The organism is Streptomyces sp. NPDC053069 (genome assembly GCF_044546895.1).
GTDB lineage: Bacteria > Actinomycetota > Actinomycetes > Streptomycetales > Streptomycetaceae > Streptomyces.
This window is the reverse complement of record NZ_JBITZN010000002.1, coordinates 386,312-441,349: the sequence shown is the minus strand read 5'-3', so window position 1 is coordinate 441,349 and position 55,038 is coordinate 386,312. Positions and strand designations below refer to the sequence as shown.

Annotated in this window: 54 protein-coding genes (1 of these 54 running past the window's edge); 20 read left to right on the top strand and 34 right to left on the bottom strand. The window is 71.8% G+C overall.

Features of this window, described 5'->3' with window-relative positions:
• Positions 1–249: 249 nt before the first annotated feature.
• The 9 genes from ACIGXP_RS05670 to ACIGXP_RS05630 all read right to left on the bottom strand — a co-directional run bounded on the left by ACIGXP_RS05670 (position 250) and on the right by ACIGXP_RS05630 (position 11,878).
• Entirely contained in the window at positions 250–1,356 is a 1,107-nt protein-coding gene (locus ACIGXP_RS05670) for a hypothetical protein (protein ID WP_399764866.1), read from the bottom strand.
• A 248-nt stretch (positions 1,357–1,604) separates the two neighbouring features.
• Positions 1,605–3,311, bottom strand: a complete 1,707-nt coding sequence (locus tag ACIGXP_RS05665; protein WP_399764340.1) for a DUF3492 domain-containing protein — start codon at positions 3,309–3,311, stop codon at positions 1,605–1,607.
• A gap of 200 nt (positions 3,312–3,511) precedes the next feature.
• Positions 3,512–5,104 carry a dipeptide ABC transporter ATP-binding protein gene (locus ACIGXP_RS05660; protein ID WP_399764337.1) on the bottom strand — a complete coding sequence of 531 codons (1,593 nt, stop codon included), beginning with the start codon at positions 5,102–5,104 and terminating at the stop codon, positions 3,512–3,514.
• Positions 5,101–6,099 carry an ABC transporter permease gene (locus ACIGXP_RS05655; RefSeq protein WP_363218342.1) on the bottom strand — a complete coding sequence of 333 codons (999 nt, stop codon included), beginning with the start codon at positions 6,097–6,099 and terminating at the stop codon, positions 5,101–5,103. The genes ACIGXP_RS05660 and ACIGXP_RS05655 overlap by 4 nt, the downstream gene beginning before the upstream one ends.
• Positions 6,096–7,115 (bottom strand): ABC transporter permease, encoded by a 1,020-nt coding sequence (locus tag ACIGXP_RS05650; RefSeq protein ID WP_399764333.1) that lies wholly within the window; start codon positions 7,113–7,115, stop codon positions 6,096–6,098. Before ACIGXP_RS05650 ends, ACIGXP_RS05655 begins: the two co-directional genes overlap by 4 nt.
• Before the next feature lie 4 nt (positions 7,116–7,119).
• Entirely contained in the window at positions 7,120–8,838 is a 1,719-nt protein-coding gene (locus ACIGXP_RS05645) for an ABC transporter substrate-binding protein (RefSeq protein WP_399764863.1), read from the bottom strand.
• A gap of 181 nt (positions 8,839–9,019) precedes the next feature.
• Complete coding sequence (locus tag ACIGXP_RS05640) at positions 9,020–9,115, bottom strand: Ms4533A family Cys-rich leader peptide (RefSeq protein ID WP_363216047.1); 96 nt, start codon at positions 9,113–9,115, stop codon at positions 9,020–9,022.
• Between the two features lie 56 nt (positions 9,116–9,171).
• Complete coding sequence (locus tag ACIGXP_RS05635; protein WP_399764330.1) at positions 9,172–10,887, bottom strand: DUF3152 domain-containing protein; 1,716 nt, start codon at positions 10,885–10,887, stop codon at positions 9,172–9,174.
• Between the two features lie 7 nt (positions 10,888–10,894).
• Positions 10,895–11,878 carry an alpha/beta fold hydrolase gene (locus ACIGXP_RS05630; protein ID WP_399764327.1) on the bottom strand — a complete coding sequence of 328 codons (984 nt, stop codon included), beginning with the start codon at positions 11,876–11,878 and terminating at the stop codon, positions 10,895–10,897.
• A 242-nt stretch (positions 11,879–12,120) separates the two neighbouring features.
• Between ACIGXP_RS05630 and ACIGXP_RS05625 the strand changes: the two genes are divergently transcribed.
• The 4 genes from ACIGXP_RS05625 to ACIGXP_RS05610 all read left to right on the top strand — a co-directional run bounded on the left by ACIGXP_RS05625 (position 12,121) and on the right by ACIGXP_RS05610 (position 13,943).
• A complete protein-coding gene (locus ACIGXP_RS05625) occupies positions 12,121–12,345 on the top strand; it encodes a hypothetical protein (RefSeq protein ID WP_363216044.1) in 225 nt (74 codons plus the stop codon).
• A gap of 157 nt (positions 12,346–12,502) precedes the next feature.
• Positions 12,503–13,144, top strand: coding sequence for a TetR/AcrR family transcriptional regulator (locus tag ACIGXP_RS05620; RefSeq protein WP_363216043.1), 642 nt, complete (start codon positions 12,503–12,505; stop codon positions 13,142–13,144).
• Positions 13,145–13,278: 134 nt separating this feature from the next.
• Positions 13,279–13,506, top strand: a complete 228-nt coding sequence (locus ACIGXP_RS05615; protein WP_225827234.1) for a DUF3107 domain-containing protein — start codon at positions 13,279–13,281, stop codon at positions 13,504–13,506.
• Between the two features lie 170 nt (positions 13,507–13,676).
• Positions 13,677–13,943, top strand: a complete 267-nt coding sequence (locus ACIGXP_RS05610; protein ID WP_399764322.1) for a hypothetical protein — start codon at positions 13,677–13,679, stop codon at positions 13,941–13,943.
• Between the two features lie 101 nt (positions 13,944–14,044).
• Here ACIGXP_RS05610 and ACIGXP_RS05605 read toward each other — a convergent pair whose 3' ends face one another.
• On the bottom strand, positions 14,045–14,791 hold the full coding sequence (locus tag ACIGXP_RS05605) for a ferritin-like fold-containing protein (RefSeq protein ID WP_399764319.1): 747 nt from the start codon (positions 14,789–14,791) through the stop codon (positions 14,045–14,047).
• Between the two features lie 504 nt (positions 14,792–15,295).
• Between ACIGXP_RS05605 and ACIGXP_RS05600 the strand changes: the two genes are divergently transcribed.
• Positions 15,296–18,088, top strand: a complete 2,793-nt coding sequence (locus tag ACIGXP_RS05600) for a DEAD/DEAH box helicase (protein WP_399764860.1) — start codon at positions 15,296–15,298, stop codon at positions 18,086–18,088.
• A 146-nt stretch (positions 18,089–18,234) separates the two neighbouring features.
• Positions 18,235–19,116 carry an alpha/beta fold hydrolase gene (locus tag ACIGXP_RS05595; RefSeq protein WP_399764316.1) on the top strand — a complete coding sequence of 294 codons (882 nt, stop codon included), beginning with the start codon at positions 18,235–18,237 and terminating at the stop codon, positions 19,114–19,116.
• Here the strand turns inward: ACIGXP_RS05595 and ACIGXP_RS05590 are convergent.
• Complete coding sequence (locus ACIGXP_RS05590) at positions 19,113–20,015, bottom strand: NYN domain-containing protein (RefSeq protein WP_363216049.1); 903 nt, start codon at positions 20,013–20,015, stop codon at positions 19,113–19,115. The two genes, ACIGXP_RS05595 and ACIGXP_RS05590, sit on opposite strands and share 4 nt — an antisense overlap.
• Positions 20,016–20,232: 217 nt before the next feature.
• Here ACIGXP_RS05590 and ACIGXP_RS05585 point away from each other — a divergent pair, with 217 nt between their 5' ends.
• Complete coding sequence (locus ACIGXP_RS05585) at positions 20,233–20,385, top strand: hypothetical protein (RefSeq protein ID WP_019058373.1); 153 nt, start codon at positions 20,233–20,235, stop codon at positions 20,383–20,385.
• Positions 20,386–20,439: 54 nt separating this feature from the next.
• Here ACIGXP_RS05585 and ACIGXP_RS05580 read toward each other — a convergent pair whose 3' ends face one another.
• The 4 genes from ACIGXP_RS05580 to ACIGXP_RS05565 all read right to left on the bottom strand — a co-directional run bounded on the left by ACIGXP_RS05580 (position 20,440) and on the right by ACIGXP_RS05565 (position 23,599).
• Positions 20,440–21,045 (bottom strand): MarC family protein, encoded by a 606-nt coding sequence (locus ACIGXP_RS05580; RefSeq protein WP_363216038.1) that lies wholly within the window; start codon positions 21,043–21,045, stop codon positions 20,440–20,442.
• 62 nt (positions 21,046–21,107) lie between these two features.
• Complete coding sequence (locus ACIGXP_RS05575; protein ID WP_399764311.1) at positions 21,108–21,965, bottom strand: PHP domain-containing protein; 858 nt, start codon at positions 21,963–21,965, stop codon at positions 21,108–21,110.
• 186 nt (positions 21,966–22,151) lie between these two features.
• Positions 22,152–22,793, bottom strand: a complete 642-nt coding sequence (locus tag ACIGXP_RS05570; RefSeq protein WP_363216036.1) for a DUF6758 family protein — start codon at positions 22,791–22,793, stop codon at positions 22,152–22,154.
• A 221-nt stretch (positions 22,794–23,014) separates the two neighbouring features.
• Positions 23,015–23,599 (bottom strand): suppressor of fused domain protein, encoded by a 585-nt coding sequence (locus tag ACIGXP_RS05565; protein WP_363216035.1) that lies wholly within the window; start codon positions 23,597–23,599, stop codon positions 23,015–23,017.
• 491 nt (positions 23,600–24,090) lie between these two features.
• Between ACIGXP_RS05565 and ACIGXP_RS05560 the strand changes: the two genes are divergently transcribed.
• Positions 24,091–25,221: a magnesium and cobalt transport protein CorA gene (locus tag ACIGXP_RS05560; protein ID WP_399764307.1), complete on the top strand. Its 1,131-nt coding sequence runs from the start codon at positions 24,091–24,093 to the stop codon at positions 25,219–25,221.
• 24 nt (positions 25,222–25,245) lie between these two features.
• On the top strand, positions 25,246–25,761 hold the full coding sequence (locus ACIGXP_RS05555; protein ID WP_363216033.1) for a hypothetical protein: 516 nt from the start codon (positions 25,246–25,248) through the stop codon (positions 25,759–25,761).
• A gap of 103 nt (positions 25,762–25,864) precedes the next feature.
• On the opposite strand, the gene ACIGXP_RS05550 is transcribed toward ACIGXP_RS05555, so the two are convergent.
• Positions 25,865–26,614, bottom strand: a complete 750-nt coding sequence (locus tag ACIGXP_RS05550) for a hypothetical protein (protein ID WP_363216032.1) — start codon at positions 26,612–26,614, stop codon at positions 25,865–25,867.
• 225 nt (positions 26,615–26,839) lie between these two features.
• Here ACIGXP_RS05550 and ACIGXP_RS05545 point away from each other — a divergent pair, with 225 nt between their 5' ends.
• The 3 genes from ACIGXP_RS05545 to ACIGXP_RS05535 are packed head-to-tail and all read left to right on the top strand — an operon-like array spanning position 26,840 to position 29,910.
• The gene (locus ACIGXP_RS05545) at positions 26,840–28,129 is read left to right on the top strand and encodes a magnesium transporter MgtE N-terminal domain-containing protein (RefSeq protein WP_363216031.1); all 1,290 of its coding nucleotides are present in this window, start codon (positions 26,840–26,842) and stop codon (positions 28,127–28,129) included.
• Positions 28,119–28,733 carry a DUF1003 domain-containing protein gene (locus tag ACIGXP_RS05540; RefSeq protein ID WP_363216030.1) on the top strand — a complete coding sequence of 205 codons (615 nt, stop codon included), beginning with the start codon at positions 28,119–28,121 and terminating at the stop codon, positions 28,731–28,733. Before ACIGXP_RS05545 ends, ACIGXP_RS05540 begins: the two co-directional genes overlap by 11 nt.
• 43 nt (positions 28,734–28,776) lie before the next feature.
• On the top strand, positions 28,777–29,910 hold the full coding sequence (locus tag ACIGXP_RS05535) for an Mrp/NBP35 family ATP-binding protein (protein ID WP_363216029.1): 1,134 nt from the start codon (positions 28,777–28,779) through the stop codon (positions 29,908–29,910).
• A 64-nt stretch (positions 29,911–29,974) separates the two neighbouring features.
• On the opposite strand, the gene ACIGXP_RS05530 is transcribed toward ACIGXP_RS05535, so the two are convergent.
• Positions 29,975–30,373 (bottom strand): hypothetical protein, encoded by a 399-nt coding sequence (locus tag ACIGXP_RS05530; RefSeq protein ID WP_399764302.1) that lies wholly within the window; start codon positions 30,371–30,373, stop codon positions 29,975–29,977.
• A gap of 181 nt (positions 30,374–30,554) precedes the next feature.
• On the opposite strand from ACIGXP_RS05530, the gene ACIGXP_RS05525 reads away from it, so the two are divergent.
• Positions 30,555–33,167: a DUF6185 family protein gene (locus ACIGXP_RS05525; protein ID WP_399764299.1), complete on the top strand. Its 2,613-nt coding sequence runs from the start codon at positions 30,555–30,557 to the stop codon at positions 33,165–33,167.
• Positions 33,168–33,217: 50 nt separating this feature from the next.
• Here ACIGXP_RS05525 and ACIGXP_RS05520 read toward each other — a convergent pair whose 3' ends face one another.
• The 5 genes from ACIGXP_RS05520 to sigE all read right to left on the bottom strand — a co-directional run bounded on the left by ACIGXP_RS05520 (position 33,218) and on the right by sigE (position 38,690).
• Complete coding sequence (locus ACIGXP_RS05520; RefSeq protein WP_399764296.1) at positions 33,218–33,883, bottom strand: hypothetical protein; 666 nt, start codon at positions 33,881–33,883, stop codon at positions 33,218–33,220.
• A gap of 253 nt (positions 33,884–34,136) precedes the next feature.
• A complete protein-coding gene (locus tag ACIGXP_RS05515; protein WP_399764293.1) occupies positions 34,137–34,574 on the bottom strand; it encodes a sec-independent translocase in 438 nt (145 codons plus the stop codon).
• 104 nt (positions 34,575–34,678) lie between these two features.
• A complete protein-coding gene (locus tag ACIGXP_RS05510; RefSeq protein ID WP_399764290.1) occupies positions 34,679–36,781 on the bottom strand; it encodes a trypsin-like peptidase domain-containing protein in 2,103 nt (700 codons plus the stop codon).
• A gap of 134 nt (positions 36,782–36,915) precedes the next feature.
• The gene (locus tag ACIGXP_RS05505) at positions 36,916–37,983 is read right to left on the bottom strand and encodes a zf-HC2 domain-containing protein (protein WP_399764287.1); all 1,068 of its coding nucleotides are present in this window, start codon (positions 37,981–37,983) and stop codon (positions 36,916–36,918) included.
• Positions 37,980–38,690: an RNA polymerase sigma factor SigE gene (gene sigE / locus ACIGXP_RS05500; RefSeq protein ID WP_363216022.1), complete on the bottom strand. Its 711-nt coding sequence runs from the start codon at positions 38,688–38,690 to the stop codon at positions 37,980–37,982. Before sigE ends, ACIGXP_RS05505 begins: the two co-directional genes overlap by 4 nt.
• A gap of 234 nt (positions 38,691–38,924) precedes the next feature.
• Here sigE and ACIGXP_RS05495 point away from each other — a divergent pair, with 234 nt between their 5' ends.
• Positions 38,925–39,623, top strand: coding sequence for an O-methyltransferase (locus tag ACIGXP_RS05495; RefSeq protein WP_351239089.1), 699 nt, complete (start codon positions 38,925–38,927; stop codon positions 39,621–39,623).
• Between the two features lie 87 nt (positions 39,624–39,710).
• Here the strand turns inward: ACIGXP_RS05495 and ACIGXP_RS05490 are convergent, their stop codons facing one another.
• Complete coding sequence (locus tag ACIGXP_RS05490; protein ID WP_018544333.1) at positions 39,711–39,878, bottom strand: DUF3117 domain-containing protein; 168 nt, start codon at positions 39,876–39,878, stop codon at positions 39,711–39,713.
• Between the two features lie 372 nt (positions 39,879–40,250).
• On the opposite strand from ACIGXP_RS05490, the gene ACIGXP_RS05485 reads away from it, so the two are divergent.
• Entirely contained in the window at positions 40,251–41,054 is an 804-nt protein-coding gene (locus ACIGXP_RS05485) for an enoyl-CoA hydratase/isomerase family protein (RefSeq protein ID WP_399764284.1), read from the top strand.
• Between the two features lie 207 nt (positions 41,055–41,261).
• Here ACIGXP_RS05485 and ACIGXP_RS05480 read toward each other — a convergent pair whose 3' ends face one another.
• From ACIGXP_RS05480 to ACIGXP_RS05470, 3 genes are read right to left on the bottom strand one after another with little or no spacing between them, the layout of a single operon-like run.
• Positions 41,262–41,909 (bottom strand): GNAT family N-acetyltransferase, encoded by a 648-nt coding sequence (locus ACIGXP_RS05480; protein WP_399764281.1) that lies wholly within the window; start codon positions 41,907–41,909, stop codon positions 41,262–41,264.
• A gap of 4 nt (positions 41,910–41,913) precedes the next feature.
• Positions 41,914–42,504: a DNA-3-methyladenine glycosylase I gene (locus ACIGXP_RS05475; RefSeq protein WP_363216019.1), complete on the bottom strand. Its 591-nt coding sequence runs from the start codon at positions 42,502–42,504 to the stop codon at positions 41,914–41,916.
• Complete coding sequence (locus ACIGXP_RS05470; protein ID WP_363216018.1) at positions 42,501–42,857, bottom strand: DivIVA domain-containing protein; 357 nt, start codon at positions 42,855–42,857, stop codon at positions 42,501–42,503. The genes ACIGXP_RS05475 and ACIGXP_RS05470 overlap by 4 nt, the downstream gene beginning before the upstream one ends.
• A gap of 136 nt (positions 42,858–42,993) precedes the next feature.
• Between ACIGXP_RS05470 and folP the strand changes: the two genes are divergently transcribed.
• Positions 42,994–43,854 carry a dihydropteroate synthase gene (gene folP / locus ACIGXP_RS05465; protein ID WP_399764276.1) on the top strand — a complete coding sequence of 287 codons (861 nt, stop codon included), beginning with the start codon at positions 42,994–42,996 and terminating at the stop codon, positions 43,852–43,854.
• A 180-nt stretch (positions 43,855–44,034) separates the two neighbouring features.
• On the opposite strand, the gene ACIGXP_RS05460 is transcribed toward folP, so the two are convergent.
• Entirely contained in the window at positions 44,035–44,793 is a 759-nt protein-coding gene (locus ACIGXP_RS05460) for a TIGR00730 family Rossman fold protein (RefSeq protein ID WP_363216016.1), read from the bottom strand.
• 104 nt (positions 44,794–44,897) lie between these two features.
• Positions 44,898–45,977 (bottom strand): succinyl-diaminopimelate desuccinylase, encoded by a 1,080-nt coding sequence (gene dapE / locus ACIGXP_RS05455; protein WP_399764273.1) that lies wholly within the window; start codon positions 45,975–45,977, stop codon positions 44,898–44,900.
• Positions 45,978–46,074: 97 nt separating this feature from the next.
• Here dapE and ACIGXP_RS05450 point away from each other — a divergent pair, with 97 nt between their 5' ends.
• Together ACIGXP_RS05450 and ACIGXP_RS05445 are read left to right on the top strand one after the other, a co-directional pair.
• Positions 46,075–47,067 carry a heavy metal transporter gene (locus tag ACIGXP_RS05450; RefSeq protein WP_399764270.1) on the top strand — a complete coding sequence of 331 codons (993 nt, stop codon included), beginning with the start codon at positions 46,075–46,077 and terminating at the stop codon, positions 47,065–47,067.
• A gap of 287 nt (positions 47,068–47,354) precedes the next feature.
• Positions 47,355–47,774 carry an ATP-binding protein gene (locus tag ACIGXP_RS05445; RefSeq protein WP_363216013.1) on the top strand — a complete coding sequence of 140 codons (420 nt, stop codon included), beginning with the start codon at positions 47,355–47,357 and terminating at the stop codon, positions 47,772–47,774.
• A 105-nt stretch (positions 47,775–47,879) separates the two neighbouring features.
• On the opposite strand, the gene ACIGXP_RS05440 is transcribed toward ACIGXP_RS05445, so the two are convergent.
• A complete protein-coding gene (locus tag ACIGXP_RS05440; RefSeq protein WP_399764267.1) occupies positions 47,880–48,977 on the bottom strand; it encodes a bifunctional succinyldiaminopimelate transaminase/glutamate-prephenate aminotransferase in 1,098 nt (365 codons plus the stop codon).
• Between the two features lie 137 nt (positions 48,978–49,114).
• Positions 49,115–49,435, bottom strand: a complete 321-nt coding sequence (gene fdxA, locus ACIGXP_RS05435; protein ID WP_023546973.1) for a ferredoxin — start codon at positions 49,433–49,435, stop codon at positions 49,115–49,117.
• Between the two features lie 140 nt (positions 49,436–49,575).
• Here fdxA and ACIGXP_RS05430 point away from each other — a divergent pair, with 140 nt between their 5' ends.
• Both ACIGXP_RS05430 and ACIGXP_RS05425 read left to right on the top strand, forming a co-directional pair.
• Positions 49,576–50,652, top strand: coding sequence for a GNAT family N-acetyltransferase (locus ACIGXP_RS05430; RefSeq protein ID WP_363216011.1), 1,077 nt, complete (start codon positions 49,576–49,578; stop codon positions 50,650–50,652).
• A gap of 7 nt (positions 50,653–50,659) precedes the next feature.
• Positions 50,660–51,526, top strand: a complete 867-nt coding sequence (locus ACIGXP_RS05425) for a tetratricopeptide repeat protein (protein ID WP_399764262.1) — start codon at positions 50,660–50,662, stop codon at positions 51,524–51,526.
• A 39-nt stretch (positions 51,527–51,565) separates the two neighbouring features.
• On the opposite strand, the gene ACIGXP_RS05420 is transcribed toward ACIGXP_RS05425, so the two are convergent.
• The 4 genes in view from ACIGXP_RS05420 to ACIGXP_RS05405 are tightly spaced (at most 5 nt apart) and all read right to left on the bottom strand, a layout consistent with a single transcriptional unit that may run on beyond the window.
• Positions 51,566–52,180, bottom strand: a complete 615-nt coding sequence (locus tag ACIGXP_RS05420; protein ID WP_363216009.1) for a response regulator transcription factor — start codon at positions 52,178–52,180, stop codon at positions 51,566–51,568.
• Positions 52,177–53,367 (bottom strand): sensor histidine kinase, encoded by a 1,191-nt coding sequence (locus ACIGXP_RS05415; protein ID WP_399764855.1) that lies wholly within the window; start codon positions 53,365–53,367, stop codon positions 52,177–52,179. Before ACIGXP_RS05415 ends, ACIGXP_RS05420 begins: the two co-directional genes overlap by 4 nt.
• Positions 53,368–53,372: 5 nt before the next feature.
• Positions 53,373–54,113 (bottom strand): ABC transporter permease, encoded by a 741-nt coding sequence (locus tag ACIGXP_RS05410; RefSeq protein WP_399764258.1) that lies wholly within the window; start codon positions 54,111–54,113, stop codon positions 53,373–53,375.
• On the bottom strand, positions 54,110–55,038 hold the 3' portion of the coding sequence (locus ACIGXP_RS05405) for an ABC transporter ATP-binding protein (protein WP_399764255.1). The gene runs 1 nt beyond the window's last position; 929 of the gene's 930 nt are visible here — the last part of the coding sequence; only part of the start codon is in view: it crosses the right edge, with 2 bases visible at positions 55,037–55,038; it ends in the stop codon at positions 54,110–54,112. Before ACIGXP_RS05405 ends, ACIGXP_RS05410 begins: the two co-directional genes overlap by 4 nt.

The window sequence follows — 55,038 nt, the reverse complement described above, 5'->3', positions numbered from 1 at the left end:
TCCGCCGCCTGCCTGACGGGGCCCGCCGCCTGCCTGACGGGACGTGCGCGGCCCGAGAATCCACTGGGCCCGGAGTGCGCGTCGGCTCCGCTCGCTCTCACGGTGCCGGCGGATCCGGTCGTTCCCCGGACTCCGGCTCCGGCGGTCCCGGGGGCTCCGGACGCTCCGGGTCGGGAGGTGGTCATCTGGTCTTCTCCTTCAAAAGGGGTGGTGCGGTCGCCTCCGGCGGTCCGGGCCGGCGGCGGAAGTTCAGTCGGGGGCTCCCGTGGGCGCGTGTGCCGACGCCCGGGTCAGCGTGCGGGCGGCGTGGAGCAGCAGGGCCAGCGCCGCGGTGCCGCAGGCGAGGGCCGGGACGGCGGCCTCGCCCCACACGTGCACGAGGGCCCGGACGGGGGCCGCCAGGACGGCGCAGCCTGGCAGCCTTGCCACCGTCGGCAGGGCGAGCGCCACCGCTTCCGTGACCGCGGCGGCGCCGAGCAGCACGGCCGGGGCATGCCGGTGGTGGTGCACGGTGAGCAGTCGGGCGAGCAGGAGCAGGGCGCCCAGGGCGAGGATCTGCGGGTGGGCCCCGGGTTCGTGCAGGACGGTGCCGCAGACCAGGAGCAGTGCGGCCAGCGCGCCGAGGAAGAGCGCGAACGTGCCGTACAGCAACGGCCGGGCGGCGGCTGTGAAGTCCTCCAGGCCCCGGCTGCCGGCGAGCCTGCGGCGGGCGCCCGCGGTGAGCAGGTGGGCGCACCAGGCGGCCGGGGCGCAGGCCAGGGTGAGGGCCAGGGCGGGCGCGTCGGCCGTGGGCCAGGGGCCGTCAGGGGCGCCGGTCGGCAGGGCGTCGGGGCCGCCCGTCACGACGGCGTGCAGCAGGCCGTCGCCGAGGAGGGCGTACCCGAGGAGCCAGAGCGTCCACACGCGCGTGCCGTGCGCCGGGTGCCACACGCGCGTGCCGTGCGCCGTCCGCCACGGGTGTGTGCCGGACGGGCCGGCGAGGGGGCCGCGGCGCAGTGCGGCCCGCGTGGCGAGGGCGAGGGCGAGGATGCCGGCGAGGGCGACCAGGAGGCGGGGGCGGCCGTCGGTGAGGCGCAGTCCTGCCACGGTGGCCGTGCCGAGGGCGCCGGGCAGCAGGGTGAGCAGCATCCAGTCCGCGCGGACACGGGGCGCGGGCAGGGGCTCGGTCCCGGGGCCGCGCTCGCCGGTGCGCGGCACGCGCGCGTACAGCTCCTCGGCGAGCGAGAAGACGTCGCGGTGGCGGCAGCGGGCGGCGGTCCGGTCGGTGACGCCGTGCGCCTCCAGCCCGGCGGCGATCTCCAACGGGTCCACGGCCCGCTCGCACAGCTCCCGGTGCCGGTACAGCAATGCCTTCACGGGGTCGGCGCCACCGCGCCGGGGTGCGGCGACGCGCCGGCTGCTCGGCCCGTGACTGCCCGAATGACGGTCGTGGGCGGGCGAGCTGCCCGACTTCCCGTCATCGGCGGGCGGGTTGCTCCACTCCCCCGACCGCAGGTCCCAGGGTTCGGCTCCGCTGGGCCTTCCGGGCCGGTCCAGCCCCACCGACGTACCCCCCTCGCCCGGCTCACCGGTCGCACCGCTTCCGTGTCCGTTCCGTACGTCCATCACGCTCCCTCCGCAGCGGCCAGCGGTGTCGCGCGTACCGGCGGGGCCGTGGCCCAGCCGGGGACGGTCCGGGGCAGGACACGGGCCGTGGGGCCGGTCCAGCGGCCGGGGACGCGGGACTCGGCGGGGGTGGCGAACGGCCGTGGCTCGCCGGTGTCGTCGAGGACGACCCTGCGGACCGGACAGTGCGAGACGATCTGCAGGTAGATGTCGTGGAACGCCGCGATGTTCTGCTCGACGGTGAACAGTTCGAGCGCGCGGGCGCGCGCGGCGGCGCCCAGGCGCGCACGGCGCTCGGGGTCGCGCAGCAGGGCCACGCACGCCTCGGCGAGCGCCCGCGGATTGCGCGGCGGCACGACGAGTCCCGTGCCCCCGATGACCTCGACCACCGCGCCGACGTCGGTGGACACCGTGGCCCGGCCGCAGAACATGGCCTCGATGAGGCCGGCCGGGAAGCCCTCGACCACGCTGGACAGCACGACGACCGCGCCGGCGGCGTAGGCGTCGGGCAGCGTGGGGGCCTCCGGGCCGCCGATCTCCTCGAAGGAGACCGGGTTGTCCCCGACGGCGTGCATGCCCTCCGCCTCGTCCGGGAAGAGCTGCGCGGCGAGCGCCCGACAGTGGCCGAGGTAGGCCGCGCCCTCGGGGCCGGCGGGCGTGCCGACGACCCTGAGGCGCGCCTCGGGTTCCTCCTTGCGGACCTCGGCGAAGGCGTGCAGCAGCGAGATCAGGTCCTTGGCGGGTTCCACGCGCCCGACCCACACCAGTGTGTCCGGGTCGGCGCGGTCCGGGGCCTCGCCGACGTCCGCGAAGCGAGCGGCGTCCATGCCCGGGTGGACCGTGCGGATCCTGGCGCGGTCGGCGCCGCACCGTTCCTGCCAGCGGCGGGCGTGGGCGTTGCCGGGGGTGAGGATCTCGGCCCGCCGGTACACCTCGGTGGCGAGCCGGCGGTGGAAGGCGCCGAGCAGCGCGCGTACGGCGGGGGCGGCGGTGTCGGGGCCGAGGGCGAGATAGTGCGAGCGGAGCGGGACGCCGTACTCGGTGACGAGCAGTGGTACGTCGCAGAAGTGCCGGGCGAGCAGTCCGGGGAGGGCGGCCGAGCCGCCGGCGGTGGCGTGACAGAGGTCGGCCGCGCCGAGGCCGTCGTCGCCGTACCAGTCGAGGGAGAGGGGGCGCAGGGCGTGTTCGAGGTGTGCGGTGACGGTGAGCAGCTCGGGTACGCGCGCCTCGCGCGCCGTGCGCAGCGCGCCGGGGGCGCGGCAGGCGCGTTCGAGAGTGCGCACGGCGGCGTCCGAGCGCAGGGCGCCGACCAGCCCGCCCTTGTCGCGGGCGAGTTCGGCGAGTCCGTACAGCGCGCTGCCGAAACGGTCCGCCAGAGCGGTGGCCCCCTCCTCGGGGGCGGCATCGGCGCCGGTACCGGCGCACAGCGCGGCGACCAGTTCGCCGTAGCACTCGGTGAAGCGCCGGCGCGCGCGCCGCCCGTGGGCGACCCCGTCGTCCTCGGCCGTCCACAGCGGCGCCGTGCGCACCCCGCTGATCTGCGGTGGGAGCGCGACCCAGCCGTCGTCCTCCTGGTGCCGGCTGCGGCTGAGCGCGTAGATGTCGAACTCGTGCTGCTCGAGCCCGCGCACGAGCCGGTCGCACCAGAGTCCGGCGTCACCGCCCACAAACGGGTAGCCACCCTCGGTAAGCAGTCCGATACGCACGTGTGCACCCCCGATCTCCCGTCCGGTGAGCCGCCCTGGCCCGGCGGCTCGCAGCGGGACGAACGTAAGGGGACAAGGCGGTGGCGCGACGGACGGTTGTCCATCGCGCCACCAAAAGGGGTGAACGGGCGTAACTTTCGCGTGCGGGTCGCGTTCGACCGCGCTAGGGTTTCACAGCGCGGTCAGCCGTGCACGAAACGTCACGCCGCGGCCGGTTCACGGCGAGCTGCCCGCCGCCGGGCCGCCAGGTCCGGGTCGAGCGCCGGTACGGCGTCCAGGAGCTGCCGGGTGTAGGGCTCGCGGGGGCTGTCGTAGACCTCGTCCGCCGGCCCGTACTCGACGACCCGGCCCCCGCGCATCACCGCGACGCGATCGCTCACCTGCCGTACGACGGCGAGGTCGTGCGCGATGAAGACGAGGGCGAGGCCGAGTTCCCGCTGGAGTTCGCCGAGCAGTTCGACCACCTGTGCCTGTGTCGTGACGTCGAGCGCGGAGACGGGCTCGTCGCAGACGATGACACCCGGTTCGGCGGCGAGTGCGCGGGCGATGCCGATGCGCTGGCGCTGTCCGCCGCTGAACTCGTGCGGGTAGCGGTCGTAGTGCGCCCTGTCGAGCCCCACGCGCTCCAGCAGTTCCCGCACGCGCCCCTGGATGCGCCCCTCATCGCGTTCCCCACGCGCGCGTAGCGGATCGGCGATCGACTCGCCCACGCTGCGACGCGGATTGAGGGAGGAGACGGGGTCCTGGAAGACCATCTGGACGGCCGGGTTCACGCCGGTGTGCGGGCGGCCCTCGTGGCGGATCGTGCCGGCGGTGGGCTCCAGCAGCCCGACGAGCATCCGGCCGAGGGTGGTCTTGCCGCTGCCGCTCTCGCCGACCACGCCGAGGGTCTCGCCGCGCCGGACGGTCACCGAGACGTCGTCCACGGCCGCGAAGGCCCGCTTGCCGCGCCCGAACTCGCGTCGCAGGCCGGTGGCCTCCAGTACGACCTCGTCGGTGGCCGGGGAGCCGGTGCGGCGCGCGTCCACGCGCGGGACCGCGTCGAGCAGTTCACGGGTGTACGCCTCGGCGGGCGCCGCGAGGACCGTGCCGACCGGGCCGTGCTCGACCGCCCTGCCGTGCCGCATGACGAGGATGTCGTCCACACTCTCCGCGGCGACGCCCACGTCATGGGTGACCAGCAGCAGGCCCATGCCGGTCTCCTCGCGCAAGGTGTGCAGCAGGTCGAGGATCTGGGCCTGGACGGTGACGTCGAGGGCGGTGGTCGGCTCGTCGGCGATCAGCAGGTCCGGTTCGCAGGCGAGTGCCATGGCGATGAGCGCGCGCTGGCGCATGCCGCCGCTGAACTCGTGCGGGCGGGACCGGGAGCGCCGGGCCGCGTCCGGAATTCCCACTCGCTCCAGTACCTCCACGGCACGCGCGCGTGCGCTACGACGCGACACGCGCGCGTGGACGCGGTGGACCTCGGCGATCTGGTCACCGATCGCGTAGTACGGGTCCAGCGAGGACAGCGGGTCCTGGAAGACCATGGCGGCCCTGGCACCGCGCAGCCGCCGCACTTCCTCGTCGGAGGCCTCCCGCACGTCGGTGCCTGCGACGCGCACCGAGCCGGTGACCCGCGCCCCGGTGCCCCGGTGCAGGCCCAGCAGGGCGCCCGCGACCGTGGACTTGCCGGAGCCGGACTCGCCGACGAGGGCGAGTGCGGCGCCCTCGGCCAGGCTGAAGGAGAGCCCGTCCACGGCCCGCAGCGAGCCGAACTCGACGGTCAGGTCCGTCACTTCCACCAGGCTCATGCGAGCACCACCCGTCGGTCGGCCACCGCGTACAGGACGTCCGCGACGGCGTTGGCGAGGACCACGAAGAAGCCGATGACGAGGACCATGCCGACGACCACCGGCAGGTCGACGACCTTCACCGCGTGCACCAGCTCCTGGCCGATGCCGGGCAGGCCGAAGAGGGTCTCGGTGAGGACGGCGCCGCCGACGGCCGAGCCGACGTTGTTGGCGTTCAGCGCGATCACGGGTGCGAGGGCGCCGCGCAGCGCGTGCCGTCCGACGACGGACCGCTCGGCGACGCCGTACGCCCGGAAGGTGCGGATGTGGTCCTCGGCGAGGGTCTCCAGCATCGAGGCCCGGGTGAGGCGGGCGAAGGCGGCCGCCTCGATCAGGGCGAGGGAGAACCACGGCAGCAGCAGGTTCCACGCCCATTGTTCGGGATCGTCGGTGAAGTTCACGTACTGGGGGAAGGGCAGCAGCTGCAGTTCGCCACAGACGACGATCATCAGCACCAGGCCGATGACGAAGACGGGCGTGGCCACGCCCGTGAGGGTGACGGCGGTCAGTACACGCTCGGAGACCCGGCCGCGCCGCCACGCGGACAGCACTCCGGTGCCGACGCCGAGGAGAAGCCACAGCACCATGGCGCCGAGCACGAGCGACAGGCTGACCGGCAGCTTGGCCCAGATGATGTCCAGCACCTGCTGATCGGTCTGGTACGACTGCCCCAGGCAGGGTGCGGCGCAGTGCTCGACCGAGGTGCCCGTGGAGTAGTCCTGGCCGGCGAACAGGCCCTCCAGGAAGTGCCAGTACCGCAGGTACAGCGGGTCGCCGAGGTTCAGCTGCCGGGCGACCTGGTGCACCTGTTCCGGCGAGCAGCGCGGGCCGCAGGTGATCTGCGCGACGTCGCCGGGGGTGACGTAGAAGACGACGTAGACGATCACCGAGATGGCGAGCAGGGTGACCACCGTGCCGACGGCACGGCGCAGCAGGAAGCCGCCGAAGCCGCTCATGCGGATGCCTCCTTCTCGGGTACGCCGGGCGTGGCGGAGTCCGCGCGGCCGGTGCCGACGCGCAGGCGGGAGGCGGCGCGCGGGTCGAGGGCGGTGCGCACGCCGTCGCCGAGGACGGTGAGGGCGAGGACGGTGACGAACAGGGCGCCGGCCGGCAGCAGCAGGTACTGGGGCGCGGCCTGGTACCAGACGTCGGCGGCGGTCAGCATCTGTCCCCAGGACGGAGTGGGCGGTTTGACGCCGACACCGAGGAAGGACAGGGCCGCCTCGACGGAGATGTTCGTGGGCACCAGCAGCGCGGCGTACGTGATGACGGGCGCCGCGAGACCGGGCAGCAGTTCGCGGCGGGCGACCCGCCAGGCGCTCCAGCCGCTCAGACGGGCGGCGAAGACGTAGTCGAGCCCCTTCAGGGTGAGCGTCTGGGCGCGCACGATCTTCGCGATGCTGCCCCAGCCGATCAGGCCGATGACAAGGGTGACGAGGACGGGCCGCGGAAAGCTCGACGGCACGATCGCCAGCAGCGCCAGCGCCATGATCATCAGCGGCATGGCGACGATGACGTCCGTGGCCCGGCTCAACAGTTGATCAACCCATCGGCTGCCGAGCGCCGAGGCCACACCGACAGCGACCCCGATGGCGACCTGCACCGCCGTCGCCGCCAGCGCCACCCCCAGCGACACCCGCGCCCCGTACACCAGCCGCGCGAACATGTCGCGGCCGGTCTGGGGTTCGACGCCAAGCCAGTGGTCGGCGCTCATGCCGCCGAAGGAGCCGACGGGCACGCCGCCGCGCGCGGAGTCGATCAGGGACGGGTGGTACGAGGTGGGGTCCTGGCCCTCCAGCGCGGTGAGCAGCGGCGCGGCGAGCGCGATCAGGACCAGCAGCGCGACCACGGCCGCGGCGACCAGGGCGGCGCGCTGCGCCCGCAGCCGCCGCCAGAACCGACGGGCCCCCGGGACCGCCGGGACGGCAGTGTCCGTCCCGGCGGTCCCGACGGCGACAAGTGCCTCGCTCACGGCGCTACTTCACCGCGACCTGGGAGATGTCGAGGACGCCGGTCCAGTCGCTGATGACGACGTTCTTGACGTCCGAGCCGTACAGGCGCTTGTAGACCGGGTGGAACAGCGGCACGACGAGGGCCTTGTCGCCGATCTTCTTGTCCAGTGCACCCCACCGCTTGGCGGCGGCGTCGAGGTCGGTCAACTTGTTGATCGCGTCAATCTCGTCATTGACCGACGTGTCGTCGAGCAGGCCCGTGTTGAAGTTCGCGCCGTCCTTGACGATCTGCCGGCCGTCGAAGATCGGGGCGAGGAAGGGACCGCCGGAAGGCCAGTCGGCACCCCAGTGCGCGAGGAAGAAACCGGGCTCGGTCTTCACGCTGTGGATCTTGTCCCGGTAGTCGTTGTCCTCCAGGCCCTGCAGCTTGACCGTGATGCCGGCCTTCTTGAGCGCGTCCTGGACGGCGGTCGCGATCTCCGGACTGGTCTCGAAGTCCTTGGCGTTGGAGTGGGTCAGCGTCACCGTGAGCCCGCTCTTGTGACCGGCCTGGGCGAGCAGTTCCTTGGCCTTGGCCGGGTTGCCGGAGGCACCGGCCGGGAACGGGTCGTACGGCGTGTAACCGAAGGACTTCTGGTTCGGCAGGAAGGTGGTGGCGGGCTCGGCGAGCGCGCTGCCGCCGGCCGCGTTGACCACCGAGGACCGGTCGACGGCGTAGGCGATCGCCTGCCGCACCTTGGGGTTGTCGAACGGCTTCACGGTCGGGTTGAACGCGATGTAGTCGGTGTAGCCGAAGTGGCCGGTGCCCACGCGCGCGGCCAGTTCCTTGTCACCGCCGACCTTGGCGAGCTCGGCCGGACCGAGGTTGGTGTCCGTGGTGACCGCGGCCGCGTCCGCACCCCGGGACGCGGACAGCCGCTGGTTGATCACGGAGGAGTCCAGCCCGGAGCGGACGTCGATGGTGTCCGGGTAGGCCTTGCGCTCGTCGTCGGTGACCGCCGACCAGTTCGTGTTGCGCGTAAGGAGCACGTGCTCGCCGTCGTTCTCGTTCTTGACGACCTTGTACGGGCCGGACGAGACCGGGTGCTCCTCGTACTTGGTGCCGTTGTCCTTGCTCTTGGGCACGGGGGCGAACTGCGTCTGCGTGGCGAGGAACGGGAACTCGCCCTCGGGCTTGTTCAGATGGAAGACGATGGTCCGCGCATCCGGTGTCTCGATCGCCGAGAGACCCTTCTTGTCCTTGTAGGGCCCCTGGTAGTGGGCCGCGCCGACCAGCCAGTCCCTCAAGTAGGGCGCGCCGCCGGAGAGTTCGGGGGCGAAGGAGCGCTCGATGCCGTACTTGATGTCGGCGGAGGTGATCGGCGTGCCGTCCTCGAACTTGAGGCCCTTCTTCAGGGTGTACGTCCACACGGTCGCGTTCTTGCTGGGGCGTCCGGTGTCGGTGGCGAGGTCGGGGACGACCTTGGCGCCGGCCGCTCCGTTCTCGCGGTTGCGCGTGGTGAGGGTGCGGAAGACCAGCGAAGGGACGTTTCCGCCGCCGGAGGTGTAGAGGCGGGCGGGGTCGAAGTCGGTCTGCGGCTCGGAGTTCAGCACCGTCAGCGTGCCGCCCTTGCGGGGCGCCGAGTCGCCGCCGGAGCCCTTGGCATCGTTGTCCTTCGGGCCGCAGGCGGCGGCGCCCGCTGCCACGACCAGGCTGACGGATGCCGCTGCCACGCGGCGCGCTACGACGGACGGTTGACGCATCGGAATGACGACCTCTCGGATACTGAGACTCATGGACGAGGAGTGAGACGATTACGGGCAGACGTCAGCCTCGGCGTCGGGTCGTCGAAAAATCCGTGACTCGGTCACGGATGCGGTCCGTGACCGAGTCACGATGCAGAAAGAGGAGAAGGATCGCGACGCGAACGCCAGGGAGGCGGCGTCAGCGACAGTGGATGTCGGCCACGCAGAGTGCGGTCACACCGATGAGCGCCAGCTCGATGGCGGCGCTCTCAGAGACGGCATGACTAGACCACATGCGCAGAAATATGAACGAACTTACGGCTCATGTCAATGTGACATGAGCGGGACCAGTCAACTCGTGGGATACGGCCAGGGGTTGGGCAGACAGTGGATTCCGTCATGGTTCAGGAACTTGGTCTGCTGCTGCATGACGGGGGCGAGTTCGCCGTCCTTCTGGCACGTCACATGGCCGTGGCCGAGCCGGTGACCGACCTCGTGGTTGATCAACATCAGCCGGTAGGCATGGATTTTGTCCCCGTACGTCTTGCTTCCCTGGGCCCATCTGTACGCATTGATCATCACGCGTTCGGTGGCGGCCGAGTCACAGGAGACGTTGTCCTCCGTGGTGTCCAGCCCGGACTTGGCGCACCACTTGGCGGTCGTACCGGGACTGGCGAGCGTGATCACGAAGTCGGGCTTGCCGGAGGAGATCCGCTCGAAGGTACGGGCACCGCCGTGGGCCCAACTGCGGTCGTCGTTCAGGGTCTTCTGCACGGCCTCGGCGAACAGCTCGCCGTCCAGCCCCAGACCCTGCTCGACGTCCACGCGGTAGGTGTACTTCTGCCCCTTGCCGGGCGCCTTGGCGAAACCGGGCACCGCGTCGAACTTCCCCGGCCCCTTCATCGTGGCGCTGAGCGGGTAGGTCCGGCCCATCTTCTGCTCGTACGACAGCGTGGTCGTGCCCGGCGAGGCCGACGGGGTCTGTCCGCCGGGGCCTGCGTCACGGGCCTGGTCGGTGGCGGAGTGCGACGGTACGGAGCCGCCGTCGCGCGACTCGGTCACCTGTCCGGCGACGACCACCGCGAGCACCGTGGTGACGGCGGCCGCGGCAATGCCGGTGAAGGTCCGGGCGCGCGGCGTTCCCTGGGGGGCGGTACCGCCGTCCAGCGGCTGCGGCTGCGGTGCGGTCGCCCGCGCGGTTCCCCGCGCCCCCGGCGGGGCGCTGTCGCCGTGGCCGTCCGCCTCCGGCGCGTCGGTTGGGTGCTGCTCGGCGGGGCGGGGCTTCCCCACGCGGGGCGCGAAGACATCGACGTCGTCCTCGGCGCCGAGAGCGCCGGCGCGCCCGTCGGCGAAGGCGTCGAGGTACTCCTGCCGGGGCCCCGTGCCGGACCCCTGCCCCGCCGGCCGCTGCTGCGGCAGCGCGCCGCCTGGACCGGACGCCCCCGCGAACTGCCCCCAGCCGCCCCCGGCTTCCCGCTGCTCGGGGTGCCCACCACGCGCGGGGGCACCCTCATGAAGGCGGGGCGCACCGTGTGCGGAGGTGCCGTCGGGGCGCCTGGGCATGCCGTGAGCGGGGGTGCCATCACCGAAACGCGGCACTCCGTGAGCCGGGGTGCCGTCAGCAAGCCTCGGCACACCCTGCGTGGGCGTGCCGTCCGGAAGCCTCGGGACACCATGCCCCGGCGTGCCGTCGGGAAGACGCGGCACACCGTGGGCAGGCGTGCCCTCGCCGAAGCCGGACACACCACGCGGGGGCAAGCCGTCGCCGAGACGCGGTACTCCGTGAACCGGAGTGCCGTCCGGGAACGTCGCCGGCCCCTGGGGGGCGCGCGGCGGATGGCCGGCGGCGGCACCCGCCCCGCCCATCGGCGCCTGACGCCGGCCCTGCGGCACGGGGCGCTGCCCCTGCGACCCCTGGCGTTGCCCCGGCAACCGTGGTTGTCCGCCGCTCTGGACCGGAATGTCCCCGCCGTCACCCGGGCGGGTGCCCTGCTGTTCGCTGCGCCTGGCGGTTGTGTCCGCGGCGTCGCCCTTGGGGGCCGGACCCCGGCGGCTGTGGCGTCCCACGCCGGCCTCAGCTCCCCGCGCCCGAATCGGTGCCGCCGTCCCCGGTCGCCGCGAGGAGTTCCCGGAACGCCGTGGCCACCACCTCCGGATACTCCATCATCGCCACGTGCCCGGCGTCCGGCAGGGACAGCAGGCGGGAGTCGCGGAAGGCTCGGGCGGCCCGGTGGGCCATGCGGAAGCCGATCAGCTGGTCGCGGCCGCCGTAGATGAGCAGGGTCGGCGCGAGCACGCGCTCGGCCTGGCGCCACAGGCCGTGCTGTCCGCCGAGCGTGTAGGCGTTGACGATCCCGCGCGCGGAGCGGGCCATCGCATCCCAGAAGTACGGCAGCTGCAGCCGCCGCTCCAGCTCCTCCACGGCGTGCCGGAACGCCTCGGGCGACACGCGCGCGGGGTCGCCGTAACAGAGCGCCAGGACCCCGCGCACCCGCTGTTCAGCGGTCCACCCCTTGGTCAACCGGGTGAACAGGGCGGCGACACCGGGCACCCCGAGCAGTGCGGTCGGCGCCGCGGTGCGCTGGATGCGCAGCTCCGGCAGGGCGGGCGACACCAGGGTGAGCGTGCGGACCAGGTCGGGTCGTACGGCGGCCACGCGCGTGGCGACCGCGCCGCCGAGCGAGTTGCCGAACAGGTGGACCGGGCCGCGCCCGGCCGCGTCGAGATAACGGATCACCGCGCGCGCGTGCCCGGTGACGGAGTAGTTCCCGTCGTCCGGGGGCGGGGAGTCGCCGAAGCCCGGCAGGTCGACCGCCTCGCTGTCCACGACGCCGTCCAGCTCGGCCATCAGCGCCGACCAGTTCTGCGAGGAGCCGCCGAGCCCGTGCACGTACAGGGCGGGCGGCAGGCCCTCGCGCGCCGGCGGGCGGGACCGGATCGACAGGGTGACCCCGGGCAGTCCCACGGACCGCAGCCGTTCGCCCTCCGCGACCCGGACGGGTGCCACCTTCGGAAGCACACTGGCGGCCGACACGGACGGCGACTCGGTCGAAGACATGCGGCAATGTTACGAGGTGATCACGCCGAGGTTCGTGTGGTGGCCGTCACAGAATGAACCGTGGGTGACGGGTGAACCGGAATGAGCGCGGACAGCGCGCGGGCCGTCCGCGAGCGGTGAACAGGGGCAAGAACGGACGAGACGGCATGGCGTCCGGATCTGCTGTCTCCTAGGCTCATACAGAGGGCACCCGCATGTGGCCCCTGCTTCTTCCAGGGACGTTCGTAGGAAGGGAGCCCACCATGGCCTATGACCCGACCGAGCCCGACGCGATCGACGAACTGGAGGTCGACACGGCCCCGGAGATCGATGTGGAGGCCCCCGAGGTGGACGCCGCCGAGCAGCACGCCGACATCAGGCCGGACCGGGACGACCCCCTGACGGGAGTGGATCCGGAGCGCGCGAACGAGGCCGATCTGGTCGAACAAACGCGCGTGGTCTCACTCGACGAGGACGACTACCGCTGACGTCGGCGCACTCCCGCGACCGCACCAGGGGCACACTGCCGCTTTCGCCGCCGTCCGGTACGTGAAATTCTGCGCACGCACCGCGCACGCCACGGTTACCGAAAAGTACGATGGCGACGCGGCTGACACCGCGATATGGACGACTTTGGGAGGCGGCGTGACAGCCATCGAGCAAACTGAGGCGGTACGCCCACGTGGCACCCGTCTGCCGCGCCGAGCCCGACGGAACCAGCTGCTGGGCGCCGCTCAGGAGGTTTTCGTCGCGCAGGGCTATCACGCGGCCGCGATGGACGACATCGCCGAGCGGGCCGGCGTCAGCAAGCCGGTGCTCTACCAGCACTTCCCCGGCAAGCTCGACCTCTACCTCGCCCTGTTGGACCAGCACTGCGAGTCGCTGATCCAGTCCGTGCGCAGCGCGCTGGCGTCGACGACCGACAACAAGCAGCGGGTCCGGGCCACCATGGACGCCTATTTCGCGTACGTCGAGGACGACGGCGGCGCCTTCCGGCTGGTCTTCGAGTCGGACCTGACGAACGAGCCGGCGGTGCGCGAGCGCGTCGACAAGGTCACCAACGACTGTGCCGAGGCGATCTGCGACGTCATCGCCGAGGACACCGGCCTCTCACGCGCGGAGTCGATGCTGCTCGCCTCCGGCCTCGGCGGTCTCGCCCAGGTGGTGGCCCGCTCCTGGCTGCACAGCGACCGCAGCGTGCCGCGCGAACAGGCGGTGCAGCTGCTGACGTCGCTGGCCTGGCGGGGCATCGCCGGCTTCCCGCTGCACGGCAGCGAACACCACTGACGGCCGTTCGTTCCCGTCCGCTGTTCGCTGACGGCGTTCCGGCCCGCAGCGTGTACGTCCCCTCACCGGACTAATGTGTCCTGGGTACGGCGCGGAAGATCGCGCACATCACTGACCGTCGGAGGGACAAAGCCGTGGAGGTCAAGATCGGCGTGCAGCACGCGCCCCGCGAGATCGTTCTGGAGAGCGGTCAGAGCGTCGAGGAGGTCGAGCGCCTGGTGTCGGAGGCGCTGTCCGGCAAGACGCAGCTGCTGAGCCTCCAGGACGAGAAGGGCCGCAAGGTCCTGGTGCCGACCGACCGTCTGGCGTACGTGGAGATCGGCGAGCCGACCGTGCGCAAGGTGGGGTTCGGCGCGCTGTAGGCCGACCTCGTGAGAAGGGCCCGGCGGCCTGTTGCCGCCGGGCCCTCGCGCATGCACGACGCACACAGGTGGCGCACAACTTCTCCACAGCGGAGGATTGTGCTCCGCAGGTCACGGGTATGACGGGCTACGACCGTTCAAGGCAGACCGGCCGTGGGAGGGACCCCGACATGATCCTGGAAGCACTCGGCTCCGCAGTGCTCGGTCTGACCCTCGCCCTGATCGCGGCGTACCGCCTGTCGCACCGGCTGCCGGCCCGCCCGCTGGTCCTCTCGACGGGCATCGCGGGGGCCCTGTTCGGCGACTTCGTCACCCACACCGCCCTCGGCTCAGCCCCCACCTGGTCCAGCCTCCTGGGCGCCGCGATCATCTCCGCGGCGTCGCTGTCCCTCCTGCTCCGCCCGGCGGGGAGGCTGCGCCGATCAGCGACGGCGTAGCCGGAAGCGCCCCGAAGGGGCGCGGGGAACTGCGCGAGAAACCACACCGCACCTGCAGTCGCGCACATCGCCGCACCCGCCCCCACGGAGCGCACCGGCGCTCAGGCCGCGAGGCCCAGTGCAGCCATCCGCTTCGTGTGCGCCTCGGTGATCCGCGAGAACATCTTCCCGACCTCCGCGAGATCGAACCCGTCGGCCACCCCGCCCACGAGCATCGTCGACAGCGCGTCCCGGTCCGCGACCACCCGCTGGGACTGCGACAGCGCCTCGCCCATCAGCCGCCGCGCCCACAGCGCCAGCCGGCCGCCCACGCGCGGGTCGGCGTCGATGGCGGCCCGCACCTTCTCCACCGCGAACCCGGCGTGCCCGGTGTCGTCGAGAACGGCGAGAACGAGTTCCCGCGTGTCGGAGTCGAGACGCGCCGCGACCTCCCGGTAGAAGTCACTCGCGATCGAGTCGCCCACGTACGCCTTGACCAGGCCCTCCAGCCAGTCCGAGGGCGCGGTCTGCCGGTGGAAGCCGTCCAGGGCCGCGACGAACGGGTCCATCGCGGCGGTCGGCTCCTCGCCGATCTCGGTGAGCCGGTCCCGCAGCCGCTCGAAGTGGTGGAACTCGGCCGAGGCCATCTTCGCCAGCTCCGCCTTGTCCGCAAGGGTCGGAGCCAGCTTCGCGTCCTCCGCGAGCCGCTCGAACGCCGCCAGCTCCCCGTACGCGAGCGCGCCGAGCAGATCCACGACGGCGGCGCGGTACTGCGGGTCGGCGGAGGCCTGCGCCCAGTCCTGGGCAGCGACACCGGTGGGTTCGGCGGAGGCGGCGGACCCGTTCTCAGGCTTGTCAGAGCTAGTCATGAGCCGCACAATAGCCCGCTCGGCCCTCCTCGGAGTCCCTGGTCAACCACTGTGACGACCATGACGTGACCAAATCGGCCATCGCATGTGCGCGAATCCGGGGTATGGTGGTAATGCGCCTGCCAGAGTGCGTTGACGATGTTCGACGTCTCCCGACAGGGCGCACGCATGAGGATGCCCGGTCGGTGGCCCGATCGGCTCCGACCCGACAGCCCTCCCTGGCCGTACGTGAGAGTACGTACGACGACCGGAGGGACACCCTCAGCGGTACGAGCGCTAGAGCGTCGGCAGAGGTCCCGTGTCATACGGCTTGCCTTGAATGGTTCGCCCGTACGGCAGCCGACGTCCCCGGCACGGTCGCACACGACCCCCGCGCTCGCCTCGCACCGCGCACACAGAAGAGGCATGACCCTGACTACGACGTTCCGCGAACTTGGGATCCTCCCCGAGACCGCCGAGGCCCTGGAAGCCGTCGGCATCATCACCCCCTTCCCCATCCAGGAGATGACGCTCCCCGTCGCCCTTTCCGGCACGGACGTCATCGGCCAGGCCAAGACCGGCACCGGCAAGACGCTGGGCTTCGGTCTTCCGCTCCTCGAGCGCGTCACCGTCCCCGCCGACGTCGAGGCCGGACGCGCCGCCCCCGAGGCCCTCACCGACGCCCCGCAGGCCCTCGTCGTCGTCCCCACGCGCGAGCTGTGCACCCAGGTCACGAACGACCTGCTGACCGCGGGCAAGGTCCGTAACGTGCGCGTGGCCGCGATCTACGGCGGCCGGGCCTACGAGCCCCAGGTCGAGGCCCTGAAGAAGGGCGTCGACGTGGTCGTCGGCACCCCGGGCCGGCTCCTCGACCTCGCGGGCCAGAAGAAGCTCAACCTGAAGCACGTCAAGTGCCTGGTCCTCGACGAGGCCGACGAGATGCTCGACCTGGGCTTCCTGCCCGACGTCGAGAAGATCATCGACATGCTGCCGGTCAAGCGCCAGACGATGCTGTTCTCGGCGACCATGCCGGGTGCGGTCATCGGGCTGGCGCGGCGCTACATGTCGCGGCCCACGCACATCCGCGCCACCGCGCCGGACGACGAGGGCGCGACGGTCGCGAACATCAAGCAGTTCGTCTACCGCGCGCACAACATGGACAAGCCGGAGATGGTCGCCCGCATCCTGCAGGCCGAGGGCCGCGGCCTTGCGATGATCTTCTGCCGGACCAAGCGCACGGCCGCCGACATCGCCGAGCAGCTGCAGCGCCGCGGCTTCGCCTCCGGCGCGGTCCACGGCGACCTCGGGCAGGGCGCCCGCGAGCAGGCGCTGCGCGCCTTCCGCAACGGCAAGGTCGACGTCCTCGTCTGCACCGACGTCGCCGCGCGCGGCATCGACGTCGAAGGCGTGACCCACGTCATCAACTACCAGTCCCCCGAGGACGAGAAGACGTACCTGCACCGGGTCGGCCGTACGGGCCGCGCGGGCGCCAAGGGTACGGCGATCACGTTCGTCGACTGGGACGACATCCCGCGCTGGCAGCTGATCAACAAGGCGCTGGAGCTGGACTTCAACGACCCGGTGGAGACGTACTCCTCGTCCCCGCACCTGTTCTCCGACCTCGGCATCCCCGAGGGCACCAAGGGCACCCTGCCGCGCTCGGAGCGGACCCGTGCCGGGCTCGACGCGGAGGAGCTGGAGGACCTGGGCGAGACCGGCGGGCGTGGCGCACGCGGTCGCGGTCGTGGTGGCCGGCCCGAGCGCGGTGGCCGTCCCGAGGCCGGCACCGCCGAGCGCGAGCGTACGAGCCGCACCCCGCGCCGTCGCCGCCGTACCCGCGGTGGAGCACCCGTCGACGCCGCTACGGCCCCCGCGGCGCCGACCGCCGAGGCCGGCACCGCGGACACCGCCGGCGTGGAGGAGTCCCAGGCTCCCCGCACCCTGCGCCGCCGTCGCCGTACGCGCGCCGGTGCCCCGGCGCAGCCGGCAGCGGCCGAGGCCGCCGTCGAGTCGCTCGACACGGCGGAGGGCGCGCCCGCGCCGACCGCGCCCGAGCAGGAGGCCACGGCGAAGCCGCGCCGCCGCCGCACCCGCAGGAACACGGACACCCAGGCCCCGCAGCCGACGGAGTCCGCGGTCGCGGAGGTAGCGGCGTCGACGGAGACCTCGGTCACGGAGGTACCGGCGCGGCCCGAGCCCGTGGTTCCGGCCCCCGCGGTCGAGGACAGCCCCGCGCCGGAGCCGACGGCCGAGACCACCGAGGCCAAGCCCCGCCGCCGCACCCGCAAGACGGCTGCTGCCGCCGAGACGGCCGCGGACACCGCCGAGACCGTCGAGACCGTCGAGGCCAAGCCCCGCCGGACCCGGAAGACCGCCGCAGCCGCGGCCGAGGCCGCGGTGGACACCGCCGAGGCCGTCGAGGCCAAGCCGCGCCGCACGCGGAAGACGGCGGCTGCCGCCGAGGCCGCAGCGGACACGGCAGAGGCCACGGAGGCCAAGCCCCGCCGCGCGCGGAAGACCGCCGCCACGGCGCCGGAAGCCCCCGAGGCCGAGGCCAAGCCGCGCCGCACCCGCAAGACGGCTGCTGCCGCCGAGACGGCCGCGGACACCGCCGAGACCGTCGAGGCCAAGCCCCGCCGGACCCGGAAGACCGCCGCAGCCGCCGAAGCCGCCGTGGAGACGGCAGAGGCCACGGAGGCCAAGCCCCGCCGCCGCACCCGCAAGGCAGCGGAGCCGGTCGCCGAGGCCGCGTCCGTCGTGGCCCAGGTCCCGACGGAGGAGCCCGCCCCGGCGACCAAGCCGCGCCGCACGCGCAAGACGGCAGCCGCGGCCGAGGCCGCGGTGGACACCGCCGAGGCCGTCGAGGCCAAGCCGCGCCGCACGCGGAAGACGGCGGCTGCCGCCGAGGCCGCAGCGGACACGGCGGAAGCCACGGAGGCCAAGCCCCGCCGCACGCGCAAGACCGCCGCAGCCGCACCGGACGCCCCCGAGGCCGAGGCCAAGCCGCGACGGACCCGCAAGGCTGCCGCTGCCGCGCCGGAGACGGCCGAGGCCCCCGAGGCCGAGGTCAAGCCCCGTCGTGCCCGGAAGACCGCCGCCGCCGCTGTCGACACCGCCGAAGGCACGGAGGCCGAGCCGCGCCGCACGCGGAAGACCGCCGCAGCCGCACCGGACGCCCCGGAAGCCGAGGTCAAGCCGCGACGGACCCGCAAGGCTGCCACTGCGGAGATCCCCGCCCAGGCGACCGAGGAGCCCGAGGCCAAGCCGCGCCGACGTACCCGCAAGGCCACGGCGGCCGTCGAGGCCGTCGAAGGCTGATCCGGCACATCGTCACCGACGGCCCGGTCCACTCAGGTGGACCGGGCCGTCCCGTTTTCCCACGGCTCCCCGCGCCCAGCAGTCCCCCGTACTCACCGACTGCCCCGCCCCCAGCGCCCCCTGCCCCTCCCCGATAGCCTCTCCCCATGAGCAAGCCCGCCACCTTTGTCCCGCCGCCCGGTGCTCGGGCGTACTCCCTGCGGACCGCGCGGGGGGAGTTCGCCGTTGTCGACGCTCCGGTGGCCGACGGGGTCGAGCCCCGCGGGGTCGCGCTGTTGCTGCCGGGGTTCACCGGGAGCAAGGAGGACTTCAATCCGCTGCACGTGCCGCTCGCGGCGCGCGGATACCGCACGGTGGCCGTGGACGGGCGCGGGCAGCACGAGTCGGACGGGCCCGAGAGCGATCAGTCCGCCTACGCGCAGCAGGAGTTGGCGCGGGACGTGCTGGCCCAGGCCGGGGCACTCGGGCAGCCGGTGCATCTGCTGGGCCACTCCCTCGGCGGGCAGATCTCCCGTGCCGCCGTCCTGCTCGACCACGCCCCCTTCCGGTCGCTCACCCTCATGGCGTCCGGCCCCGCCCAGATCTCGGAGTCCCAGCAACAGCGCGTGAAGCTGCTGCGGGACGCGCTCACCGTGATGACGATGGCGCAAGTGTGGGAGGCGATCCAGGCGATGGAGACGCCCGAGGAGACCGAGACGCCCGCGCTCGACGACGGCCTGGACGACCGGAACGACCTGCGGCGCCGCTGGCTGGGTACCAAGCCCGCCCAACTCCTCGCCACCGGGCGCCAGTTGTGCACCGAGCCGGACCGGGTCGCGGAACTGGCCGCCGTACCGCTGCCGGTCCACGTCCTGTCCGGCTCGCGGGACGACACCTGGCCCCTGCCGCTGCTGGATGACATGGCGGTACGGCTGGACGCGCGGCGGACGGTGATCGAGGGTGCCGAGCACTCCCCCAACACCGATCAGCCCCTGGCCACGGCACGTGCCCTCGCCGACTTCTGGGACACCGCGGGCGGACGGGGCTAGAACTGCGCCTGCAGATGGCCCCAGAAGCCGTCCCTGAGGGCGCGGCGCAGGTCCGCCTGGCCGCGCAGGGAGTACTGCAGCAGGCTCTCGGCCTCCACCAGCAGGTCCTGGTCGACGGAGCCGGGAAGATAGGGATGGCCGGGGAGCAGCTCGACCAGGGCCTCGCGGCCCCGGGAGGCCAGCCACTTGGCCGCGATCTGCGCGCCGACGAACCGGACGTCCTCGCGGCTGGGGCGGGCGCCGGTGGTGGCCTCGTAGGCGGCGGTGCGGCGGGAGACGTACGGCTTGAAGAACTCCAGGTCGAGGGTGCGCTGGCTGTCGACCTCCCAGAGCAGCGGCTCGGCCTGGTTGCGGCCCTCGGGCGCCTCGATGCCCCACAGGTGGACACGGGCGCCGTACCCTTGCGCGGCCTCGACCGCCGAGACCAGGTCCTCGTCGCCGCCGAGGAGCGCCGCGTCGCTGATGGCGCGGTGCCGGGCGAGGGACTCCAGATCCGTGCGGATCAGTGAGTCGACGCCCTTCTGCTGGTTGTTGGCGTTGAGGTTGCCCAGGCGGACCTTGACGTCGGGCAGTTCGGCGATGGCCTGCTGCTCGGCGGTGTGGATGCGGCGGCGGGCGCCGTCGTACCAGTAGACGCGCAGCAGGCGGCTGTCCGCGAAGACCGAGCGGGCCCGGTCGATGAGGGCCTCGATCAGGCCCTCGGCGTCCAGGTCGAAGGCCCGGCGGTCCTCGGTCCCCGCGACCAGCCGGCCCGCCGCCGCGTAGAGATAGCCCGCGTCGACGAAGATCGCGTGGGTGGAGGGCGTCTTCGCCACCTCGGCGAGCATGCGTGTCAGCAGCTCGTTCGTGCGGTCGATGCGGGCGCCCAGGGCCGCCAGGTCGTCGTTCATCGCCTCCATTGTCCCGGCCGTCACGCTGCGAACACAACCGGTCCCGATCGGTCCCGCGAGTGCCCGCGACCTCGACTTACCGGTCAGTAATTAGCCGTTCGAAAAATTTCTTTAGCGTAGGGAATGTTTGTAACAAGGAACGTGTTGACTCCGTACGACACCGGATACACAACCGGTGCACCAAGTAGTTCTCCGCAGGAGGATGACCAGACGAAGGGAGAAGCCCATGCGCTTCGAAATCATGCGACTCGACGAGGTCGACGGCACCACCGTGGACAGCACCGTCGTGGACGCCGCCTCCGTCAACCGGATCGTTCAGCAGGCCGCCGCCATCGGACAGCGCCTGTGGATCCGCCCGGCCGAGACCAAGGCCTCGTAACGCCCACGCGTTCCGCGCCACTCAAGCTTTCCGGGGGAGCCGAGCCGACGAGGGTCAGCTCCCCCGGATCACCTGAGTGATCCCGTTGATGATCTGCTGCACGGCGATCGCGGAGAGCATCATGCCCGCCAGCCGTGTCACCAGCACGACACCGCCGTCCTTGATGACGCGGATGATCAGCAGCGAGTAACGCATCACCAGCCACAGCACGACATGGATCGCGAGGATCGCGGACCACACCGAGATCTGCGTGGCCACACTGCCGGCCTTCTGCACGGCCAGGATCACGGACACGATCGCACCGGGTCCCGCCAGCAGCGGCATGCCCAGCGGTACGAGCGCCACGTTCACGTCCTTGGTCTGCTTCGGCTCGTCGGTCTTGCCGGTGAGCAGGTCCAGCGCGATCAGCAGGAGCAGCAGGCCGCCCGCGATCATCAGCGCGGGGACGGAGACGTGCAGGTAGTCGAGGATCTGATGGCCCAGGACGCCGAACGTGGCGATGACCCCGCCCGCCACGCACACGGCCTGGAAGGCCATGCGCTTCTGCACCTTGGCCGGACGGCCGGCGGTGAGGGCGAGGAAGATCGGGGTGATCCCCGGGGGATCCATGATGACGAAAAGGGTCAGGAACAGGGAGCCGAAGACGGCGATGTCGAACATGGGGGAAGTACTGGCCTTGCTGGAAAGGGTGAACTGAGGGCGTGTGAGGGCCGCTGACGGCCTCAGGCCCCGCCGGTGCCCGGCACCGGGAACGCCCCGGTCGCCCGTCGCGTGATCTCCCCGTACACCTCGGGGTCGGTCGTGTAGGCGCCCAGCGACACGGTCTTGCGGCTGCCGTGATAGTCCGAGGAGCCCGTGACCAGCAGATCCAGCTCCTTCGCCAGCCCCCGCAGCCGGTCGCGCGCCTCGGCGTCGTGATCCATGTGGTCGACCTCGATGCCGTCCAGACCGGCCGCGGCCATCTCGGCGATCGCCGCCTCCGGGACCGTGCGACCCCGCTTGGCGGCGGCCGGGTGCGCGAACACACAGACCCCGCCCGCGCCCTTGACCAGCCGGATCGCCTCGAAGGGGTCGGTCTCGTGCTTCTCCACGAAGGCCCGGCCGCCGTCGGCCAGCCACTCCTCGGTGAACGCGTCGCTCACCGTCGGCACGACACCCAGCTCGACCAGCGCCGTCGCAATGTGCGGGCGCCCCACGGAGCCGCCGGCGGCGATCCGCTCGACCTGCTCCCAGGTGACCGGCACGCCCAGCGCGTCCAGCTTGGCGATCATGCCCTTGGCCCGCGGTACCCGGTCGTCCCGCACCAGCTCACGCTCGGCGAGCAGAGCGGGCTCCTCGGGATCGAAGAGATAGGCCAGCAGGTGCATGGAGATGCCGTCGATACGACAGGACAGCTCGGCGCCGGTGACCAGCGTGAGCCCCTCGGGCAGCGCGGCGACCGCCTCGGCGTACCCACGGGTGGTGTCGTGATCCGTCAGCGCGACGACGTCCAGCCCGGCGGCGGCGGCATTCCGCACCAGCTCGGCCGGCGTGTCCGTACCGTCGGAGGCCGTGGAGTGACAGTGCAGATCGATGCGCACGCAAACTCCAGGCGATGACGGTACGGAAGGGGACACCTAAGGATAGCCGGGTTTTCCACGCCCCCTGTCACACCCGCAACCACTCGGCGCCCCCTACTGCACCCCCTGGGGGCGCGGTGAAATGCGCGACAAGCCACAACGCACCCGCACCCGCCGACGAGAAAGCTCCCGGCACCCCGGTGGGCGCTACGGCCGAAGCAAGCGCGGCGACAACGCTCCGCAGGGCACCAGATCCAGCTCCGCCCCCGCGTCCCGCAGATCCGTCAGCACCAGCTCGTCGTACATGAGCAGCGCGGACTGCTCGGGCCACATCACCGCCCACAGCCACATCCCGAGGGCCTCGCCGGCGAAGACCGCGCGGTCGTCCGGGGTGCGGTAGACGTGCCAGAGCGGGGTCGGGCGGCCGGCGGCCAGGACCTTGGCCTGGGGCGGCTTCTCGATGTTCATGTACGACCCCGGGTCCGGGCCGTCGATGCCCGCGTACCGCGCGCCGAGACCGACACCGAGTTCCTCGGCGACCAGGATCAGCTCCCCGGGGCCGCCGAGCGGACCGGGTCCGGAGCAGGCCACGGCGGTCGCGCGGCCGCCGCTGCGGTCGTCGCCGGCGTAGGCCACGCCCGTGAAGAGCCAGCCGACCGGCAGCGGCCAGGGCATCCACAGCGGGACGTGCGTGCGGTGCACGACGGCACCGAGGGCTTCGACGCTGGGCGGGATCACGGGCTGCAGCGGATACACCGTGCCGTGCACATCACACTGCCACGCATCGGCGAAGAGACCGGGAGCCCTGACCCGGCCACCACACCGCGGGCAACTGGGTTCGCCCCTCATAGGGCTCCACGGTCCTACCCCTGCCCGCCCACGTCAAGGACGATCACCCGTCCGGAGGGAACACGGTGGCGGCGGCCACGGCGGTGGTCGTCGTACGGCACCGAGCGCCCGCCCGGAAGGCGCAGGGACCGGCGCCGAGGCACGCCGTCGAGGACGGGGCCGGCGTCCTTGCCAACTGACCGCACCCCGGCGTCACTTGGTGAGGTTGCTCACGCCGACGCCTACTCCAGCGGGACGGACCTGCGGGCGGGGTCGCGCAGGTCCGTCCCGTTCGCGAGCCACCGCTCCTGGAGGGCCTGGGCGCCGTGCACCCGCTTCCAGGCGGCCTCGTTCGGGGTCATCGGCAGCAGCGGCAGGAACCGTACGGGCTCCATCGGGTCGTCCAGCTCCAGGTCCTCCACCAGGCCGCCGGGCTCGCCCACCAGGACCGAGGTGAAGGGGGCGCCGGGCCACAGCGGGTCACCCACGTCCAGGGAGCCGCCCGGGGCCACGATCAGCCCCTCCACCTGCGGTGACGCGGCCAGCACGGCGAGCGGACGGAGCACCTTGTCGGTGTCGGCGACACCTGCGCGGACGGAGAGGACCAGCTCGGCGCGAGGGCCCTTGACCGGGTCGGCGAGCGTCGCGGTGGGATCGGTCATGGGGTGCGCGGACATACCGAGGGTGGCGTACCGCACAACGTCCCCCTCCTGGAACCGGAGCACCTCGATGCGGTCCGTGCCGAGGAAGGTGACGGCGGCGCGCGCGTCCGGTTCGCCCAGCGCGGTGGTCAACCGTGCCTCGACCAGAGGAAGAACATCAACCATGCGGTGAGCATAGAACTCGTCAGTAGCGGGCAAAGCGGCGCCTTGACACATCGGGCGGCTGCTACGCTGAGCCGGTGGTTCGGGACAGCACGTAGAAGCGTCGCTATCGAGTCCCGACGCCGATGAGACTCCCTTACGAGGGACCGGCCGGAGGAGGTGGGGCTGTCATGGATCGAAGTCGACCGTGCAGTACCACTCGCTCTTCCGCCCGTTGATCGCCCGTTGATGTAGTCACTGGCTGTTTTCTGGCTGGCTGCTGCCGCCTTCCCGTGCGCGTTGCCCTTCGGAAGAGCACCTCGTTTCGCTTTGCCCTGATCACCCGATCTGCCTGATCGAATCAGTTCTGCATCAGTAGCGAAGTCGCCACCGCGACGGTGCGGTGCTCCCCGCTTTGTGGACGTGCCAAACATCCGCAGTGAAAACGTCCTCATTCCGGGTAGTTCCACCCGTCGCCGGCGGTCTTTCGTTGCCTGTCGCGAAGGAGCCTGCCCATGTCGATGATCCGCGACCTGCGCGCCGTGGTCCGTCCGTCCCGTGTCTCGCTGCGCAAGCCCGCGGGCGTGTCCAGCCCGTCGTACGACACCACCCGCGACCCCGCCACGCCCTCGGCCGTCGTGGACTGCGCCGTCTACCGCGACGGTGCCCGTGTCGCGAGCGCCAAGCCGCTCACCCCGCACGAGGCGATGCGGCTGGTGCGGCGCGACGGCGGGTTCGTGTGGATCGGGCTGCACGAGCCGACCGAGGCCGAATTCGCCGGTATCGCGAGCGAGTTCGGGCTGCACCCGCTGGCCGTCGAGGACGCGGTGCAGGCGCACCAGCGGCCCAAGCTGGAGCGGTACGACGACTCGCTCTTCACCGTCTTCAAGACCATCCACTACGTCGAGCACGACCGGCTCACCGCCAACAGCGAGGTCGTCGAGACGGGTGAGGTCATGTGCTTCACCGGCCGGGACTTCTTCATCACCGTGCGGCACGGCGGTCAGGGCTCGCTCAGGGCGCTGCGCCACCGCCTGCAGGACGACCCGGAGCTGCTCGCCAAGGGCCCCTCGGCGGTGCTGCACGCGATCGCCGACCATGTCGTGGACGGCTACATCGCGGTCGCCGACGCGGTGCAGGACGACATCGACGAGGTGGAGACCGAGGTGTTCTCGCCGGGCCGCAAGGGCGGGGTGTCCCGGGGTGTGGACTCGGCGCGGATCTACCAACTCAAGCGTGAGGTACTGGAGTTCAAGCGGGCGGTGGCGCCCCTGCTGCGGCCGATGCAGCTGCTGAGCGAGCGGCCGATGCGGCTGATCGACCCGGACATCCAGAAGTACTTCCGGGACGTCGCCGACCACCTCGCCCGGGTCCAGGAGCAGGTACTGGGCTTCGACGAACTCCTCAACTCCATCCTCCAGGCCAACCTGGCGCAGGCGTCCGTGGCGCAGAACGAGGACATGCGCAAGATCACCGCCTGGGCGGCGATCATCGCCGTACCGACGATGGTGTGCGGGGTCTACGGCATGAACTTCACGTACATGCCCGAGCTGCACTGGAAGTACGGCTACCCGGTGATCATGGGCATCACGGTCGTCATCTGTCTCGGCATCCACCGCACACTCAAGCGCAACGGCTGGCTGTGAGCGGGCGCTGGATAGGCTGGGCGCATGACAAGCGAGCTGCTCGACCGGGCCCTCATCGAGGAGGCCGCCAAGAAGTCCGGCCTCATCTGGGTCAGGGGCGCCGGTGCCCCGGCCGCGCGTGCCCTGTGGCACGTCTGGCACGAGGGCGCGGTGTGCCTGGTCGGTGACGGACCCGGTGAGCAGCCGCTGGAGGGGCTGGCCGACGGGGGTTCCGCCGAGGTGACCGTGCGCAGCAAGGACAAGGGCGGCCGGCTGGTGACGTTCCCGGCGACCGTGTCCGAGCTGCCGCCCGGCTCCGCCGAGTGGGAGGCGGCGGTCGCCGAGCTGAAGGGCAAGCGTCTGAACGCCCCCGACGGCGAGGAGATGCCGGCCCGCTGGTCCCGCGAGTGCCGGGTGCTGCGCCTGGCTCCGGCGGGGGCGGTGGCGCCGTTGCCCGACGGCAGCCTGGCCGAGCCTCCGGTTGCGACTGCGGCGACCACGCGGATGCCCGTCCCTGCGGGGCTGCCGAAGTTGCTGGCGAAGCGGCGGAAGGGAAAGTGACGCGAGGGGCTGGGCGCGGTTCGGCACCGCCGCTCGGCACCGTCGTGGTTGATCACCGTTGCGGCGGACATGAGCCGCCGGCGCTGCGGAGAGTCGCCGGTGCTCAGGACGTCGGCAGCTGCCTGCCGTAGTCCACCGTCTCACCCTTCGCGGGCTCGGCCACGGCGAAGTCCTTGCCCCAGTCGGAGAAGGTGAGCGTGCCCGCGCCGCCGGCCCGGACCAGGCGGAGGGGATACGGCTGTCCCTGGAGGGAGACGTCCAGCGTGCCGCCGGAGCCCTTGTCGCCGGTGATGCGGATGGTGCGGGTACCCGCATCATCGTGGTGGCCGTCCGTCGCCAGTGTGCCGTGCAGTGTCAGCAGCCCGTCGAGGAGGACGTCCTTGTCCGTGAAACCGCTGAACTTCCGGTACGCGGGGTCGCCCTGCGGCACCTTCACGTACTTGCCGTTCAGCTTCCCCGCCGCGCCGTCCCCGTCGCCCTTGCCGTCGGCCTGGTTCCAGAAGCCCGCGTCGGCCTTCAGATACAGCTGCTTCCCGACCCTGAGCAGCTTGAAGGTCGCTCCCTTCGAGGTCACCGACCCGGTGCCGCCGTCGGCCTTCAGCTGCATGTCCAGCTCGTACGTCCGCCCGCTGGTGACAACGGTCCCGGACAGCCGTACCGCCGGCGCCCCCTGGGCGGCAGCCCGTGTCTTCGCCTGGATCCGGTCGGCGGGCAGCTTGCCCACACCGTTCGTCCCCGCGTCCGGATCGCCGCCACCGCACCCGGTCAGCACCGCCGTCCCCGTCACAGCGAAGGCGCACAACGCGGTCACCCGCGCGGCCCGGCGGGCGCGGCCCAGGGGAATCGCAGTCACAGGTGGGGTCGCCTTTCTGACGGTTCCAGAGCGGAGTACCGCAGCGTACCGGTGCCCGGGCCGCCCGGCGGAGCCAGTCCGTCCGGACTCCCCACCAGGGCGTATCCGAGCAGTACGGGCTAGCCTGAAGCGCACCCGAGCGGGCAAATCCGAGCAATTCACAAAGAAAGCGGAACACCCGATCAAAGGGCGATTCCCAGGCACGTCAGCAGAGGAAGCACAGTCATGGCAGCCGGCGCCCCCCGGATCTTCGTCTCGCATCTCGCCGGGGTCCCCGTCTTCGACCCGAGCGGCGACCAGGTGGGCCGGGTCCGCGATCTGGTCGTGATGCTGCGCGTGGGCCGCAGGCCCCCGCGGCTGCTCGGGCTGGTCGTCGAACTGGCCACCCGGCGCCGTATCTTCCTGCCCATGACCCGGATCACCGGCGTCGAGTCCGGGCAGGTCATCACCACCGGCGTGATGAACGTCCGGCGCTTCGAGCAGCGGCCCACCGAGCGGCTGGTCTTCGGCGAGCTGCTGGACCGCCGCGTGCGGCTGGCGGAGACCGGCGAGGAGGTCACCGTCCTCGACGTGTCCGTGCAGCAGCTGCCCGCCCGCCGCGACTGGGAGGTCGACCGCGTCTTCGTCCGCAAGGGCCGCAAGGCGACCGCCTTCCGGCGGGCCAGGGGAGAGACGCTGACCGTCGAGTGGTCCGCCGTCACCGGGTTCTCACTGGAGGAGCACGGGCAGGGCGCCGAGAGCCTGCTCGCCACCTTCGAGCAGCTGCGCCCGGCCGACCTCGCCAACGTCCTGCACCACCTCTCCCCCAAACGGCGCGCCGAGGTCGCCGCCGCGCTCGACGACGACCGCCTGGCCGACGTACTCGAAGAACTCCCCGAGGACGACCAGATCGAGATCCTCGGCAAGCTGAAGGAGGAGCGCGCGGCGGACGTCCTGGAGGCCATGGACCCCGACGACGCGGCCGACCTGCTCTCCGAGCTGCCCGAGGAGGACAAGGAGCGGCTGCTGAGCCTGATGCAGCCGTCCGACGCGGCCGACATGCGCCGCCTGATGTCGTACGAGGAGCACACGGCCGGCGGTCTGATGACCACCGAGCCGATCGTGCTGCGCCCGGACGCCACGGTCGCCGACGCGCTCGCCCGGGTCCGCAACCCCGACCTCTCCCCCGCCCTCGCCGCCCAGGTCTACGTCTGCCGGCCGCCCGACGAGACCCCGACCGGCAAGTACCTGGGCACCGTCCACTTCCAGCGGCTGCTGCGCGACCCCCCGTACACGCTGGTCAGCTCGCTCGTGGACGAGGACCTGCAGACCCTGGCCCCGGACGCCGCACTGCCCGTCATCGCCGGGTTCTTCGCCACGTACGACATGGTGGCCGCGCCCGTGGTGGACGAGTCCGGGTCGCTGCTGGGCGCGGTGACCGTGGACGACGTACTGGACCACATGCTGCCGGAGGACTGGCGGGAGACCGAGTTCCATCTGGACGAGGGAGAGGGGGCGGCCGCACATGGCTCCTGAGCGTGAGAGCACCCGTGAGCGCAGCACCCCGGCGGGCGCCACGGCCGCCGGCCGGCCCCGCGCGCCCCGTCTGGACCAGCCGCGCCCGCCGCGCCACCGGTTCCTGCCCGAGTGGGACCCGGAGGCCTTCGGCCGGCTGTCGGAGCGCATCGCCCGCTTCCTGGGCACGGGACGCTTCATCGTCTGGATGACGGTCGTCATCATCGCGTGGGTGGTGTGGAACGTCGTCGCGCCCCGCGACCTGCGCTTCGACGAATACCCCTTCATCTTCCTGACCCTGATGCTCTCCCTGCAGGCCTCCTACGCGGCCCCGCTGATCCTGCTCGCGCAGAACAGGCAGGACGACCGCGACCGGGTCAACCTGGAGCAGGACCGCAAGCAGAACGAGCGGTCCATCGCCGACACCGAGTACCTGACCCGGGAGGTGGCCGCGCTGCGCATGGGCCTGGGCGAGGTGGCCACCCGCGACTGGATCCGCTCGGAGCTGCAGGACCTGGTCAAGGAGTTGGAGGAGCGCCGCCGTCACGACGGGCACCCCGGCCATATCGTATTCCCGGCAGAACGGACAGAACGCCCCCCGGGACGTGACACAGACGACCGCTGAGGGGCATCCCTCAGGTCCCTCGGCGCGCCGTACCATCGTCCTTATGGCTACGGAAGACGCGGTGCGCGAGGCACTGGCGACGGTGAACGACCCCGAGATCCACCGACCCATCACCGAGCTGGGGATGGTCAAATCGGTGGAGATCGGCGCGGACGGAGCGGTTGCGGTCACCGTCTATCTGACGGTCTCCGGCTGCCCCATGCGCGACACCATCACCCAGCGCGTCACCGAGGCGGTCTCCCGGGTCGAGGGCGTCACCCGCGTCGACGTCACGCTCGACGTCATGAGCGACGAACAGCGCAAGGAGCTGGCGACGGCCCTGCGCGGCGGCCAGGCCGAACGCGAGGTCCCCTTCGCCAAGCCCGGCAACCTCACCCGTGTCTACGCGGTCGCCTCCGGCAAGGGCGGCGTCGGCAAGTCCTCGGTGACGGTCAACCTGGCGGCGGCGATGGCTGCCGACGGCCTGAAGGTCGGCGTGGTCGACGCCGACATCTACGGCCACTCGGTGCCGCGCATGCTGGGCGCGGACGGCCGTCCCACCCAGGTCGAGAACATGATCATGCCGCCGTCGGCGAACGGCGTGAAGGTCATCTCCATCGGCATGTTCACCCCGGGCAACGCCCCGGTCGTCTGGCGCGGACCGATGCTGCACCGCGCCCTGCAGCAGTTCCTGGCGGACGTCTACTGGGGCGACCTGGACGTCCTGCTCCTGGACCTCCCGCCCGGCACCGGCGACATCGCCATCTCGATCGCCCAGCTGATCCCGAACGCCGAGATCCTGGTCGTGACGACCCCGCAGCAGGCGGCGGCGGAGGTGGCCGAGCGGGCCGGCTCCATCGCGGTCCAGACCCATCAGAAGATCGTCGGCGTGGTCGAGAACATGTCCGGCCTGCCCTGCCCGCACTGCGGCGAGATGGTCGACGTCTTCGGCACGGGCGGCGGCCAGCTGGTCGCCGACGGCCTGACCCGCACGACGGGCACCTCGGTTCCCGTCCTCGGCTCGATCCCGATCGACGTGCGCCTGCGCGAGGGCGGCGACGAGGGCAAGCCGGTGGTCCTGACCGACCCGGACTCCCCGGCGGGCTCGGCGCTGCGCGCGATCGCGGGCAAGCTGGGCGGGCGGCAGCGAGGGTTGTCGGGGTTGTCGCTGGGGATCACGCCGAAGAACAAGTTCTGACCGGTACGACGGAGGGGCGCCGACTTCTACGAGCGGCACCCCTGGCCGTCCTGGCGCTCGGCCCCTAGCCTTCCTCGTCCTCGCGCCCCGGGCACAGGTCGAGCGTGGTACACAGCATGATCTCCTGACAGGGGCCTGCTTCGCGGGCCCCGCCCGGCTCGCGTTCGGCATGCGGCACGAACCGCCACTGCGATGCCTTGGCGTGCCGTGTCCGGTCCGCCTTCTCCACATGAGCGTGGAGCGTGCGGGCCTCTGGGTCGTTCGTCTCGACCAGCACCTCGTCCGCGGCGAGCGGGAAGTGGTCGTGCAGCAGGCACAGGCCGAAACGGTTCAGATTCCCGTGCTTGGCCAGTACCGCCACCAGGTCCTTGACGAACTCGGCGTCCTGGGGCCCCAGTCCTTCGGCCTCCTCGAAGCGGGGAAGCGAATTTCGAAGGAGGGCGCCCACCTTGGTGTCGGTCATGGGTCCTCCGTCAATCGGCTGACGGTCACCGGCTTCCATTGTCGACCGCCGACCCGGCCCGTGCAAATGCCACTGGCACGCCCCCAATGGGGTGTGAGTCAGAGGGCCCGCCGTGTGTCCGCGCATGACATGTACAACACCTTGCCTAGATTCACCGGGGACAGGGAGAGGTGTCGGCCCGATGGTGATGACTCGGCGGTGGCGGCTGCTGTCGTTTTTGGTGCTGGTGGCATGCCTGTGGGGGTGCGGCACGGCTGGGGCGGCACAGCGGAATGCCGGTGCTGACTGTCACTCTGACGGCCTCAGGGGAAGCACGGTTCACGCCACGCTTCGGTTGCAGCAGCACAAGCGCGCCCACCCTCAGGTCACTTCTGATTTCACGGTGGACGTGCCCAGGAAGTGGCCACTGGCCACGCATCTGACATTCAGTGAGAACTCTCCGGAATACCGCCAGGCGATGCGATGCCTGTTGCGCGGGGACGAGGCTCCCGGATTGCGGACCGAATGGCACCACGACCCCACGGTGAAGGCCACCGCCGCCTCGGTCGAGGTGCACTACGTCGCGGTCGACTGGATCACCTCGGACAAAACCATCCTGGTAGGCCCTTGGCAGATCGTTCCCCAAGGCAAGAAGTGGGTGTTCTGTCTCCGGCCGCCGACGCTTCGAACGACCCGATGGAAAGACATCGAGGCCGATCTGGGTGGTCTCAATTTCAACGACGTCTCGGAACAGGCGTCGTCCACCACCGAGAACACCCTGGTGTGGCAGAACCAGCTCCCCGAGCAGGTCAGGGGCGAGGTCGTACTGTCCCAGCAGCGCACCTTGGCACTCTTCCTCAGCCGGTCGTCCTGGAGCACGGCAGGCATTGCCGCATGGTGGGTGTCCGCCTCGATCCTGCTGGCTCTGGCCGCGCTCCGCGCCAGGCGCCCCGAAACAGCCACCGCGCAGGGGACGGCCGGACAACCCTCGGGTGCGGTGGTGCCCCAGCGACCGACAGGTCAGGCCGAGAACTCCGGCCCACAGGGCGAAGCAAGCCTTCCGAAGACGCTGCTGCAGTGGGCCCTGCTCAGCGCGGCGGTCGCCCTGACGCTGCGGCTGCTCCTCTCACAGCAGCAGCTGTCAAACCGGTGGCACGCCCTTCTCTGCATCCCCGCAGGCCTGGCCCTGGTTTTCGCCGCCCGCCCGTGGGGCCGCCATGCGCCACCGGCCGCGCCCGGCGCCGTACCTGACGAGTCGGCACGCCCAGAAGACGTCCAGCGTCGCCAGGCGCGCGCTGTCGTCTCAGCTGTCTGTTCGGTTGCGGGCATCGGCTTGCTGGTGGTCCTGGCCCATGATGCCTTCGGGCTTCCTGAGGACCTGCAGCCGAAGACGGCAACCGCCTTGGGGCGCGCGGGGCTCGTCCTGCTCGGCCTGGCGACCATGTGGTTGTGGTTGGCCGCGATGGCCGCCTGGGCATGGCGTTTCGCACGCGAAGGAGGACTGCTGCGCGGGCGCTGGGCCGCGCGGTGGGAAAGGGATCCGGCCCAGTGCGTCGCCGCCGTCGGTTGCCTGCTGGCGGGCGTCGCCGTGGCTCTGCTCGCATGGGCCTGGTGGGTGAACGAGCAACGGTGGCTGCGGATCAGCTGGCTTGTCGAGCGCAATGACTCGGCCGACTACAGCAAATCCGTGAACAACGTCTTGGCGAAATTCTTCTTCACCGACCTGACTTGGCTTTCCGCCTACAGCTGGGTATTGACAGGCATCGCACTGCTGGCCCTGCTGCACTTCCGCAACAGGCCACGCCAGGCACACGGCCGTCGCCGATACGAACGCTTCTCCCGGGGGCCTGACAAATCGGACCTCCTGCTGATCGTCTTGATGTTCGTCTTCTTCGTCCAGCTCAGGGCCACGAACTTCGTCGGCGCCAGCGCACTGTACGGCGTCTGGCTGCCACTGAACATTGTTTCCTTTTACATCGTTCTCGCCATGGGGCGCCGATGGTCCGTAATGAGCCAGCTGGGAGACCGTTTCTGCGTGCAGAGGCTGGGCACCGAGAAACACCGGCGCGAATTGATGGCCAAGGCCCACGAATACCGCAACGTGAACCACCAGATGTACCTGCTGAACCAGGGGCACGCAGGCGCGGTCACCTGCGAGCAACTGGAAGACCAGCTGCGCCGGCTCCGTCAGTGGCTGGTCGCCGCGTGCGCCAGAGGGAATCCGCCGGAGCAGATTTCGGTGCTGGACGTCGCCCTGGCCTGGGGACCGGAGGGACATTGGTGGTCCAACGCGACACGCGCGGCACGTCTCGCATTCTGGTTCGGAACGCCGGCCACTGCGCTCCTTGTCTATTTTCAGTTGCAGGACTTCTATACCCAGGAGCAAGCCCTCTACGGCCCCACCGGCCTGCCGGACTTCATCGCCAACCTGATTCTCTATCAGTTGGCGTGGGGGGCCGCCGGCTTCACCCTCGGAGCGCTGTGGCGTCTGCTGCCCGGACGCCGGAGCCAGGCTCGGGCATGGGTGCTCACCATTGCCTACGGCATCCCCGGATTGATGGCCGCTGCGGTGATCAAGCTCACGGACGAAGATCCCGGTCAGCTCATCCTGTACACCGTGCTCCTGCTCAGCGTCCTGACGCTCACCAGCATCTGGATGGACATGGCGACCTTCCGGGAGGAGCGGCAGTACTGGGCGAGCCCGTTCGCCCTGCTGGTGTCGATCTACCAGCTGCGCGGCCTGTCAGGTCAGATCGCCTGGCTCTTGGTCCAGCTCGTTGCCGCAGCGACGCTTTACCGCAACCTGAAACACTGAGCAGGCACAACCGGCAGGGCCAGGGAGCGGTAGCACCCGGGCCCCGCCCGCTACGCGTACGCGGCGACGTCCTTGATCACGGAGAACCCCAGCCCGTACGCGCTCATCCCCCGCCCGTACGCGCCGAGGTGCACCCCCGCCTCGGTCGTCCCGGCCAGCACCCATCCGAACTGCGACTCCCGGTAGTAGAACGAGGCCGCCGCCCCGTCCACCGGCAGGGAGAGCTTGGACCACTCCGGGCCCTCAAGATCGTCGGCCAGGGCCCACGCGGTCTCCGTCTGCTGGTCCAGCCAGTCGTCGCGCAGGGTGTGGTCCATCTGCCCGGGCCAGGTGAAGGACAGCAGCCCCACCCCGGCCAGCCATGCGGCCGAGGAGACCGAGGTGGCCTCCAGCAGCCCCGTACCGTCGGCGCTCCTGCGGGACGGGTGCGCGGCGACGGTGACGACCACCGCGAACTTCTCCCGGGGCTCACCGGCCGAGCCGGCCTCGCCCCGTACGGTGGGCTCGTCCCCGTGCCCGATCGAACCGTGCTCGACGGCACCGTCGGCCGCCATGCCGACCTGCATCAGCCAGCGCGGCCCGGTGAACGCATCGTCGAGGCCGTACCACGGAAAGGACGCCCGCAGGTAACCGTCGGCCGTACGCCACGCGGAGGCGAGCTGCTGCGCACCCTCCGCGGCCGGCATCTGCGCGCCCACCCGACTCGTCGTGTCCATCTGCCCGGACGCCTCCTCGCTCTCGTCGGACCGGGGCGGCCCGCCCCCCTTCGGGCGTACTCCTCCGGTCCGCACAACAACTCGGCAGCATATCCACCCCGGTGAGAGCCGCAGGGCAGGCGCTGGATGCGTGGGTCGCACGAACGGCCTGTTCAGGCCGTGTGCGACGGGTATGTGCTATGAAACGCGTCACGTGCGCGGCGTGCGCCCGCTTGCGCGTGTCGACGTAGCCGGGGCGGCCCGGCCGCTCCGGCTACGTGGCGTCCGCGTCGAAGGGCGGCCGCTCGTCCTTGCCGAGTTCCTCGGGCTTCTTGGTCATGTCGATGCGCCCACCGGACGACGCAGAAGCAGCAAAGGAAGAATCGGTGTCCCGGCCGTTGACGGCGTCCGTGACCTCGGCCATCTCCTTCTTCAGGTCGAACCCGTTGCGGATCTCCTTCAGCCCCAGCTCGTCATTGTCCAGCTGCTTGCGGATGAACGTCTTGGGGTTGAGGTCCTCGAACTCGAAGTCCTTGAACTCGGGGCCCAGTTCGCTGCGGATGTCCTGCTTGGCGCTCTCCGAGAACTCGCGGATCTTCCGGATCGTGCGCGTCACGTCCTGGATGACCTTCGGGAGCTTGTCCGGACCGAAGACGAGCACGGCGAGCACAATGATCGTCACCAGCTCCAGTGGCCCTATGTCATTGAACACCTGACGCTCCTTGCGATGTCCTCGGTCGCTCAACGGTACCCGGCGTTCCTGTCCGACCGGTACCGTCCCTAGGTGAGACTTCTGTCAGTTCTGCTCCAGAGGTGTCAGTTCTGCTCGGCGGCGCCCAGCCGGAGCGGGACCTGCCGGTCGGCGCCGTCGCGCCGGACCGTCAGCCCCAGCCGGTCACCGGGCCGGTGGGCGCGGATCTTGACGATCAGCTCCTCGGCCGTGTGCACGCGCTGTCCGTCGACCTCGGTGATGACGTCGCCCGGCTTCAGACCGGCCCGTTCCCCGGGGCCGCCCCGGGTCACGGCGGGCCCGCCGCCCGCGCTCTTGCTGTCGATGCGTGCGCCGTCACCGGTGTACGCCATGTCGAGCGTGACGCCGATCACGGGGTGGGTCGCGTGGCCGTCGTTGATCAGTTCCTCGGCGACGCGCTTGGCCTGGTTCACGGGGATGGCGAAGCCGAGACCGATCGAGCCGGCCTGGCCGCCGTCCGAGTCGGAGCCGCCGTCGGCCGAACGGATCGCGGAGTTGATACCGATCACCTGGGCCCGGGAGTCGAGGAGCGGGCCGCCGGAGTTGCCCGGATTGATGGGCGCGTCGGTCTGCAACGCGTCGACATAGCTGACGTCGCTCCCGTCGCCCTGCTCTCCACCTGCCGTGATGGGCCGCTCCTTGGCGCTGATGATGCCGGCGGTGACGGTGTTGGCGAGGTCGAAGGGGGCGCCGATGGCGACGACGGGGTCACCGACCCGCACGTCGTCGGAGTTGCCGAGGGGCAGCGGGGTGAGCCCGTGCACGCCGTGGATCTGGACGACCGCGAGGTCGTAGCCGCTGTCGCGGCCGACCACCTTGGCCTTGACGGTGTCGCCGCTGCTGAAGGTCACGGTTATCGCGCCGCCCGATCCGGCGGGGGCGACGACGTGGTTGTTGGTGAGGATGTGACCCTGGGTGTCGAGCACGAAGCCGGTGCCGGTGTCCGACTGGTCGGTCCCGGTGACGTGCAGCGTGACGACGCTGGGCAGCGCCAGGGCGGCTATCGCGGCCACGCTGCCCGGCGGCCGCCCGGCGGGCACGCCTGCGGCCCGCGGCAGTTCTACGTCACCGCCCAGGTCCTGGCGTTCGACATACGCGCCGACGACCCCGCCGATGCCGGCGGAGAGGAGGGCGACCACGAGAGTCCACACGAGCATGAACCGCTTCGCCCGCCGATTGCGCTGCTTGTCCGTCAGCGCCCCGGCACCGGTCTGCTGCAGTCCTCCGTGCACCAGCACCTGCTCGGTGGGCGAACCGACGGCCCAGGGGTCGTAACGCCGAGCCCCGTTCCCCACGGAGCCGACCGAGGCCGGGGAGCCCACGGGGGCGGGGGCGCCGGCCGCCGGTGCGGGGGTCTCCGGCGCGGGTGCCGATGCCAGGGGCGCCGGCGGAGCCGTCGGTGTGGGTACGGGCGTCCCCTGCGCCGAGGTGGTCGCGGGGTGCTGTACGGGTGGTGCGGGCGCCCAGGGGCCGGGCTCGCCGTATGGCGGGGTGCCGTAGGGGTCGGGGTCGTGCAACGGCTTCGGCCGCTCGGCGGGAGCTGCCCAGGCAGACTCTCTCTGCTCGCACGACTCGTCCACCGCCGGGTTCGCGTCCAGCCCAACACCACTCACCATGGGCCGACCCGCCTCAGCACCACCCGCCGGGCTCGGCGTCGACTCAGCACCGCCCCCCGGACACCCCTCCACCTCGGCACCGCTCGCCAGGCGCCCGCCCCCCTCGGCAGCACCCGCCAGGCTCGGCGTCGACCCAGCACCGCCCCCCGGACACCCCTCGACCTCAGCACCGCTCGCCAGGCGCCCGCCCCCCTCGGCAGCACCCGCCAGGCTCGGCGTCGGCCTGGCCAGTTCGAAGTCGCCGTCGGACAGGGTCTCGGTGCCGTCCGCCGCGGTCCCGGCCGAGCCGGACTTCTTCGGCTCGGCGTCCACCGAACCGACCGGACGGGCCAGGGCGAAGTCGCCCGACGAGACGTCAACCGTCCCGGAGCGCCCCGAGTCCGGATGGGGCTGTGCGGGGCCCTTCGGCTCGCCCGCAACCGGCCCGCTCGCGCCCGGTGTTCCGTCCTCGTCCGTGGTCCCGTGTGCCGCGGCGTCGATGCGGTGGGCCGGTGTCACGCCCGCCGCCTGCTCCGGTCCGGCCTCCGGCGGGACACCGTTGCCCTCGTTCATGCTCTCCCCACGGCTGGCCGTGGCCGCCTGCTTCGGCGGCGGCCACGGAACGTCGACTACGCCCCCGGGTCATCGCCGCGGGAACGGCCCTCACCGGATTCAACCAGGTTCGCGGGCCATGGCGCAGCGGCCGGTCAGGGCGTCGGGCGGGCTGTGGAGGAGGAGGGCGAGGGAGCGGACGGGGTGTCGGGGACGGGGGCGGACAGCAGTCCGGGGGCGGACACTCCGGGGATTCTCGACCAGGCGGCGAGCGGGTAGACCACGGTGTCGTCGAGCGGGCGTATCAGCGGGGAGACGGCGGCCGCACCCGCCGTCACCGGCGCGGTCAGGCCACGCATGGCGTCGCCCTGGGTCTGGCCGGTGCCGGAGAACGGCAGGCCGGGCACCAGCGGGGCGGACATGGAGGTCGGGGCCGCCGGTGTCCGTCCGAGCTGTCCGCTGCCCTGGGCGAGCAGCGGTCCCACCGCGCGACGGCGCCGGCTGTCGGCCGTGGCGGCGCCCGTGCCGGTGCCGGCGGAGCGCGCCGGGAGCACGTTGGTGCCGGTGCCGGATCCGCCGCGGGCGTCCACGGTGGTGTCCCCGGGGATCGCGGTGGTCACGCCGCCGAGGGCGACCGCGGCCAGTGAGACCGCGCCGGCGGCGGCGAACGCGAACCGCAGTCCGCGCGAGGCGGAGCGGCCGTCGTCCGGGCGGCCGACGGGATGGATGCGGAAGCCGCGCTCCTCGGGTGCCGGGACGGCGTGGTCCGGGCCGACGGGGGCGGTGCCGTGCGGGCGGGCGGGGACGTATCCGAACGCGAAGCGCTCGCCGCGCCTCATTCCGAAGACGCCGAAGGCTCCGAAGGAACCGAGGACGCCGGAGGTGCCGGCGGATCCGGTGGTGTCGTCGTCGGGGCCTTCTGCGAAGAGTCCGCCCCCGTGCGGCGACATGCCGTCGCCGCCCGGGTCACCTCCCCCCGGGAGGCCCTGGAGGCGGGCCAGGAGGCTCGCCGAGGGCGGCGGCGGGGCCGCCTCCGCGAACACGTTCTTCAGCGCGCGCTGGGCGTCCGCCTCCGCCTTGCACCGGGCACAGGTGGCCAGGTGCGCGAGGACCCGCTCACGCGTCTCATGACCGAGCTCTCCGTCCACCAGGGCGGAGAGCCGGTCTCCCAGGTGCTGCTCTGCGAGGTGTGCCTCGACAGGTTTCGGCCGTGATCCACTCACGCGGTCGCGCCCCCTCCCCCCAGAGCGGGGACACGGGCCAGGAAGGTACGCCGCTCGGCGGCGCGGGCCTCCGGGGAACGGTGTGCGAGTGCCTTGCGGAGCTGGGAGCGGCCCCGGTGGATGCGGGAGCGGACCGTGCCGAGCTTCACGCCGAGGGTCGCGGCGATCTCCTCGTACGACAGGCCCTCGATGTCGCACAGGACGACGGCGGCGCGGAACTCGGGCGCGAGGGTGTCCAGGGCCTGCTGGACGTCGGCGTCGAAGTGCGCGTCGTTGAAGAGCTGCTGTGGGGTGGGCTCACGGCTGGCCAGGCGCTCGGCCGCGTCCTCGCCGAGGGCGTCGAAGCGGATGCGCTGCTTGCGCCGGACCATGTCCAGGAAGAGGTTGGTGGTGATGCGGTGCAGCCAGCCCTCGAAGGTGCCCGGCGAGTATGTCGACAGGGAGCGGAAGACACGGACGAAGACCTCCTGGGTGAGGTCCTCGGCGTCGTGCTGATTGCCCGTCAGGCGGTAGGCGAGCCGGTAGACCCGGCCGCTGTGGGTGCTGACGATCTCCTCCCACGTGGGCGGAGTCCACGCCTGCCCGTCCGCGTCGGTGGAGAAGGTCGCGGTCTGGGTCTCGCCTGCGGCGAAACCGGCGTGGTGGTCAGCAGCGGTGTCGGTCACGGATTTCGGCCTGCCCGCCGACCCGAGGAAGCGCCGCAGCACTCCGCCCCGATCCCCGGGCGCAGCCGCACCTCCCCTGTCGGCTCTGGTGGTGTCCAGTGGAGCCCCTACCATAGCCACCTCGCCCGTTAGCTCCGGATAAGCGGTTTTACGAGAATTTGATACTCGCTGATACGGCTCGTGCTGCTGCGTCAGGAGTTGCTCGGTGTCCTGATCCACCTCTCCGCCCCCGTCGCGTCGCCGGCCACCGTCTCATCCCTATAAACGCCCGGTCCCATCTGCGGGTTCCCGACACCAACGGATACAGTCACGCCCAGGCAACCATGGGGACGGGAGAGGGTCATTACCGGCAACCGGCAGACGAGCTGGGCGTTCGCCGACGCCTTTGTCGCCGAGGACGAAGCGCTGCGGTGGGCCCGTGACCGGGCCCGCGAGGCAGGGCTGCGCTCGGTGTCGCCCGGCACGGGCGCAGCGCTGCGTCTGCTCGCCGCCTCCGTGGACGCGAAGGCGGTCGCGGAGATCGGCACCGGCTGCGGGGTGTCCGGGATCCATCTGCTGCACGGGATGCGCCCGGACGGCGTGCTCACCACGGTCGACCCGGAGCCGGAGCACCAGCAGTTCGCCCGGCAGGCCTTCCGCGCCTGCGGTTTCGCCAGCAACCGGGCCCGTTTCATCCCCGGCCGCGCCCTGGACGTACTGCCCCGGCTCGCGGATGCCGGCTACGACCTCGTCTTCTGCGACGGGGACCGGCTGGAGTACCTGGACTATCTCGCTGAATCGTTGCGCCTGCTGCGGCCCGGCGGTCTGGTGGTGTTCGAAGGTGTCTTCGCGAGCGGCCGTACGGTCGACTCGGGACCGCAGCCGACCGAGGTGCTCAAGCTGCGCGAACTGCTGCGCACGGTGCGCGAGAGCCAGGAGCTGGTGCCGTCGCTGCTGCCGGTGGGCGACGGTCTGCTGTGCGCCGTCAAGCGATGAGCGGCCCGCCGCGGGGGCCGGGAGACGCGACTGCCCCGGCACCGCGTACGATGCCGGGGCAGTCGGAAGGACACTGTCGCTGGGGCGTCAGACGACGACCTTCTTGAGGGCGTCGCCGAGCGCCTCGGCCTCGTCAGGGGTCAGCTCGACGACGAGTCGACCGCCGCCTTCGAGCGGAACGCGCATGACGATGCCCCGCCCCTCCTTGGTCACCTCGAGCGGGCCATCACCCGTCCGCGGCTTCATGGCCGCCATGCTCGTTCCCCTTCCTGAAACCAGCTCATCGTCTGCCGAGAGCCCTCGGAGGGCATCCGCGGTTCCGAAACGGACACGCGACACCGGCATCGAACACATTGCTTCCCAGCCATTATCCCGCATCGCAGGACCCGATGACCAACATCAGTCGGCATCGCTTGGGCAACGCGCGCGAGCAAAACCACCCAATTCGGGGATGTGGCTGCGATACTGCACCGCTGCACGGAGATCCGCGGAACAACTCCGCTCAGTTTTTCTTTGACGCAGGTCACACGTCCGGTCCGGCGCTCGGACGGCGATCTCCGCCATGCTGTCCTTCATACAGGGACGTACTGAGCGGTACGTCATCCGCGACACCGGAGGGGACATGCCATGGCCGACACCGTGCTCTACGAGGTGAGTGACGGACTCGCGACGATCACGCTCAACCGCCCCGAGGCGATGAACGCGCTGAACGTCGCGACCAAGGTCGCCCTCCGGGAGGCCGCGGAATCCGCGGCCGGGGACACGGCCGTACGGGCGATCCTGCTGACCGCCGCCGGGGACCGGGCGTTCTGCGTCGGCCAGGACCTCAAGGAGCACATCGGGCTGCTCGCGTCGGACCGTGCGACCGGGTCCGGGCAGACGATGAGCACGGTCAAGGAGCACTACAACCCGATCGTGCGGGCCCTCGCCGGGGCGGCCAAGCCGGTGGTCGCCGCGGTCAACGGCGTCGCCGCCGGGGCCGGCTTCGGCTTCGCGCTCGCCGCGGACTACCGGGTGGTCGCCGACACGGCCTCCTTCAACACCTCCTTCGCCGGCGTCGCCCTGACCGCCGACTCCGGGATCTCCTGGACCCTGCCCCGGGTGATCGGCCCGAGCCGCGCCGCCGACCTGCTGCTCTTCCCGCGCAGCATCAGCGCCCAGGACGCGCAGGAGCTGGGCATCGCCAACCGGGTGGTACCCGCCGCCGAGCTGCGCGCCGAGGCCGAGAAGACGGCGCGGGCGCTGGCCGAGGGGCCGACGGTGGCGTACGCGGCGATCAAGGAGGCGGTCGCCTACGGCCTCACGCACTCCCTCGCCGAGACCCTGGAGAAGGAGGACGAGCTGCAGACCCGCGCCGGCCAGTCCGAGGATCACGCGATCGCCGTGCAGGCGTTCGTGAACAAGGAGAAGCCGAAGTACCTGGGCCGGTGAGCCACCAGTAGGGGGCCGCGGGGCGCCGGACGGAGAGCCGGGGGCGGGGGCGGAGGACGGGCTCCCGGCCGCGGGTACGTCGTGGCTGATCGCGCCCACGCGGCGGAGCCGCCTATCAGACACGGCCCCGCCCCTTCGGGGCTCTTGCGGCCGGCCAAGGGGGCGCGGGCTCATACGGGATCGCGGGCTGGTACGGGATGTCGCAGGCTAGTACGGGATGAGGAGGGCTTCCGCGCCCACCGGGCGGTATCCGGCTGCCTGGAAGGCACGCACGCTGCGGGCGTTGCCGGCGGCCTGCTGGGACCAGAGCCACTGGCCGGCGGGGACGAGGTGGCGGGCGGCCGTGGCCAGTGCACGGCCCAGGCCCCGGTGGCGTACGTCCTCGTCCACCTCGATCGCCGTCTCCCAGCGGCCCGCCACGCCCCGGCCGAGGACGACCACTCCCCCGTCCGCCGCCCAGACGCGGACGTCGTCCCGGCGCCTGCGCGCGCCGTGCACGCGCGGGTGGTCGGGGTCGGTCAGTTCCCGCAGATCCACTGGGGGGTCGCCGAGCAGGGAGCCGGCCACGGTGAGCAGGTCGACGCAGTCCGTCGACCGGCCCGTGCGCTCCAGGAACGCGGCCAGGAAGCGGGGGTTCATGGCCGCCGCCAGCTCGTCGCAGTCGAGGGACGCGAGCGTGCCGCGCACCCAGTGCGGGTCCTCGTCGGTGAACACCACGGAGTGCGCGGTGAACGCGATCACTCCGGCGTCGCGGTGGCTCGGCTGCGGCACGACGGTGACCCCGCCGTCGGGCGGCGGGAAGTGGCCGCGGGCCGCCGCGTCCAGGATGCCGGCCAGGGTCGGCGGCCGGGACATGCGGTCAGGCACCCGCGCCTCTCGCCACGCACGTCTCCAGGTGGTCGTCGACCAGGCCGCATGCCTGCATCAACGCGTACGCCGTGGTCGGGCCGACGAATCTGAGGCCCCGTTTCTTCAGGGCCTTGGACAGGGCCGTCGACTCCGGGGTCACGGCCGGGACGTCGGCGAGGGTCTGCGGAGCCGGGCGGCCGGCCGGGTCGGGGGCGTGCGACCAGATCAGCTCGTCCAGCTCGCCCTCGGCCCAGTCGGCGAGCACGCGCGCGTTGGCGAGCGTGGCGTCGATCTTGGCGCGGTTGCGGATGATGCCGGGGTCGGCGAGCAGCCGTTCCCGGTCCTCGTCCGTGAACGCGGCGACCTTCTCGATGCGGAAGCCGGCGAAGGCGGCGCGGAAACCCTCGCGGCGGCGCAGGATCGTGATCCAGGACAGGCCCGACTGGAAGGCTTCCAGGCTGATCCGTTCGAAGAGGGCCTCGTCGCCGTGGACCGGGCGGCCCCACTCCTCGTCGTGGTACGCCACATAGTCCTCGGTGGACAGGGCCCAGGGGCAGCGCAGGGCGCCGTCGGGCCCGGCGAGGGCGGCGCCGGCGGTCATCGCTCGTCCTCCGGGTGGTCGCGCTTGTCCGGGCGGGCGTGTGCGGCGGCGGCTCTCGCGCCGGCCAGCGCGGACTCCAGGTCGGCGATACGGGCGTCCCGCTCGGCGAGCTCGGCGGCGAGCCGGCCGAGGGCGTCGTCGACGTCCGCCATGCGGTAGCCGCGCGGGGCGACGGGGAAGCGCAGGCTCTCCACGTCCGCACACTCCACCGGGCGGTCCGGGGGCAGCGGGTCCTGCAGCCGCTCCGGCGCCACCTCGGGCAGCGGGCCGCTCCCGCTGCCGCCCACCACGGCGAGTGTCACCGCGGCGACCACGACCGCCAGCGCGACGACCAGGAACAAGAACATCACCATCGCCAGGGTCCCCACGCTCTCTGCCGGACGTTGTGCCGGACGCTGAATCTCTCAGGGTCCGATCGTGCCATGCGAATCTGACAGTTAGGGTCGCAGGCGGCCGTACTGCGGGACGTACTAGGAGAGGTCACAGCGGATGCTCAGGCTGGGCAGGCGGGAATTCGGGCCCCATGAGCCGGTGATCATGGCGATCGTGAACCGGACTCCGGACTCCTTCTACGACCAGGGGGCCACCTTCCGCGACGAGCCGGCCCTCGCACGCGTGGAGCAGGCGGTGGCCGAGGGCGCCGCGATCGTCGACATCGGCGGGGTGAAGGCCGGGCCGGGCGAGGAGGTCACGGCCGAGGAGGAGACGCGGCGCACGGTCGGTTTCGTGGCGGAGGTACGGCGCCGCTTCCCGGACCTGATCATCAGCGTGGACACCTGGCGGGCCGAGGTCGGCGAGGCGGTGTGCGAGGCGGGGGCGGATCTGCTGAACGACGCGTGGGGCGGCGTGGACCCCGGGCTCGCGGAGGTCGCCGCGCGGCACGAGGTGGGGCTGGTGTGCACGCATGCCGGGGGTGTGCAGCCGCGTACGCGTCCGCATCGGGTGGCGTACGATGACGTGATGGCCGACATCCTCGACGTCACCGTGGGTCTGGCCGAGCGGGCGGTGTCGCTCGGGGTGCCGCGTGAGTCGGTGCTGATCGATCCCGGGCACGACTTCGGGAAGAACACGCGGCACAGTCTGGAGGCGACGCGGCGGCTCGACGAGATGGTCGCGACGGGGTGGCCGGTGCTGGTGTCGCTGTCCAACAAGGACTTCGTCGGGGAGACGCTGGACCGGCCGGTGAAGGAGCGGTTGATCGGGACGTTGGCGACGACCGCGGTGTCTGCGTGGCTCGGGGCGCAGGTGTACCGGGTGCACGAGGTGGCCGAGACGCGGCAGGTGCTGGAGATGGTGGCGTCGATCGCCGGGCACCGGGTCCCTGCGGTGGCCCGGCGGGGTCTGGCCTGAGCACCCAGGGGCGCCGCCCCCTCGACCCCCGTTTCCCGCCCACCCGTCCCGGTCGGCTGACAGGCTGAGGCGGAAGGCCGGGGTGGGGAGCAGAGCACCGGCCGCCACCCCCGCGCTTCCAGCCGATCCCCGGGGCGAGCTGAGCCCCGGGCACCCGTGAGCCTCGGCCGAAGCCCCGCGCTAGCGGGCCGCCTCCTTCGACACCAGGGCCACTGCCTCCTCCACCTCGTCGGTCACGTGGAACAGCAACAGGTCCTTCTCCGCCGCCTTGCCCTGCGCCACCAGCGTGTTCCGCAGCCAGGACACCAGGCCGCCCCAGTACTCGGTGCCGAAGAGGACGATCGGGAAGCGGGTGACCTTCTGGGTCTGGACCAGGGTGAGCGCCTCGAAGAGTTCGTCGAGCGTGCCGAGGCCGCCGGGCAGGACCACGAACCCCTGCGCGTACTTCACGAACATCATCTTGCGGACGAAGAAGTAGCGGAAGTTCAGGCCGATGTCGACGTAGGGGTTGAGTCCCTGCTCAAAGGGCAGTTCGATGCCGAGGCCGACCGAGACGCCGCCCGCCTCGCACGCGCCCTTGTTGGCCGCCTCCATCGCGCCCGGGCCGCCGCCCGTGATCACCGCCCAGCCGGCTTCCACCAGGCCCCGTCCGAGCCGCACCCCCGCGTCGTACTCCGGCGAGTCCACCGGCGTACGGGCCGAGCCGAACACACTGATGGCGGGCGGGAGTTCCGCCAGCGTGCCGAAGCCCTCGATGAACTCCGACTGGATCCGCAGGACCCGCCAGGGATCGGTGTGGACCCAGTCCGTGGGGGCGCGCTCGTCCAGCAGCCGCTGGTCGGTCGTACTGGGCATCACCTGGCCGCGACGCCGGAGGACCGGTCCGAGCCGCTGCTCGTCCGGCGGCTGCTTCTTCCCCTCGGGGTTGCCGGTAGCCATGTGCGCTCCCTCCGCTTGCCGGTAGTTCGATCTCAGACTAGATCCACGCGGGTTACGGAGGGGGGACGTGAGCATGTCCGGCATGCAGCGCGGGCGGCGGGGCGTTACGCGGTGAGCCAGTTCCGCAGGCGCTCCTCGCCCGCCAGGATCTTCGCCGTCTCCACCCGCTCGTCGCGCTTGTGCGCCAAGTGCGGGTTGCCGGGGCCGTAGTTGACCGCGGGCACGCCCAGCGAGGAGAAGCGGGAGACGTCCGTCCAGCCGTACTTGGGCTTCGGGGTGCCGCCGACCGCCTCCATGAAGGCCACGGCGGCCGGGTGGGAGAGGCCGGGCAGCGCGCCGGGGCTGTGGTCGTCGACCACGAACTCCGTCACCCCGCAGTCCGCGAACACCTCACGGACGTGCTCGATCGCCTCCTCCTCGGTGCGGTCGGGGGCGTAGCGGAAGTTGACCGTCACCACGCACTCGTCGGGGATGACGTTGCCGGCGACCCCGCCGCTGATGCCCACCGCGTTCAGGCCTTCGCGGTACTCCAGGCCGTCGATCAGCGGCCTGCGGGGCTCGTAGGCCGCCAGGCGGGCCAGGATGGGCGCCGCCGTGTGGATGGCGTTGGAGCCCATCCAGCCGCGCGCCGAGTGGGCCCGCTCGCCCTTCGTCTTCAGGAGCACGCGCAGGGTGCCCTGGCAGCCGCCCTCGACCTCGCCGTCGGAGGGCTCCAGCAGGACCGCGAAGTCGCCCTGGAGCCACTCGGGGCGGGCCTCGGCGACGTGCCTGAGGCCGTTCAGGTCGGCGGCGACCTCCTCGTTGTCGTAGAAGACGAAGGTGAGGTCGCGGTTGGGGGCGGGGACGGTGGCCGCGATGCGCAGCTGCACCGCGACGCCCGACTTCATGTCGCAGGTGCCGCAGCCCCACAGCACGCCGTCCTCGTCCAGGCGCGAGGGCACGTTCCCGGCGATCGGGACCGTGTCGATGTGGCCGGCCAGGATCACGCGCTCGGCGCGGCCGAGGTGCGTGCGGGCGATCACGTTGTTGCCGTAGCGGTCGACCGTGAGGTGCGGCAGCGCGCGCAGGGCGGTCTCGACCGCGTCCGCGAGCGGCTTCTCGGTGCCGCTCTCGGAGGGGAAGTCCACCAGCTGCGCGGTGAGCGCGGCGGCGTCGAGCGTGAGGTCAAGCGAGGTGTCGGCCATGGCGTCGACCCTAGCGCGCCGGTCGCGGGGGCCGGGGGCAAGCGCTGTCCGGCAACCCCGGGCGAGGGCCCGACGGTCCTCCAGTACCTTGTAACGCGTGCCAGAGCCGTCCCCCACCCGTCCCAAACGCCGCGGCCGCCTCTTCCGTTTCGCGGCGGCCCTGTTGGTCCTGTGCGGTGTCGCCGCGTACCTCGTGGTGCAGTACGTCACCGGAGGCGGTGGCGCCCGCGGCTGCAAGGTGGTCTCCGCCGACGGCGACGGGACGTCGTACGAGTTCACGCCGGAGCAGGCGGTGAACGCGGCGACGATCGCGGCCGTGGGCACCGGGCGCGGGATGCCCGAGCGGGCCGTGACGATCGCGCTGGCGACCGCCCTGCAGGAGTCGGGGCTGCGCAACATCGAGCACGGCGACCGGGACTCGCTCGGCCTGTTCCAGCAGCGGCCCTCGCAGGGCTGGGGCACCGAGCAGCAGATCATGGACCCCGCGTACGCGGCGGGCATCTTCTACGCACATCTGGCCAAGGTGCCGGACTACACCGCGCTGCCGCTGACCCGGGCGGCCCAGGAGGTGCAGCGCAGCGGCTATCCGGAGGCGTACGCCAAGCACGAGCCGGACGCGAAGCTGCTGGCGGCGGCGCTGACCGGCCGCGCGGCGGCCACACTGACCTGTGACGGGCGCCCGGAGCCCTCGGCCTCGGAGACGGGTCCGGACGCGGTGCGGGCCGCGCTGGTGCGCGACTTCGGGCGGGACGCGCTGCAGGAGACCGGTGCGCGGGTGGGTGGTACGCCCGTGCCGTCGCCGTCTCCCTCGCCGAGCGTGACCGCGACCGCGCACGGGCGGACGGTGACCGTTCCGGTGCCGCAGGGCACGAAGACGGACGCGAGCGGGCGCACCGGGCGCGAGCGGGGCTGGCAGCTGGCGCAGTGGGCGGTGGCGAACTCCTCGGCGCTGCACATCCAGCGGGTGTCGTACGCGGGGCGGGAGTGGACCGCCGGGAGCGGCGACGACTCGTGGAGGGCGGCCGCCACGGGCGGAGGCCGCAGTGCGGACAAGTCCGCGGCGGCCGTCCATATCGTGAGCGGACAGTAGTACGAGTGATCACTCCGGCGGGTTGTACGGCGCCGGTTCGGTACGCATCCCGGGCGGGCCCGCCGCCGGATTCAGGATCCCTTGGAAATCAAAGGCTGTAAGGATTCTGCGGGATTTCGGGCGGACGCTCTTTGCCCGTTTTTATCCACACCTGATAATGCGATGCGTTATCCATTCTTTACCTGGGGCGTCCGCAACCTTCGCGGGCTTCGAGCGGTAGTCACGGCGTCCGAGCCGGACACGAGCCCGGACCACACACACCGTTCTCTCCCGTCGAATGGAGCATCATGTCCCTCCCTCTGACCCGCCGGATCGCCCGTGCCGCGCTGCTCGTCGCAGCGGGAGCGGCTGCCGGGGTCGGTGCGGCCGGCTCCGCCGGTGCGGCCACGAACCAGCCGGTGGCGACCCCGAACCTGAGCGGCGTGGCCGCCCCGGACACGGCGAACGTCGGCAACACCGTCGAGGGCGCCGCGCAGAACGCCACCACTCTTGCGGCCGCCACGGGCGGCACCGCGGTCGGGAAGACCGTGCCGGGCGCGGCCAAGACCGGCACCCGTGCCGTGAACAAGACGGCGCCGGTGGCGCGGAAGGCCGCTGGGGAAGTGGCCGGGGCGGCCGGCAGCGTCGTCGGGGACACGGCATCGTCCACGGCGAAGAGCGGGCTGCCGCAGCTGCCGGTGCAGGGTGGGGCGCTGCCGCTCGGCTGAGCGCCTGGCTTTGACCGGCGGACGGGGTCCGGGGAGTTCCCTGGACCCCGTCCGCCTTTGTGTCCACACCGGCGGTACAGCGAGCGGTACGGCGGCGCCTGGCGGTCAGGCTGTCAGGCGGGACACCGCTGCCCGGACGCGTTCGTCCGTGGCTGTCAGGGCCACTCGGACGAAGTTCTTGCCCGCCTCGCCGTAGAAGTCGCCCGGGGCCACCAGGATGCCGAGGTCGGCCAGGTGGGCGACCGTGGTCCAGCAGGACTCGTCCCTCGTGACCCAGAGGTACAGGCTCGCCTCGCTGTGTTCGATGCGGAAGCCGTGGCCGAGCAGAGCGGCTCGCAGGGCCTCACGGCGCGCGGCGTAGCGCTCGCGCTGTTCGTGGACGTGGGTGTCGTCGGACAGCGCCGCCACCACCGCCGCCTGGGTCGGCGCGGAGGTCATCATGCCGCCGTGCTTGCGGATCTCCAGGAGCGGGCCGAGAACGGCCGGGTCGCCGGCGATGAAGGCCGCGCGGTAGCCGGCCAGGTTGGAGCGCTTGGAGAGGGAGTGGACGGCGACGATGCCGTCGTAGGAGCCGCCGTTGACGTCCGGGTGCAGGACCGAGACCGGGTCGCTCTCCCAGCCCAGCTCCAGGTAGCACTCGTCGGAGACCAGCAGGACGCCGTGCTCGCGGGCCCAGGCGACGATCGCGGTCAGGTCCTCCTTGGGGACGACCTTGCCGGTGGGGTTGGACGGGGAGTTCAGCCAGAGGAGCTTCAGGCCCGTGGGGTCGAGGTCGCGCGGGTCGTCGTAGGTCTCGTAGTCGGCGCGGGCGAGGCGGGCGCCGACCTCGTAGGTGGGGTAGGCCAGGCGCGGGTAGGCCACCTTGTCGCCGGGGCCGAGGCCCAGCTGGGTCGGCAGCCAGGCCACCAGTTCCTTGGAGCCGACGACCGGCAGGACATGGCGGTGGGTGACCTCGCGGGCGCCCAGGCGGCGCTCCAGCCAGCCGGTGATCGCGTCGCGCAGCGCCGGGGTGCCCCAGACGGTCGGGTAGCCCGGCGAGTCGGCCGCGTCGACCAGGGCCTTCTGGATCAGTTCGGGCACCGGGTCGACGGGGGTCCCCACGGAGAGGTCGACGATCCCGTCGGGGTGGGCGGCGGCCGTCTTCTTGTACGGCTCCAGCTTGTCCCAGGGGAAGACGGGGAGCCGGTCGGAGACTGCGGACACGGGAATCAGGCTCACTTTCGTACGGTGCGGCAAACGCCTCGGTCCCGTACGGCGGTGATCAGGCCGACGGGGGCTGATCGGGCCGTACGGGACCGAGGCGGCGCGGTTTGCGGGCGGCCGCTAGGCGCTCAGAACGGTCACTCGCCCTGCGGCGGCAGCGCGGCGACGAAGGGGTGGTCCCGCTCGATCAGCCCGAGCTTGCTGGCGCCGCCGGGAGAGCCGAGCTCGTCGAAGAACTCGACATTCGCCTTGTAGTAGTCCTTCCACTCCTCCGGGACGTCGTCCTCGTAGAAGATCGCCTCGACCGGGCAGACCGGCTCACAGGCACCACAGTCGACGCATTCGTCCGGGTGGATGTACAAGGACCGGGAGCCCTCGTAAATGCAGTCGACCGGGCACTCCTCGATGCACGCCTTGTCCTTCACGTCGACACAAGGCTGCGCGATGACGTAGGTCACGCTGTCGTTCCTCCTCGATAGGGCGCTGGCGGGCCTCCTCAGGCTCCGCCGCCTGGCGCGCGGGAGCGCGGCGTCGTCGATGCCCGCCCCTAGTATCTCCGTTCCGGAGCATGATCCGAACAGGAGGGGTGAACTGACCAGTGGAATTCTCGGCGGCAGGACGTCTGGAAGTCCGAATCACCCCCGCTGACGTGGGAAAACGAGTCTCCGTACGGCGCTTGAGCGAACCTGGGGCGACGCAGGAGAAGTTCACCGACACGGTGGGTGTTCTCACATCATGGGACAACGGCGTGCTCATGATCACACGGCGGGACGGGCGGAGTGTCCGGATCGCCGAGTCTGCCCTGGTCGCGGGCAAGGTGGTACCGGCCGCCCCGGCGCGCCGCCGGGGTCCCGCCGCATCGTACGAGGAACTCGCTCCCGTCGTCTCGCGCGGGTGGCCACCGCTGGAGACCGAGCGGCTCGGGCAGTGGGAGCTGCGGGCCGCGGTCGAGGAGGTGCCGCCCGCAGGGCGTCCGGCCGGGGCGGTGGCCGGGCGACGGGCGGGCTTCACTCGGCGGGCCAACAGTGTGCTGCCCCTCGGCGATCCGGGCGTTCCGCTCGACGCGGCCCTTGCGGCCGTACGACGCTGGTACGACGAGCGTGGCCTGCCCGCCCATGTGCAGACGGCCACCGGAGCCGAGGGCACGCAGGAGCTGCTGTGCACGGAGCTGGAGCGGCGCGGCTGGGTGCGGGAGGTGACGGCCGAGGTGTGGACGGGTGCCCTGGCACCGGTCGCGGACCGGGCCGAGGGTGCCGGTGTGGTGCTGTCCCGGCAGGCGGACGAGGCGTGGCTCGCCCGGTATCAGCGCAAGGGGGTGAGCGAGGTGGCCCTGCGGGTGCTGGGGGGTGGCCCGTCGGTGTGGTTCGCGTCCGTGCCGGGTGCGGAGGGCGAGCCCCCGGCGGCGATCGGGCGGTGTGTCGTGGACGGGCGATGGGCCGGTTTCGCCGCCGTGGAGGTGGCTCCCGGGCGGCGCCGGGAGGGGCTCGCCACGGAGGTGATGGCCGCGCTGGCCCGGCGTGCGCTGGACGAGGGCGCGTCGGCGGCCTGGCTGCAGGTCGAGACGGACAACGAGGGCGCCCGCGCGCTCTACACGGCGTTGGGCTTCGCACCGCACCACGTGTACCACCACTACCGGGCGCCGGAAGAGCACAGCGACACCCGTGGAAGGGCATGAGCCTGCCATGCGCCCTCCGTATCTGCCCCCGCCGTATCCGCCCCCGCCGGAGCGGTCGGCCGAGCTGCGCCGCAGGTTCGCCGAGGAGGCCCGGTCCGAGCGGCCGGACCTGTCGGCGCTGTGCCTGCTGATCGGCGCCCAGGCGGACGGCTCGCTGGACGAGACCGGCATCGACGCGGCCCAGGCGGAACTGGACCGGCTCGCGGGCGAGCTGCCGTACCGGCCGGGCGGGCCGCACGCCTGGGCGGAGGCCGTACGACGGCTGCTCGGGGCGCGCTACGAGTTCCACGGGACGCCCGGCGACTACCAGCGGCTGGAGTCCTCCCTGCTGCACGAGGTGCTGCGGCGGCGGCGCGGGCTGCCCATCCTGCTGTCGGTGGTGTGGCTGGAGGTCGCGCGGCGGGCGGGGGCTCCGGTGTACGGGGTCGCGCTCCCGGGGCACTTCGTGGTGGGGTTCGGCGCAGCCGACGAGCAGGTGCTGGCCGATCCGTTCGACGGCGGGCGGGTGCTGACCGGGACCGACGCGGACATGCTCGTGGCCGGGGCCACGGGGGCGCCCCTGGACGCCGCCATGCTGGAGCCCGCGGCACCGCTGGACGTCGTGCAGCGGATCCTGAACAACGTCCGCGCGTGGGCCACGGCCCGGCCCGAGCGGTCGGACGTGGCGCTGTGGTCCGTGGAGCTGGCCCTGCTGGTACCCGCGCATCCGGCACGGCTGCGGTACGAGCGGGGGCAACTGCTGGTGCAGCGGGGTGAGTTCGTGTCAGGTGCGCAAGAGCTGGAGCATTACGCCGACTTGATCGAGGTGGTGGACGAGCCGGCCGCGCACAAGGTGCGGCAGCAGGCGCACACCGCTCGCGCGATGCTCAACTGACCAGCCGGTCGGGGTGCAGGAGGTGCAAGCGGGGGGTGTTCACAGCCATCCCTTCTCCCGGGCTGTCCGCACCGCCTCCGCCCGGTTGCGCACCGCGAGCTTCTGGATGGCCGTGGAGAGGTAGTTGCGGACCGTGCCCTGGGAGAGGTGCAGGGTCCGGGCCAGCTCTGCGTTGGTCGAGCCGTCGGCCGCCGCGCGGAGCACCTCGCGCTCGCGCTCGGTCAGCGGGTTCGCGCCCTCGGCGAGCGCGGCGGCGGCCAGCGTGGGGTCGATGACCCGTTCGCCGGACAGCACCTTGCGGACGGCCTCGGCGAGCTGGGCGGCCGGGGCGTCCTTGACGAGGAAGGCGTCGGCGCCGGCCTCCATGGCGCTGCGCAGATAGCCGGGGCGGCCGAACGTGGTCAGAACGACCAGTTTGACCTGCGGGAACTCCCGGTGGACCTGGGCCGCCGCCTCGATGCCGGTGCAGCCGGGCATCTCGATGTCGAGCAGCGCCACGTCCACGCCGTGCGCGCCGACGGCCCCGAGCACCTCGTCCCCGCGCGCGACCTGGGCGACGACCTCGATGTCGTCCTCCAGGCCGAGCAGCGCGGCCAGGGCCTCGCGGACCATCGACTGGTCCTCGGCGAGGAGAACCTTGATCGTGCTCGTCATGCCCCGGATCCTACGTCCCCCGCAACGACCGCGGGGACGCGGGCGACCAGCCGGAACCCGTGCCGGATCCGGCCCGCCTCCAGGGTGCCGCCGGCCTTCTCCAGCCGCTCGGTCAGACCCGTCAGGCCGTTGCCCGGACCGTTGCCCGCACCCCCTGATCCGTTGTCCTCGACGGAGAGTTCGAGCATCGGGCCGTCCAGGGTCTGGCGGTGGGTGAGCTGGACGAGGCACTTGTCGGCGCCGCTGTGCCGGACCACGTTGGTGACCGCCTCGCGCAGCGCCCAGGCGAGCACGGACTCGGCCTCCTCGGGGACACCGGTGAGGTCGGGTTCGGCGGGCATCTCGGCGGTGACGCCGGCGGCGGTCAGTGCGACCTGGGTGCCGGCGAGTTCGGCGGCGAGCCGGGGGCGCCGGTAGCCGGTGACGGCCTCGCGGACGTCGACCAGGGCCTGCCGGCTGACCTGTTCGATGTCGGCGACCTGCTGGGCCGCCTTGTCGGGGTGGTCGGGCAGCATCCGGCCGGCCAGCTCGCTCTTCAGCGTGATCAGGGAGAGGGAGTGGCCGAGCAGGTCGTGCAGGTCGCGGGCGAGGCGGAGGCGTTCCTCGTTGGCGGCGAGGTGGGCCACGGTCGCCCGTGCCTTGCGCAACTCGACGGTGGTACGGATGAGTTGACCGACGCCGACCATCGCGAAGCCGATCAGCGGGACGAGGAGCAGGCTCTCGTCCGGCTTCTCGTGCCAGCGCAGTCCGACGAGGAACATCACCGCGGTCGCCGCGGGGATCGCCCAGAACGCGGCTCGGACCGGCAGGGTGGCCCCGCAGGCGACCGACAGATAGATGAACAGGCCGACCCATGCGCCGCCGAGGGTGTACGTCAGCAGGGGGGCGAGGACGCCCAGGACCGCGAGCAGCGAGACGACGACTCGTGGAGCGAAGGACCGGCCGATGTTCCGGAAGACCAAGGTCAGGTAGGCGGTGACGAAGACGGCGAGGCCGATCCCGCCGGCCACCGTGGCGGCCAGGGTGTGGTGGCCCGAGGCCAGGTCCTCGACCGGTGAGCTGAGGAAGATCAGCCAGACGCCGATCCACAGCACCTTGACCATCAGTTCGCGCCGGTTGCGGGGCCCCTGCCCGATCCGCACCTGGTGCTCCGGCCGCTGCTCGGCGGCCCGCGGGTCTTCCGTCATCGTGCTCACGCCTTCAGCGTGTCCTTCCGGTACAGCCAGGCCGCGCCGCCCGCGAACAGGACGAAGTAGACGGCGAGGACGGCGATGTCCGTCGCGCTCGGAGCCCGGCTCTGTTCGATGGCCCGTCCCAGAGCAGCGTACGCGTGCGTGGGCAGCCACTTCGCGATGTCCTGCAGGAACTTCGGGAAGGTGGTGGACGGCATCCACAGGCCGCCGAGGATCGACAGACCGAAGTAGACGATCATGGTGATGGGGCGGACCGCGTCACCGGAGGCCAGGTAGCCCAGTGCGACGCCGAGCGCGGCGAAGACGAGGCTGCCGGCCCAGATGACGCCGGTGAGGGCGAGCCACTGCCAGGCGTCCAGGTGGACGTGCTTGATCACGGCGGCGGCGAGGAACACCACGATGATGGACGGCAGGCTCACCACGGCGGCGCTGGCGGTCTTGGCGAGGACATAGCCGCGTCCGGGCAGCGGAGTGAGCCGCAGCTGTCGTACCCAACCGCTCTCGCGCTCCTTGGCGATGCGCTCGCTGTTGCCCATCAGGACGGCGGTCAGGGCGCCGAAGGAGGCCATGGAGACCATCAGGTACGTGGCGACGGTCAGGCCGGTGTCGTCGACCTTCTGGTCGGAGCCGGAGCTGCTGGAGAAGATCAGGAACAGGATCGCGGGATAGAGCACCGAGAAGAACAGGAACTTCTTGTTGCGCAGGGCGCGGGCCAGTTCGAGCTTGATGAGCGCGGTCATGACTGCTTGGCCTCCTCGGCCTCCGTGATGGCGACGAAGGCCTGCTCCAGGCCGAGGCCGGCGACTTCGAGGTTGCGTGGGTAGACACCGAGGCCGTACAGGGCGTGGACGGTGGCGTCGGCGTCGGACGACTGGATGCGGACGGTCTGGCCCGACACGTCGATCGAGGTGAGGAACGGCAGGGCGCGCAGGGCCGCCTCGTCGATCTCGCCCTCCAGGTCGAAGGCGACCCGGCGGGCGCCTGCCTTGGCCTTGATCTCGGCGGCGGTGCCGTCGGCCAGGAGCCGCCCGCGGTGCAGCACCAGGACCCGGTCGGCGATGGCGTCGGCCTCTTCGAGGTAGTGGGTGGCGAACAGGACGGTACGGCCCTGGTCGGCCTGTTCGCGCATGGTCGCCCAGAAGGCCTGGCGGGCGGAGACGTCCATGCCGGTGGTCGGCTCGTCCAGGATGATCAGGTCGCTGTCCCCGGCGGTGGCGAGGGCGAAGCGGACGCGCTGGGCCTGGCCGCCGGAGAGCTTGTTGACCTTGCGGTCGGCGATCTGCGCGATACCGGCGCGTGCCATGACGTCCGCGGCCTTGTACGGCTTCGGGTGCAACGAGCAGCCCAGCTTCACCAGTTCCTCGACGGTGACCTCGTCCATCAGCCCGCCGCTTTGCAGCATCGCCCCGACCCGCCCGGCGACGATCGCCTCGCGCGGGGTGCCGCCGAACAGGCTCACCGTGCCGGTGTCGGGGTGCTTGAGGCCGAGGAGCAGGTCGAGCGTGGTGGACTTGCCGGCCCCGTTCGGGCCGAGGAGGGCGACGGTCTCGCCCGGGTACAGCCGGAGCGAGAGCCCGTCGACGGCCCGCACGCTCCCGTACGTCTTGGTCACCTGGTCGAAGCCGACCACCGGGGTGGTGGTGGCCGGTGCCGCAGTTGTCGTCA

Excerpts from the sequence above, each read along its gene's own strand:
- ACIGXP_RS05590 (WP_363216049.1), bottom strand. The coding sequence starts at position 20,015 with ATGGAGGCGATGAACGACGACCTGGCGGCCCTGGGCGCCCGCATCGAC.
- ACIGXP_RS05595 (WP_399764316.1), top strand. The coding sequence starts at position 18,235 with ATGAGCAAGCCCGCCACCTTTGTCCCGCCGCCCGGTGCTCGGGCGTAC.
- ACIGXP_RS05485 (WP_399764284.1), top strand. The coding sequence starts at position 40,251 with ATGGCCGACACCGTGCTCTACGAGGTGAGTGACGGACTCGCGACGATC.
- ACIGXP_RS05655 (WP_363218342.1), bottom strand. The coding sequence starts at position 6,099 with ATGAGCGGCTTCGGCGGCTTCCTGCTGCGCCGTGCCGTCGGCACGGTG.
- ACIGXP_RS05660 (WP_399764337.1), bottom strand. The coding sequence starts at position 5,104 with ATGAGCCTGGTGGAAGTGACGGACCTGACCGTCGAGTTCGGCTCGCTG.
- ACIGXP_RS05545 (WP_363216031.1), top strand. The coding sequence starts at position 26,840 with ATGGCAGCCGGCGCCCCCCGGATCTTCGTCTCGCATCTCGCCGGGGTC.
- ACIGXP_RS05555 (WP_363216033.1), top strand. The coding sequence starts at position 25,246 with ATGACAAGCGAGCTGCTCGACCGGGCCCTCATCGAGGAGGCCGCCAAG.
- ACIGXP_RS05580 (WP_363216038.1), bottom strand. The coding sequence starts at position 21,045 with ATGTTCGACATCGCCGTCTTCGGCTCCCTGTTCCTGACCCTTTTCGTC.
- ACIGXP_RS05610 (WP_399764322.1), top strand. The coding sequence starts at position 13,677 with ATGATCCTGGAAGCACTCGGCTCCGCAGTGCTCGGTCTGACCCTCGCC.
- ACIGXP_RS05410 (WP_399764258.1), bottom strand. The coding sequence starts at position 54,113 with ATGACCGCGCTCATCAAGCTCGAACTGGCCCGCGCCCTGCGCAACAAG.
- ACIGXP_RS05470 (WP_363216018.1), bottom strand. The coding sequence starts at position 42,857 with ATGGTGATGTTCTTGTTCCTGGTCGTCGCGCTGGCGGTCGTGGTCGCC.
- ACIGXP_RS05625 (WP_363216044.1), top strand. The coding sequence starts at position 12,121 with ATGGCCTATGACCCGACCGAGCCCGACGCGATCGACGAACTGGAGGTC.
- ACIGXP_RS05560 (WP_399764307.1), top strand. The coding sequence starts at position 24,091 with ATGTCGATGATCCGCGACCTGCGCGCCGTGGTCCGTCCGTCCCGTGTC.
- ACIGXP_RS05445 (WP_363216013.1), top strand. The coding sequence starts at position 47,355 with ATGTCCCTCCCTCTGACCCGCCGGATCGCCCGTGCCGCGCTGCTCGTC.
- ACIGXP_RS05490 (WP_018544333.1), bottom strand. The coding sequence starts at position 39,878 with ATGGCGGCCATGAAGCCGCGGACGGGTGATGGCCCGCTCGAGGTGACC.
- ACIGXP_RS05585 (WP_019058373.1), top strand. The coding sequence starts at position 20,233 with ATGCGCTTCGAAATCATGCGACTCGACGAGGTCGACGGCACCACCGTG.
- ACIGXP_RS05420 (WP_363216009.1), bottom strand. The coding sequence starts at position 52,180 with ATGACGAGCACGATCAAGGTTCTCCTCGCCGAGGACCAGTCGATGGTC.
- ACIGXP_RS05540 (WP_363216030.1), top strand. The coding sequence starts at position 28,119 with ATGGCTCCTGAGCGTGAGAGCACCCGTGAGCGCAGCACCCCGGCGGGC.
- ACIGXP_RS05600 (WP_399764860.1), top strand. The coding sequence starts at position 15,296 with ATGACGCTCCCCGTCGCCCTTTCCGGCACGGACGTCATCGGCCAGGCC.
- ACIGXP_RS05525 (WP_399764299.1), top strand. The coding sequence starts at position 30,555 with ATGGTGATGACTCGGCGGTGGCGGCTGCTGTCGTTTTTGGTGCTGGTG.
- dapE (WP_399764273.1), bottom strand. The coding sequence starts at position 45,977 with ATGGCCGACACCTCGCTTGACCTCACGCTCGACGCCGCCGCGCTCACC.
- ACIGXP_RS05570 (WP_363216036.1), bottom strand. The coding sequence starts at position 22,793 with ATGAGGGGCGAACCCAGTTGCCCGCGGTGTGGTGGCCGGGTCAGGGCT.
- ACIGXP_RS05535 (WP_363216029.1), top strand. The coding sequence starts at position 28,777 with ATGGCTACGGAAGACGCGGTGCGCGAGGCACTGGCGACGGTGAACGAC.
- ACIGXP_RS05475 (WP_363216019.1), bottom strand. The coding sequence starts at position 42,504 with ATGACCGCCGGCGCCGCCCTCGCCGGGCCCGACGGCGCCCTGCGCTGC.
- ACIGXP_RS05425 (WP_399764262.1), top strand. The coding sequence starts at position 50,660 with ATGCGCCCTCCGTATCTGCCCCCGCCGTATCCGCCCCCGCCGGAGCGG.
- ACIGXP_RS05460 (WP_363216016.1), bottom strand. The coding sequence starts at position 44,793 with ATGGCTACCGGCAACCCCGAGGGGAAGAAGCAGCCGCCGGACGAGCAG.
- ACIGXP_RS05605 (WP_399764319.1), bottom strand. The coding sequence starts at position 14,791 with ATGACTAGCTCTGACAAGCCTGAGAACGGGTCCGCCGCCTCCGCCGAA.
- ACIGXP_RS05565 (WP_363216035.1), bottom strand. The coding sequence starts at position 23,599 with ATGGTTGATGTTCTTCCTCTGGTCGAGGCACGGTTGACCACCGCGCTG.
- ACIGXP_RS05640 (WP_363216047.1), bottom strand. The coding sequence starts at position 9,115 with ATGTGGTCTAGTCATGCCGTCTCTGAGAGCGCCGCCATCGAGCTGGCG.
- ACIGXP_RS05520 (WP_399764296.1), bottom strand. The coding sequence starts at position 33,883 with ATGGACACGACGAGTCGGGTGGGCGCGCAGATGCCGGCCGCGGAGGGT.
- ACIGXP_RS05645 (WP_399764863.1), bottom strand. The coding sequence starts at position 8,838 with ATGCGTCAACCGTCCGTCGTAGCGCGCCGCGTGGCAGCGGCATCCGTC.
- ACIGXP_RS05480 (WP_399764281.1), bottom strand. The coding sequence starts at position 41,909 with ATGTCCCGGCCGCCGACCCTGGCCGGCATCCTGGACGCGGCGGCCCGC.
- ACIGXP_RS05510 (WP_399764290.1), bottom strand. The coding sequence starts at position 36,781 with ATGAACGAGGGCAACGGTGTCCCGCCGGAGGCCGGACCGGAGCAGGCG.
- folP (WP_399764276.1), top strand. The coding sequence starts at position 42,994 with ATGCTCAGGCTGGGCAGGCGGGAATTCGGGCCCCATGAGCCGGTGATC.
- ACIGXP_RS05415 (WP_399764855.1), bottom strand. The coding sequence starts at position 53,367 with ATGACGGAAGACCCGCGGGCCGCCGAGCAGCGGCCGGAGCACCAGGTG.
- ACIGXP_RS05630 (WP_399764327.1), bottom strand. The coding sequence starts at position 11,878 with ATGTCTTCGACCGAGTCGCCGTCCGTGTCGGCCGCCAGTGTGCTTCCG.
- ACIGXP_RS05530 (WP_399764302.1), bottom strand. The coding sequence starts at position 30,373 with ATGACCGACACCAAGGTGGGCGCCCTCCTTCGAAATTCGCTTCCCCGC.